Here is a 52,905-nt window from a genome sequence, read left to right as displayed (position 1 = left end):
AAGGTCAGCTTCGCCGCAAGCTCCCCGATTCGATCATGGACCAGTTACCCCACCAAGGTTGCGTGATGCACCACTAGATCCCCGACGATTGCCACCACGCGCGCAATAGCTATAGAAATGTTTTCGCGCTCGGATTGCTTGATTACTGAGGTCGCGAGTCGTTCAGCCTGTACCAGCAATTGTTGCGCTTCTTTTGACTGTCCAATTAAAGCCATTGCGTACGCTACAGAAACAAGTGCCGAAGCTTGCCGCTCGGGCTTCCCTATTTCCCGAGCAGTGACCGCAGCCCTCTCTACTATATCTACGGAAGCTCGATCATCACCATGCTGCTTTGCTGTGCGAGCTACGTCGGCAAGCGCTTGGGCGCGGACGGTACGATTCGAGATTGCGCTAGCAACTTCAAGTCCTAGACGTGTTCTACCGGTATTGGCAATCTCTATCGCGACTGCTGCAAGCGCTTGAGCGCGCTCTGACCAAGTGCTGATGGAGTTAGCGATATCTCTGGCTCGGCTCGCTTCGCCCAACACCGCGACTGCGCGCGCAACGACAGCAAGTACGGCCGCTTGTTGCGGTGGATCGGCTAACAAGTTGGCCGATTCCTCTGCTAGGACTATGAGATCGTTGGCTCGCGGATCTTTGGCCTCAGCAAAAGCGCGCGCGACTACTGCATACCCGTTGGCCCGCTGAAACGGATCTGTCACACTGGTTATGGCCTGTTCAGCTTGACTGCCAATAATCTTTGCTCTCTCAATTTTATTGGCGACCACTAATTCATGAACAACGGCCGCAAGTGCTCGAACACGCCGGGATGGGTTAGTTATAGAACGAGCTAGCGCTTCTGCTCTGCTGGGACTTCCAAGTTGAACCCACACTCCGGGGAGATTGACCGGCAGATTTTCATTTCTTTCGACAAGTTTGGCGCGATGCAGGGCAAGCCGAGTCATCTGCACCAAGTTCGGTACGGGTTGACTAGCGAGGGCTTCTTGAGCCAATGTAATCTCGGTAAGTGCGGCGATATCGCCGCCAATTACATCAAGCATCCGATCATGGCGCTTCGCATCAGTGGCGTACGCAACCATTCGCCGGACATCGCTTATGCTGATTAACAACCTGAAGTAGCCGCGTAGAAGATATTCAGGAGTGTCAATGGGCCAGTCTTGATCCCTATATTTATCCGCCCACGAGTGCAACATCTCCCTGTACAATTCCAGCCGATTCGCGCCTATGAAACTTTCCGCCTGCTGCTGGAGTTCCTCGTGAGCAAGCAGGTAGACAGTAGTATTAGGACGCCAACGTCCAACTCGAGGAGAAAAAGTACGACCTGACACTGCTGTTAAGTGGTCCTCAATTTCCCAGGCCGACAGGCCGGTCAGCTCGGCCAAATCGTCTCCGGATAGTCCACCTCCAGCAGTGGCGAGTATGCCAAGTAGGTCCTGTTCCGCCGCAGTGCCGCGAAGAAGGCGCTTTAGTTCGCGCTCCGCATCTTGACGTACTACCTCGGCATGCGGGGAGGTTGGCAATGTGCGTATAATGGTCGGTCGACGCAACGGATGATCGTCGGCTACATCAGAAGGAATAGGAGGATTCGGCCGACCGGAAACTATCACGCGCATACCGCCCGGCGGGTCAGCTGGCAGCATCGCGGCAATGCTGTGTGCGTCAGGGCCTGTGGTCACGCCGAGATCCTCATCAAGTCCATCAACGACAAGAACGAGGCGTTCACCCTTATCTTGGCAGGATTGAGCAGCACGGGTTAGCGAGGCCAACAGGTGGGCCTCTCGAGTGGCATCCGATAGCAGCACAGGCATCGGCTCACCAGTTATCTCTAATGCCTGCTCGAGGACAACATCGGCAAAGGCGTTGCGGTCACCCTGACCGGCGAGTCGCGCTGTAATGAAGAATGACACCACTTGTATGCCGGGCGGAGGGTTCAACGTGAAAGATGAAAGTAGGGCCGATTTCCCGGCCCACGCCGGGGCGCGCAGCCATAAGTAGGAATCGGATTCCAGTGCAGTGCAGAACTCTGCAAGATGAGAAACTTCATGCTCCCGCGATAGCAGGTCTCGTGGGGCAATGCGCCGCACCTGAGATAGGTACTCTGACCGTACTTCAGGAGCAGATTCCGTCCTGGCTTGACGGTAAGTTGCTGCAGCATCTTGTGAGTCCTGCACTGAAGCGTCATAACGATTACTGCCATGAGCGGGAGGTTGCCTCAACTCGCCGTTCAGGTCGCGGCGTAGTGTGGTGTTATTTTTTGTTGCTGCTGCAGGAGCGTACCGTCCTACAAGCTCAGCAAGACGGCTGAACAGCTTACTAGCTGCATCAGCGCTACCCGCTTTTGTGTGTCCTCGAAGACGTGCGACTGCACTCGAACGATCGGTTTCATCGATTCCTTCCAAGCGAAGCTCACGCAGGCGTAAAGCCGCGAGAAGTAGCCATGTCAGTCTGCTTGTAGAAGACAGTTTCGTGTCGAAGTCCGTCTTATGGGCAGCCGCCGCTACGAGTCTATCGAGATGCCTCAGCCTGTCCCTTACATAATGCGTGGTCCTACCTGGCCGAGCCACTTCCGCTCGAAATTGCTCCTCATCAATCACATCTCGGGCAATGTTGGCCAGCTCGCGCATCTGCTGCACATGAGTGTTAGGACTTGCGACTGTCAATGCTAGTCGCCATTCACCGGACGCTATTTCGAGCGGTCTATCATGAAGCACGCACAGGTAGGAACGAATCAAGTCAACTGATGGCCCGTCGCTCGGGACGAAAGATGGAGAACGCCGGACTCCTATTGAAACCTGGCGTTTCGTGCCATCTTCCAAGAGTCCTTTTACAACAACGTCGTCAACTGCGCTAAATGAACTAGCTTGAAAGGTGATCTCGACTGGGGTTGCGTCATCACCTAGCTCGGTGAGAGGATCGCCGGTCAAAAGGTGAGTTAGAAGCAATGCTCCATAGCGATGCTCCAGCACCGTCCCGCCACCGCCAGTCGCATATGGACTCGCCTCTCCCATGCCACCTCCGTAAGGAAGAGACTCGACTTCAGGGCGAGACTACGCCTAGGCGTAGATCTCTAGAAGACTACATGCGCCAAGTTTAGGGCGGTTCCCAGTTGGGGTCTCGACGCGGACCTACTGGACCCGCTTGGAAGTACGACGCGCTCTTCAACGATGTCCTGATCACCTGGTTCTGCTGCTCGTTGTATGCACTGGATGCGGGTCCGCTTCAGTTGGGACTCAGCGATGATCAAGCAAGGAAGCATGATGATCGACGCCGTTGGGGGCGTGTGGGTCTGCGTGGACATGGGCTGCTGACAAGCGAGGAATCGCATGGAACAAAGCATGCTCGACGTCTACAGCTACCTGGTGTGCTTGAAGGACCGTAGATTCGGCGCTCACGACCACAGAGCACTCTGCTCTCAGCCGATGACCGATCCACCGCAGGCGCGTCTCTCCTATGTCAAGCACACCAGGAGTCACGCGCAGCGCCGCTTCCGCGCGTTCCACCAAGGCCGGATCCACCGCGTCCATCAGGCGGCGACCGACCTCCAGCGCCGCCTGGCGCAGCACCGCGAGAATCATGACCGCGATCAGCAGGCCGACGACCGGGTCCGCCCATCCCCATCCGGCCATGGCACCACCGGCCGCGAGCAGGACGGCGAGCGAGGTGAGCGCGTCGGTACGGGCATGGAGCCCGTCCGCCACCAGTGCGGCCGAACCGATCTTCCGCCCGACCCGGATCCGGTACTGCGCGACCCACTGGTTGCCGATGAACCCGACGACAGCGGCACCGGCCACGGCCAGCAGGTTCGACACCGGGCGCGGGTGCATCAGGCGATCGATCGACTCATAGACGGCTAGGCCGGCGGAGGCGGCGATGACGAGGACGATGACGACGCCGACCAGGTCTTCGGCGCGCCCGTAGCCGTAGGTGTAGCGCCGGGTAGGTGCTCTGCGGCCGAGGATGAAGGCGATTCCGAGAGGGATGGCCGTCAGGGCGTCCGCCGCGTTGTGCATGGTGTCGCCGAGCAGCGCCACCGAGCCGGACACGGCCACGACCACAGCCTGAACGACGGTCGTGACTCCTAGGACGGCGAGCGAGATCCACAGGGCGCGCAGACCCTCGGCGCTGGTCTCCATCGCCGCATCGACCTTGTCCGCCGCTTCGTGGCTGTGCGGCCGAAGTGCGTGCCGTAGCCGCGACCAGCGGCGAGCCACATGGCCGTGTCCATGGCCGTGTCCATGGCCGTGACCATGATCGTGTCCATGATCGTGTCCATGATCGTGTCCATGGCCGTGGCCACTCGAAGCGGGGGGATGCGAGTGCGTCATACCAACGAGGATGACCCGAAATCCGCATTGCAGCACGTCAACACCAACGGACCGTGAGCTACTGCAAGACGTTCGCGGTCCGACAAGGTTAACGATCATGTCGAGAACTTGGCCGCGTATTGGCCGTGACTGGCCGTAGAGCACCGACGATGACCATGGACGGCCGGACACAACGAGATCGGCCCCTGACCGCATTTCCGCTGGTCAGGGGCCGATGTGGCTGGTGTGGCAGGTGCAAGGTTCGAACTTGCGTAGGCTGAGCCGACGGTTTTACAGACCGCTCCCTTTGGCCACTCGGGCAACCTGCCTGGTCGGCCGCTCTCGCGGCGACAGGTAGAAGAATAGCGGACTTCGGGGGCGGACGTGACACCGGTTTGTCCGGGGTGAGGTCCGTACTCTGATCGTCTGAGGTCGCTAAGGTCGGTAGGGACGGAGAGAGGACACCCACATCGATGGCCGATTCAAGTTTCGACATCGTCAGCAAGATCGACCGACAGGAGGTCGACAACGCGCTGAACCAGACGGTCAAGGAAATCGGGCACCGGTTCGACTTCAAGGGGACCGGGGCGAGCATCAGTTGGTCGGGCCAGAAAGATATCGAGGTCAAGGCCAACAGTGAGGAGCGGGCGGGCGCCGTACTTGACGTGTTCAAGGACAAGATGGTCAAGCGGGGCCTGTCGCTGAAGGTGCTGGACGCCGGGGAGCCCAAGCTGTCGGGCAAGGAGTACCGCCTGGTGATCGCGCTCAAGGAGGGCATCGACCAGGACAACGCCAAGAAGATCTCGAAGATCATCAGGGATGAGGGGCCGCGCGGCGTGAAGGCCCAGATCCAGGGTGAGGAACTGCGGGTCAGCTCCAAGAAGAAGGACGAGCTGCAGGACGTGATCAGCCTGCTCAAGGGCAAGGATCTCGACATCGCGCTGCAGTTCCTGAACTACCGCTGACGAGCGGTGCTGTGTGGCTTTGTCCTGCGGGTTCCCTTAGGTCCCCTGAGGGCAGAGCGCAGGCACCCTTCGAGCATTCGGGCTCACGGCCGCCTCGGGCGGCCGTTCCCTTGCCGCGTACACCCCCCGCTCGTGACCGTGCCGCCCGATCTCATGCGCGGGCGTGCGACTCCGGGTCGTGGGCGAGGGCGGTACGTCCGCCGTCGACGGGGATGGTGGCGCCGGTGATGAAGGACGCGTCGGCGGAGAGCAGGTAGGCGACGGCGGCGGCGATCTCGCCGGGGCGGGCGGCGCGGCCGAGAGGGTGGAGGAGGCGCAGGTGCGCCTCGATGCGCCCTGCGTCTTCCGGTGTCGCGGCGGCGACGTGGCCGGCCTGGCGTTCGGTCGCGACGGAGCCGGGGGCGAGGGCGTTCACGCGGATGCCGCGCTCGCCGTACTCGACGGCCAGGGCTCTGGTCAGGCCCTCGATGGCGGCCTTGGCGGTGACGTACGGCGTGCAGCCCGGCACCGCCTGCCGCGCCTGGTGCGAGGTGATGTTGACGATCGCCCCCGGTGTCCCGGATGCCAGGAAGCTCCGGATCGCCGTCGCGCACCCGGCCACCGAGGCGTTGAGGTTGGCGGCGATGAGGCCGAGGACGTCGGCGACCGTCGTCTCGTGCACTGACGCGTCGCGGAAGACCGCCGCGTTGTTGACCCAGCCGTGCAGGACCATCCGCTGTGCGGACGCAGTGGCCGCCGCCCGTTCGGTGACCGCCGGGTCGGACGCGTCTCCTGTGACGGCGAAGGCGCGGGTGCGCGCAGGGTGGTCGGACAGCCAGGTGAGGGCGGACGGGTCGCGGTCGAGGGCGACCACCGCGTGCCCGTCGGCGAGGAGGCGTTCGGCGACGGCCCGGCCGATGCCGCGCGCCGCGCCCGTCACCACGTAGGAGCGCGTCATCATGTCGGCCTCCAGGCGAACTAGTTCGATCGAACTGTTTCGATAGCCTACCATCGGGTGGATGCGACGTCAGCCGACCATCCGCGAGGTCGCCGCCGAGGCGGGCGTGAGCGTCTCCACGGTCTCGCTGGCCCTCAACGTGCCCACCCGGGTGAGCCAGGCCACCAGGGAGAGGGTGCTGGCCGCGGTCGACACGCTCGGATTCGTACCGAAAGCCGATGCCGTCGCACGCGCCCGGCGCGGGGTCGGCCGGGTGGGCGTCATCGCGCCCTTCACGTCGTATCCGACCGTCGCCCGGCGGCTGAACGGCGTGCTGCGGGCCGTCGGCGCGCGTCCGGTCGAAATCGTGCTCTTCGACCAGGAGTCGGCCGCGCGCAGCGTGTCCCCGCTGCTGGGCAGCCTGCCGGTGACGGGACGGCTCGACGGCCTGATCGTCATCAGCCTGCCGCTGGAGGCCGAGGTGGCCGACCGCCTTGTTACGCAGCGGCTACCCACCGTTCTGGTCGATGTACGCCATCCCGGCTTCGACTCGGTCTATACCGACGACCACCTGGGCGGCCGGCTCGCCGCCGAGCACCTGCTGGCCCGGGGGCACCGCCGGTTCGGGTTCGTCGGCGAGGCGCAACGGTCCGGCCGGTACGTCTCGCCGTCGGAGCGGCGGCTGGCGGGTTTCCGCGCCGCCCTGGCCGACGCGGGTCACCCCCTCGGGCCCGGCGATGTACGGCTCGCCGCCCCCGGCTCCGGCGCGGCCCCCGCCGTACCACCGGCCACAGACCTGCTGACCAGGGCGGACGGCAGGCCCACCGCCGTGTTCGCCGCCGATGACACCCTCGCTGCCGGGGTGCTGCGGGCCGCGCGCGAGCTGGGCCTGTCCGTGCCGGGCGAGTTGGCGGTGATCGGGTTCGACGACGGCGAGGCGGCCGAGACCCTGGCCCTGACCACCGTGCGGCAGCCGCTTGCGGAGTCGGGCAACGCGGCGATGGAACGCCTGCTGCACCGCCTCGACCGGCGGAAGAACGGGCTCGACCTGGCCGGCTCCGCCGCGGTGCGCGAGGTCGAGCTCGGGCTGGACCTGATCGTTCGCGCTACGGCCTAGCCCATCCGGCATAGGCTGTCCCGCCCCCGGAGATACTTCACAAATTTCGCAAGCATCTGCAAGTCCTGCCGAGATGCTCTATTAGCTGTAATACCGGGGCTTATCTGGTGCGAGTGCGTCGCAATCGGATGTAGCTTGTCCGATTGGTGATCCGACGGGGAGGTATGGATCGGCGTGGCGCGGGCGACGTGGCGGGAACGCCTCAAATACTGGTTCGACAACACCATGGCCAGAGGCACGGTGGCGTTGATCGGCTGGCTCACGGCGGTCACCACCGGAGTGATCGTGCTGGTGAGCGCGCTCACCAGCTGGCTCACCCCGGCCGAGGCCGGCGAGAACAACGGTTTCGGCGGCATGCTCTGGATGACGCTGATGCACATGCTCAGCCCGGGCAAGGTCGCCAGTGACGAGGGCGGCGCGCTCTACCTGGCGCTCATGCTCACCGCCTCGCTTGGCGGCCTCCTCATCTTCAGCACCCTGGTCGGCGTGCTCGCCAACGGCCTGAAGAGCAGGATCGAGGACCTCCGCAAGGGCCGGTCGCGGGTCGTCGAGCGCGGGCACACCGTGATCCTCGGCTGGTCGGACCAGGTTTTCACGATCGCCGTCGAGCTGAGCAAGGCGCACGCCAGCCAGCGTGGCACGGTGATCGCGATCATGGCCGACGTGGACAAGGTCGCGATGGAGACGGAGCTCAAGGAGAAGGTCGGCGACCTCGGGCGCACCCGGGTGGTCTGCCGTACCGGGCGTCCGACCGAGCCCGCCGACCTGGAACTGATGAACCTGAACGTCGCCCGTTCGGTCGTGGTCCTGTCCCCGCAGGGGGACGATCCGGACGCGCACGTCATCAAGACCCTGCTGGCGCTGGCCAAACGCGCGGGCGATCACCCGCCCGTGGTGGCGTCCATCACCTCGTCCGGCAACATCGCGGCGGCCCGGCTGGCCGGCGGTCCCGACGTGCACCTCGTCGACTCCGACGACACCGCCTCGCGTCTCATCGTGCAGTCGTCCAGGCAGTCGGGGGTGTCCGTGGTCTGCATGGACCTGCTCAACTTCGACAACGGTGAGATCTATCTACGCCACGAGCCGAAGCTGACCGGCATGCCGTACGGCGAGTCGCTGCAGGCATACCAGACGGCGACCGTGATCGGGCTGCGCAGGCCGTCCGGTGTCATGCTCAACCCGCCGATGGACACGGTCATCACCGATGACGACCAGGTCATCATGATCGCGCAGGACGACTCACTGATCCGGCTCGGCAAGCCCGGGCACCGGGCGGACGAGGCGGCGATCGTGCTGGCCGAATCGTTGCCGGCGCGCCCGGAGCGCACCCTGCTGCTGAACTGGAACACGCGGGCCCGGCAGATCGTCCGGCAGATGGACGGATACGTCGCGCCGGGCTCGGTCCTCGACATCGCCGCCGCCCACCCGGACGCGGGCACCGGCCTGGACGGCCTGCGCAACCTGACGGTGAACGTCAAGGAGTGCGACACCATCGACCGCTACGCGCTGGAGTCCCTGGGAGCGGGCGTCTACGAGCACGTGATCGTCCTGTCCGACGACCGGTACGGCGGGCAGCACGCCGACACCCGCACGCTGATGACGTTGCTCCAGCTCAGAGACATGCAGGCGGTGCTGGCCGAGCGCTACTCGATCGTCAGCGAGATGCACGACGAGAACAACCGGACGCTCGCCGAGGTGACCAAGGCCGACGACATCGTGATCAGCGACACGGTGATCGGCCTGCTGCTGGCCCAGCTCGCCGAGAGCCGCCACCTGGCCGAGGTCTTCGGTTACCTCTTCGACTCCCGCGGCTCGGAGATCTACCCCCGCCCGGCCCAGGACTACGTCCGGCCGGACACCTCCGTGACGTTCACCACCGTGATCGAGTCGGCCCGCCGCCGCGGCGAGACGGCCATCGGCTACCGCCTGGGAGCCAAGGTCAACGAGGCCCCCGCTTACGGGGTCACCCTCAATCCCGATAAATCCCAAGAGATCACACTGACCGAGGACGACTACGTCATCGTCCTCGCGGAAAGCTGAGGGACTACCGGGCCACCCGGGGCCGCCAAAGTCAGGTAGGAGCATGGGCGGTGGCCACTCGGACGCTGCCGAGATCGGGTGACAGCGTGGTGTGCGCTGCGGGTTCGTGGCTTCCTGCACTCCCGCGGACGTCTGGCCGGGAGCGGTCATCCGCCCGGATACGTGAACGCGACGCTCCAGGAAGCCCGCGGGGCTTCCGCCATCTGGACGGAACGTCGGGCGGGACGATGGTCCAGGTACTTTCTCTTTATGGGGAAAGTTTACGAAGGCCTGACCGACCGCCTGCGTTCATTCATCTCCGAGCAGCCCATCTACTTCGTGGCGACGGCCCCTCAAGAGGGCGGTCACGTCAATGTCTCTCCCAAGGGACATGCCGACACGTTCACCATCATTGACGACACCACTGTGGCCTACCTCGATCTAGAAGGCAGCGGTGTCGAGACCATCGCGCATCTGCGGGACAACGGGCGGATCACCGTCATGTTCTGTGCCTTCTCCGGGCCGCCGAAGATCCTCCGGCTGTACGGCACCGGCCGGGTCGTCACGCCGCACGATCCGGAGTTCACCGATCTGATCAAGCGGTTCGGGCCGCACCCCGGGGTGCGCACGATCATCGTGGTGGACTGCGAGCGGGTCGCCGATTCCTGCGGCTTCGCCGTTCCCGTCATGAACCATGACAAGGACCGCACGCTGCTCGACGACCTGAGTGGGCGGACGGACACCGTGACCCGCCGGGTTCAGCGGGCCACGAACGACCGGGAGAGCATCGACGGGCTGCTCGCGCTACGCGCGAACGAGACCGACCCGATTCATCAGCATTCCTGACAGCACACCCCCACTCGGGCGCTCAGGCGCACACGCACTCAGCGGCGGTAGCCCGCCATCCGCTCCAGGCGGGCGACCCGGTCGGACGTGGGCGGGTGGGTGGAGAAGAGACGGCCGAGGCCCGCGCCGCGGAACGGGTTGGCGATCATCAGGTGCGAGGCGGAGGCGAGGCGGCCGTTCTCGGGGAGCGGCAGTTCGCGGCTGCCCAGCTCGATCTTCCGCAGCGCGCTCGCCAGGGCGAGCGGGTCGCCGGTGAGCCGCGCGCCCGATTCATCGGCCTGGTACTCGCGGGAGCGGGAGATCGCCATCTGGATCATGCCCGCCGCCATCGGCCCGAGGATCATCATGAGCAGCGCGCCCAGGAAGCCGGGGCCCTCGTCGTCGTCGGAGCCGCCGAAGAAGACGCCGATGTAACCCAGGTACGTGATCATGGTGGCCAGCGCGGCGGCGACCGACGAGATGAGGATGTCGCGGTTGTAGACGTGGGACAGCTCGTGGCCGATGACCCCGCGCAGTTCACGCTCGTTGAGAAGCTGGGTGATGCCGTACGTCACGCACACGGCCGCGTTGCGCGGGTTGCGGCCGGTCGCGAAGGCGTTCGGCTGCATGGTGGGCGAGACGTAGAGGCGCGGCATGGGCTGCTTGGCCTCGGTCGAGAGTTCCCTGACGATCCGGTACAGGGCCGGCTGCTCGACCTCGCCCACGGGACGGGCCCGCATGGCCGACAGGGCGATCCGGTCGGAGAAGAAGTAGGCGATCAGGTTCGCCGCCACCGCGACGACGAGCGCGATCTGAACCCCGGTTCCTCCCCCCAGCCAGGCGCCGACCAGGAGGATCAACGCTGAAAGCGCTCCAAGGAGGACCGCGGTCCGCAGACCGTTGTGGTGCATGGTGGCTCCCCCCTTCGCATGGGTCCGTTCTCCGTGGGCTCGACTGGTTCAACGCCCAGCGGTATGCCGATCGTTCCCAGACGTGGTCAGTCGGGAGCGGACAGCGACCCTGGAAGGAGATCGAGGACGGCCTGCGGCGCGACGGAGAAGGCGATGGCGACGGCCAATGCGACCACGATGGCGATCGCGATCGGGGTCGTGCGGGCAGGCGGGGCGGTGACCTCCCGGGTAGGGGTGTCGGGGGTGAACAGACGGGCGGTCCAGGCAATGTAGTAGTAAAGGCCGATCACGGTGTTGACCGCCATGACGACGGCGAGCACGGCCCCGCCGCCCTGAACGAGTTCGCGGAACACCACGATCTTGGCGAACAGACCCGCCAGCCCCGGGGGCAGCCCGGCCAGGCAGACCAGGCAGAAGCCCAGCGCCACTGCGGTCATCGGACTGCGGAAGGCGAGCCCCCGGTAGTCGTCGAGCTCGTTTCGCTCACTCCGCCGTGACACCAGCATCGCCACGGCGAAGGCCCCGAGGTTCATCGCGGCGTAGAACACCAGGTAGGCGAGCGACGCGGCGGCGGCCGAACCCGTGCCGCTCGCCGAGCCCACCGCGGCCACGCCGAGCGGCGCGAGGATGTATCCGGACTGCGCCACCGACGACCAGGCGAGCAGCCGTACGGCGTGCCGCTGGCGCAACGCCAGCAGGTTGCCGACGGTCATGGTCAGCCCGGCGAGGATGGCGACCATCGGGCCCCAGAGGTCCGCCTGGCCGCCCAGCGCGACGACGAGAAGCAGGATGAGCCCGGCGAATCCGGCCGCCTTGGAGATCACCGACAGGAGGGCCGCGACCGGTACGGGCGCCCCCTGGTAGACGTCACCGGCCCAGGAGTGGAACGGTACCGCCGCGACCTTGAAGGCGAACCCGGCGACCACCAGCACGACGGCGACCACCGCCACGGGGCGCGGCTCGGGCCCGACGTCGAGATGGTCTAGATAGACCGAACCGGTCAGGCCGTAGAGGAGGGAGACGCCGAACAGCATCACGGCGGTGGAGACCACCGAGACGAGGAACAGCTTGAGCGCCGCCTCAGACGCCCGGCCGTCGTAACGGCGGAGCGCGGTGAGCGCGAAGATCGGCAGGGACACGATCTCCAGGGCGACGACGAGCGTGATCAGGTCGCGTGAGGCGGGGAGCAGGACGGCGCCGGTGATCGTGCACAGCAGCAGGAAATACCACTCGCCGACGGGGATCCGGCCGTCGGCCAGCTCGGACATCGACAGCAGGGTGACGACCACGGCGGACACCAGCACCAGCCCGGCGACCACCAGGGTGAAGGCGTCGATGACGAACGAGCACGGGGCGGGCCCACCGCCGGTCACGAGCGCCTGCGGGACGCAGAACGTGCGACGGGTGCCGCCGTCGATCGCCTGGACCACGACGACGGCGAGCGCCCCGAGCACTCCGGCCATGGTGACCAGCCCGAGGAGGCTCCGGCCTCGGGAGGCGTGCGGCCGGCCGTCGCCGTTCGCGCTGCCCGCGGTGGAGGTGGCGGAGCTGGCGGAGGCGCCGTTCGGACGGGCGGGCGGGCTCCCCGCCCCGGCGCGCGCGAGAACCCGGGGAACCGCTTCGGCGGCGTGCGGGGACGGGCGGGGCAGGAAGGCGTCGAGCAGCAGGACGAGCGCGGCCGTCAGCGCGAGGATCAGGGGAGCGGCGAGGGCGGCGTAGTCGATCGACTGGATCATGACACCCCCAGGATGGCCTGGACCACCGGCGTGGTGAGCGTGAGAAGCGCCTTGGGCCACAGCCCGAACAGCACGATCAGAACGACCAGCGGCACCCATGCGGCCAACTCGAACCCACGCACATCAGGCATCGCCTCACCACCATCAGCAGGCGGTGCCACCACCGCCACCGCCGTTGATGGCGCGACGAGGGTGGGGGACGCCGGCGATGTGACGGGTTCGCGGGCGGGTGCTGTGGCGGGATTGTCAGTGGGGAACGCGGAGGGGGCGGGGGTGTCGGGGTGGCCGTGGGTTAGGCGGGAGAGCATGACCAGGAAGTAGGCGGCGGTGAGGACCGCGCCTATGCCGGCGATGGACATGAAGGTCAGGTAGAGGGGGCGGGACAGGCCGGGGGCCGGGGTGAAGGCGCCCAGGAGGGCGAGCATTTCGCCCCAGAAGCCGGCTAGGCCGGGGATGCCCAGGGAGGCGATGCAGGCGAAGGTCAGCAGGGCGCCGAGGCGGGGGATCCGGGCGAGCATGCCGCCGCCCATGGTCGGCATGTCGGCCGTGCCGTAGCGCTCCTTGATCGCTCCGGCCAGGAAGAAGAGCAGGCCGGTGATCAGGCCGTGGGCGATGTTGCCGAAGAGGGCCGCGTTGATGCCGACGGGGGTGAGGGTCGCGAATCCGAGCAGGACGAAGCCCATGTGGCCCACCGAGGAGTAGGCGATCATGCGTTTCAGGTCGTGCTGGGCGAGGCAGGCCAGCGCTCCGTAGATGATGCCGACCACGGCGAACGCGCCCAGCCATGGTGCGGCGGCCGACGCGCCCTCGGGGAGGATCGGGATCGCGATGCGCGCGAAGCCATACGTGCCCATTTTCAGCAGTACGCCCGCGAGCAGGACCGAACCGACGGTGGGCGCCTCGGTGTGGGCGTCGGGGAGCCAGGTGTGCAGCGGCCACATCGGGGTCTTCACGGCGAGGCCGACGCCGATGGCGGCGAACGCGAGGATCTGGATCGCCCGGGGCATGCCGGCGCCGTGCGCACGGGCCAGGGCGACCATGTCGAGCGTGCCGGTCTGCGCCCAGATCAGCAGCAGGCCGAGCAGCAGGACCACCGAGCCGAGCAGCGTGTACAGGATGAACTTGACCGCCGCCGCGCGGCGGGCCTGGCCGCCCCAGATGGCGATCACGAAGTACATCGGGATCAGCACGACCTCGAAGAACACGAAGAACAGCAGCAGGTCGAGCGCCAGGAAGGTGCCGAGCATGCCGACTTCGAGGATCAGGAGCGCGAAGAGCAGTGCGCGTGGACGCCTGCTGCCCGTGCCGGACAGGTAGATGAAACAGAGGAAGGTCAGCAGCGCGGTCAGCACGATGAGCGGCAGCGAGATGCCGTCCACTCCCAGGTGGAAGCGGAGGGCCAGGCCGGGCGCCCACGGCCGGTCGATGGCGAACTGCACACGCGCCGGGTTTCCGTGATCGAAGAGGACGGCGAGCAGGACGGCCAGCGCCAGCGTCACGCCGGAGACCGTCAGGCCGTACCACCGCAGGGCCCGCTCGGAGGCGGGCACTCCCCCGCGCGGGACGAGGGCCAGCGCCCCCAGCAGCGGAACCCCGAGAATCGCGATGGGCAGCCAGCTCATCGTTGTCTCCGGGGGAGGAATCGGGAGCGTGGAGAGGCCGTCAGGGTTGAAGCGGTGAGGTGACCTGGCGCTTTTCGACTCACGGCGACCTCCTCCGTGCTGGCGTTCCGGTGGTCGGCACCGCCGGGCAGGCGGGATGTGAGGCTCGTGTGGGCTTCGGCGGGGAGGATGTCATCCCAGCATCACCGCCCCGACCGCGATGAGGAGGACGCCCGCGAGCACGCCGCTCAGGTAGAGCTGCGCATTGCCGTTCTGGGCGAATCTCAGCAGACCGGACGCGGTGCGCGTGATCCTGCCGGAGCCGCGGACCGCGCCGTCCACGACCTGGGCGTCGGTCGTCACGACCGCGCGGGAGAGCCGCAGCACCGGCCAGACGAACAGCGCGCGGTAGAGGTGATCGACGAAGAACGCCCGTTCGCAGGCCACCCGGAACGGCCCGAGCAGCCGCGCCGGGTCGGCCGCCGGGTCGGCTCGCCACGCGACGTAGGTGACGGTGGCCCCCAGCAGCGCGAGCCCCACCGTGATCGCCGCGGGGCCCCAGTGCACGTCGGTCAGCCCGGCGAAACCGAGCAGCAGCGCGGGCACCGCGAGAACGATGATCGGCGCCCGCATGGACAGCGGGGCCTCCTGGCCGGTGAAGACGTGGGCCGTGCCCGGCGCGGGCTCGGGGAGGGCGGCGGCCCGCGCCTCGCCGAAGAACGTGCGCAGCCAGGCCCGGGTGGCGTAGGCGCCCGTCACGGCGACCGTCGCCAGCGTGCACGCGTAGAGCAGCCAGCCGGCGGCGTCGGTCAGCAGCCCCTCGGCACCCGCCCGCTCGACCGCCACGACGACGGCGTCCTTGCTGAAGAAGCCGCTGGCCGGCGGCAGGCCCATGAGCGCGGCGAAGCCGATCGTCATGGTCACGAAGGTGACCGGCATCGTGCGGCGGAGGCCGCCCATGTCGCGCATCAGGTTGGACCCGACCGCGTGGATCACCGCGCCCGCGCACAGGAACAGCAGCGCCTTGAACGCGCCGTGGGTCAGCAGGTGGAAGACCGCGACGTTCTCCGCGCGGGCGGCCAGCGCCGCCGCCATGTAGGCGAGCTGGCTGACCGTGGAGTAGGCGAGCACCCGTTTCAGGTCGTCTTGCGCGAGGGCGGCCAGCGCCGCGCCCAGCATGCCGAGCGCGGCCAGGACGGCCAGCACGTCGAGGGTCGGGCCCGCCGCCTCGAAGACCGGGAAGAGCCTGGCCACCATGAAGATCCCCGCGGCGACCATGGTGGCCGCGTGGATCAGCGCGCTGATCGGGGTGGGGCCCGCCATGGCGTCGGGCAGCCAGGTGTGCAACGGCACCTGCGCGCTCTTGCCCGCGACACCGGCCAGCAGCAGCATCGTCGCGATGACGAGGGTCGTGGTGGACATCTGCGGGACCCTGTCGATCACGTCGGAGATCCGCAGGCTGCCCGCGCCCACCCCCAGGGTGAACAGGCCGAACAGGAACCCGACGTCGCCCAGCCTGGTGACCAGGAACGCCTTGACCGCCGCGCGGGAGTTGGCCCGGTCTTCCCACCAGTGACCGATCAGGAGGTAGGAGCACAGGCCCATGACCTCCCACCCGACGTAGAGGACGAGCAGGTCTTCCGCGTAGATCACCAGCAGCATCGCGCTGGTGAACAGGCTGATGAACGCGCTGTAGGACGGATAGCGCGAGTCGCCTTCGAGGTAGCCCACGGAGTAGATCTGGACGGCCAGCGCCACCGTGGTCACCAGCAGCCCGACCAGGACCGACAGGTCGGTGACCGCGAGCCCCATCGAGATCGGCAGGGCCCCGGTGTCGATGACGGTGAGCGTGCCCGCCTCGGTGACGCCTTCGTACGGGCCGGTCCACCAGGTGTAGGCCAGCCAGACGGCCAGCGCGACCGAGACGGCGGTGGGGATCACGGCGATCCAGGCGGCGCGGCGGTTGGCGCGTGGATCGGCCGTGCCCGGCGCCCCGCGCGGCCAGCGCGAGCCGAGCAGCCCGGTGACCGCGGCCAGGAACGGCAACAGCATCACCGCGACGGCGGTGACCACGATCATGGCGCTGCCTCCCTGCTCACCTGGACCTGATTCGCGTCCGTGGCCGTCGCCGTCGCCGTGGCCGGGGACGCCGGGGCGGAGGTCGCGGTGCTTCCGCTGGGCGAGGCCGTCGATTCCATGCCTGGGTCGGCGAGTTCGCGCAGGGTGTCGAGCTCGACCGTTCGGCGGTTGCGGTAGAGGGCCAGGACGATGGCCAGGCCCACACCCAGCTCGGCGGCGGCGATCACGATGACGAAGAGGGTGAGGACCTGACCACCGTGCAGCCGGTCTCTCAGCCACACGTCGAAGGCGACCAGGTTGAGGTTGACGGCGTTGAGCATCAGCTCGACCGACATCAGCACCAGGACGGTGTTGCGCCGGGCGAGCACGCCGTACACGCCGATGGAGAACAGGAGGGCGGACACGACGGCGGGATAGACGATGTGCATCAACGCCCCCTGATGTCCGTGCGGGACAGCACGATCGCGCCGATCAAGGCGGCTAGGAGGAGGACGGAGAGCGCCTCGAAGGGCAGCACCCAGTTGCGGAACAGGCTGCTGCCGACCTCGGAGGCGGCCCCCCGGCCCGGGGGCAGATCGGCGTAGGCGGTGCGGAAGCCGTCGATGACGACGGTCACGAGGACGGCGGCCGTGGCGACCGCGACGATCGCGGCGACCAGGCGGTTGCCGCTGTTGAGATCGGCCGAGCGCCCGATCGGGGCGCGGGTGAGCATGAGACCGAACAGCAGGAGGGCCACGACGGCGCCGACGTAGATCAGTACCTGGACCCAGGCGACGAACTCGGCCGTGAGGACGAGGTAGCAGCCCGCGAGCGCGCCGAAGCAGACGACGAGCCAGAGGGCGGCGTGGACGAGCTGTCTGGTTGTCACGACGAGCAGTGCCGATCCGAGTGTCACCGCGCCTAGGAGCAAGAAGACGATCTCTTGCCCGGTCGGCGACAGATATGACGGCACTGCCCCAGTCATCACTCCTCCTCGGAGTCTCGACCGCCGGGATCACCGGCTTGGTCCGGTGGATCGTCCGGCCTTCGCGAAGTAGTTTGACCTCCGCTCGGCTCGCCCGCTGTACTCGAATCGGATTCTGTGGATGACGGCTGGGCGGCCGGACCCCGGCCTGTGGATATCTCGCCGCCGCCCCCGCCGTCATCGTCGCCGCCGTCGTTGGGGGGCCTGGGCCTCGCCGGTTTCGCGGGAAGCGCCCCGGGCGGGCGGATGGCGCGCACGGCCGCATGCCCGGTGGAAGAGGTGCGGCGGGAACGGGGGCCGCCCTCCGGCGCAGCCGGGCCGCCAGAGGGTGGCGCCGCCCCGTCGGCCGGAGCGGGCGCCCCGGCGGTGGGATCGCTGGCAGGACCGGCGATGGGACCAGTGGCGGGAGGTGCCGGGGTGCCCGGCGACGGCGGCGTGGCACCGTCGGCTGTGCGGCGAGCGGGCGGGTCCCCCTGAGCAGAAGCGCCATCCGGGGCAGAAGCACCGCCCTGAGCGGAAGCGCCACCCTGAGCGGAGGTTTCGTCGGCGGTGGGGGCGGAGCCTGTGCCGTCGGGGCGCGCTGAGGGGCCGCCGGCGGTGGGCGGGGGGGTGGAGGGAGGTGATACGGGACCGCTGGAGGCCGTGCCCACCGGCGCTCTAACGGCCCGGGTGGGGCGAGGGGGGCGGGAGGCGGCGGCGAGTTCCTTTGGGGGCTCGGCCGTGGGGTCGTGCGGGGGCGGTGGGGGGACGGTGTCCATCCACGTTCGCAGGCGGTCCTTCTCGTGGAGGAGGTTGCGGATGTCGTGTTCCGCGTACTCGAACTCAGGGGACCAGAACAGCGCGTCGAACGGGCAGACCTCGATGCAGATCCCGCAGTACATGCACAGCGAGAAGTCGATCGCGAAGCGGTCAAGGACGTTGCGGGCCCTGGGACGGCCGCCCTCGGGGGCCGGCAGGGTCTCCTTGTGCGAGTCGATGTAGATGCACCAGTCGGGGCACTCACGGGCGCAGAGCATGCAGACCGTGCAGTTCTCCTCGACGAGCGCGATCACGCCACGGCTGCGCGGCGGCAGGTCGGGTCTAACCTCGGGGTACTGCTGGGTGACCGACCTCTTCAGCATGTGCCGCAGCGTGACGGACAGCCCCTTGGCCAGTCCCACTCCCGGTATGTGCGCCACGATTCAACATCATGACGCACCTTGCCCCGAAGGTGAATGTGCACATCACTTGTCCCCAGGTTTTCCACAGCATCCTTGACCAACAGATGGGGTTTTCCACACCCATGGGGACAACCAACACAGTTATCCACAGACATATCCACAGGCAAGACGGTTATCCACAGACCTTCAGACGAGAAGGACCTTTACCAGACCGGTGAGGGCGAGCTGGCCGAGGGCGAGCGGGACGAGCCCCATCCACGCCAGCTTCTGCAACTGGTCCTCGCGCAGCCGGGGATAGCTGACCCGCAGCCAGATCACCACGAACGACAGCAGTGCCACCTTGATCAGCATCCACAGGGGGCCGGGCAGCAGCGGGCCGTGCCAGCCGCCCAGGAAGAGCACGGCCGTCAGCGCGGAGAGCACCACGATGCCGACGTACTCGGCCAGCATGAACAGCGCGAAGCGCATGCCGGTGTACTCGGTCATCGGACCCATGATCAGCTCGGACTCGGCGATCGGCATGTCGAACGGCGGACGGCGCAGCTCCGCCAGCCCGGCCACGAAGAAGACGAACGCCCCTGCCGCCTGCCAGGGCAGCCACCACCACTGCCACGCCTCGACGATGCCCGACAGCGACAGCGTCCCGGCGGCCATCGCGACCGAGGACGCGGCGAGCACCAGCGGCAGCTCGTAGGACATGAGCTGGGCCGCCGCGCGCATGCCGCCCAGCACGGAGTACTTGTTGCCCGACGACCAACCGGCCATGATCGCGCCGAGCACGCCGACGCCCATCACCGCGAGCACGAAGAACAGCCCGGCGTCGAGTTCGGCGCCGACGAGCCCGGGGCCGATCGGGATGGCGATCATGATCACCAGGTACGGCACCAGCGCGACGCCGGGGGCCAGCGCGAACACCCACCGGTCGGCCGCCCTCGGGATGACGTCCTCTTTCTGCATGAACTTCACGCCATCGGCGATGAGCTGGGCCCAGCCGTGGAAGCGCCCGGCGTACATGGGGCCGAGACGGGCCTGCATGTGCGCCATGACCTTGTGCTCGGCCTGGCCCACGATCAACGGCAGCAGCAGGAAGGCGACGACGATCGAGACGAGCCGGATCAGGACGTCGAGCACCTCAGCCATCGCGGCCCCAATCAACGGGAACACCGGGGGGTAGGGTCTTGCGCCTGCTCGGCGCGCCGTGGTCGGACTCGCCGGGCTCCTTGGCGCCCGGCCATGGCTTGGCCACGCGGGCGGCCAGGATGAAGTCCTTGCGCAGCGGATGGCCCTCGAAGCCGTCGGGGAGCAGCAGCGGCACCAGGTTCGGGTGGCCGTCGAAGACGACGCCGAACATCTCGAAGGTCTCCCGCTCGTGCCAGTCGGCCCCCCGGTAGACGTCGGTCACGCTGGGCAGCCGGGGGTCGTCGCGCGGGATGGAGGTGCGCGCCAGCAGGTGGGCGCGGGCCTGCGGGTCGTAGAGGTGGGCGACCACTGAGAACGCCTCGGGCGGGTCGTCCACGCCGGTCAGCCAGTCGAAGAACACGCAGCCCAGCTCGTCGCGGGCGAACGTCAGCAGGTCGTGCCACAGCTCGGCGGGGACGTCGGCGGTGATCTCGCCGAAGGTCTCCGTCACCTGGACGAGCTCCCCGAACCGCCCGGCCAGGGGCTCGGCGAAGTCGCGGCTCATCGCCGGACCTCGCTCATCCGCTGAACCCCGATCATCCGCTGGACCCCGAGTCACTGCTGGACCTCTCCCCCGTTGTGGGACCGCGCCCAGACGTAACGGTCGCTCAGCGACTCGCCCGCGATGCGCTCCTGGAGCTTGATGATGCCGTGCAGCAGGGACTCGGGCCTGGGCGGGCAGCCGGGCACGTAGACGTCGACCGGGATGATCTGGTCGACGCCGTTGGTGACGGCGTAGGAGTCCCAGTACGGCCCGCCGGAGTTGGAGCACGCGCCGAACGAGATCACGTACTTCGGGTCGGGCATCTGCTCGTACAGGCGCTTGACGGCGGGCGCCATCTTGTCCGTCACCGTGCCCGAGACGATCATCAGATCAGCCTGCCGGGGCCCGTTGGCGAACGGGATCACCCCGAACCTGATGAAGTCGTGCCTGCTCATCGAGGTGGCGATGAACTCGATCGCGCAGCAGGCCAGGCCGAAGTTGAACACCCACAGCGAGTAGCGCCGCCCCCAGTTGAGGATGAACCGCATGGGCTTGGGGGCGAGGCGCGACACCGGCCCCACGGTGGGCATCGGCAGATCCGCCATGGGCTTCGATCTCCTTCCGTCAGGCCGCCGCGGTGGTGCCGGCGGGGGTCAAGTCCAGGCGAGCACGCGTTTGCGCCAGGCGTACAGGATGCCGAGGGCGATGAAGCCCAGGAAGAGGAACATCTCCACCAGCGTGGTCATCCCGAAGCCCGGTGCGGCGTAGACGGTCGCCCAGGGAAAGAGGAAGACGGCGTCAACCGCGAACACCACATAAAGGTACGTGAACACGTAGTAGCGGACCTGCGACTGCGCCCAGCCCTCGCCCACGGGGTCGATGCCGCACTCGTAGGTGGTCAGCTTCTCGGCGGTGGGGCGGGTGGGCCTGAGCAGCCGGTTGACCGTCAGCGCGCCCGCCACGACGACGGCGCCGATCGCGAACAGGACGACGACCAGCGCGTAGGAGCCGAAGTATCCGCCCATGGGGCGATCGTAACCCCGGGGCCCCCGCTTTCCCAGATTCCCTGGGCCCCTCTCCCTTCCCCGGGGCGCCGTTCCCGGCCACTGCCAACATCCGGACACGCCGGGTAAAAGGACCTCCCCGCATCCGCTCAAGTCATGACAAGTCGCCATAAATCGGTACACGCCATCTCTAATCTGACCTCCATGCGCACGCGATTCGCCGGAGGAATCGCCCTGCTCACCGTGATCGCGGCCGGTTGCGGTGGACTCGCCGCCTCCCCCACCGACCCCGCCGACGGCCCCTTGCCATCGGACCCCACGATGATGGACTTCGCCGACCCCTCCCGGGTGGACGGCCTGACCACACGCACCCTCGCGAGCCACCTCACGAGCACCAACGGACGCCGCGTCCACATCACCTACCCGAGCATCCCCAGCACCCCGGCGCTGACCGACCGGCTCCGCGACGAGGTGACCCGTCAGCTCCGCGAGTTCACCGACTCCACGAGCACCGAGTCCACCGGCGGCCACGCGCCCGAGTTCAACGTGGAGTGGCGGCTCGCCGCGGTGTCCCCCGACGTGATCGGGGTACGCCTGCGCTCCGGCACCCTCGCGGGCCGTCCGTGGACCAACGCCACCCGCACCCTCTGGTACCACCAGCCGTCCAGGCGTGCCCTGGACTCCACCGGCCTGCTCAAGGACTCCGCCGCGCTGGCCGTCCTCGCCGGGAAGGTGCGGCAGCGCCTGGCCCCCCGCGCCCCCGCCGTGAACATGACATCGATCACGCCGGTCCCGTCCATGTTCGACTCCATCGCCTTCAACCGCGACGGGGACCTCGTGGTCGAGTTCGACGACGGTCAGGTGGCGCATCCCTCGCTGGGACGCGTCGCGGTCGCCGTGCCCCGCGAGGAGGCCGATCCGCTGCTCTCGGCGGTCGGCAGGCGCGCCCGGCAGGCGGCCGTGGAGGCGCCCCGGCAGATGATCACCCCGCCGCCGGTCCAGGCGTTCGACGACCGCCCGCCGAAGGCGCGGAGCGTCACCGCGGGCTCGGTGGACTGCGCCGAGGCCAAGTGCGTGGCGCTGACCTTCGACGACGGCCCCGGCCCGCACACCGACCGGCTGCTGTCGATCCTGGCCGAACACGGCGCGCGGGCCACGTTCTTCACCCTGGGCTCCAACGCGGCGGCCCAGCCGGGCACGCTCCGGCGGATGCGCGACGGCGGGCACCTCGTGGCCAACCACTCCTGGTCGCACCGGGACCTCGGCGCGCTGTCCGGCTCGCTGCTGTCCGACCAGCTCGCACGCACCCAGAGCGCGGTGGACGCGGCCCTGGGGCAGGTGCCGACGCTGATGCGCCCGCCGTACGGCTCGGCGGGGACGGAGGTCGCCAAGGTGGCCGAGCAGATGGGCCTGAGCGTCGTGGAGTGGAGCGTGGACACGCGCGACCTGGCCGACCGTGACCCGGAGGCCATCGCGCGACGCGCCGTCGCGGGGGCCGAACCGGGGGCCGTCATCCGTCTGCACGACGTCTACCGCGAGACGGTGGACGCGCTGCCCGCCGTCCTGACCGGGCTGCGCGAGCGCGGGTTCGTCCTGGTGACCGTTCCGGAGTTGGACGGATTGCACGCGATGGAGCCCGGACGGACCTACTATGCGGGAAGGGCCGCGACATCGACGGCGCCGAGCCCGCACGCGAGTGGTCGCCCGCAGGGCGCGAGCAGCCCCTGACAAGACACGGGCGTCCGCCCATGCACCGGCGACGCGCCCGACACGACGCATACCCCTGATCGGCGACGCGCCGGGCCCGGCGCGCGCTCCATCGGCCACGCGCCGAGCCCGGCGTGTGCGACCTGGGCGGCTTCGGGCGCGCGGCGAGGCACCGGTCCCGTAGCCGTCCATCCTTCGGGGGGTCATATAGTTAGGCCTCGTGACCCGAACCGTCCTTTTCGCTCGCCTGCACGTGGACCTGTGCCGGCTGGCGTCGGGGCTGTGTCGCGGCTATCTCCTGCGGTCGTGACAGCGCCGACGTCGGCGTATCGGCACGGAACCGCACGAAAGACGGCCTTGTTGCGTCCTGCGACGGCCCCGAAGCGGTCCGAGCACGACACCCCGGCCTCGCACAGCACCACGCACCCCGAGCACCCCAGTTCCACCCGCTATCAGTGAGCCGACGGCCCCGGAGGGCCTGCGACGTACGTCACACTCCTCCGCAGAGTGGAACGCGAACGAGATACGCGCCATCCCAAGGGATCTAGCATGGAACCGAAGAACATGCCGCGAGCAACGGCGCCCAAGCGCGTCGAGGAGGACTGAGCTGTGACCAAGCAGGTTCAGCAACTCGACCGCGTGATCATCCGGTTCGCCGGTGACTCCGGCGACGGCATGCAACTCACCGGCGACCGCTTCACCGCGGAGACCGCCGAGTTCGGCAACGACCTGTCCACGCTGCCCAACTTCCCGGCGGAGATCCGCGCCCCGGCAGGCACGCTGCCGGGCGTCTCCAGCTTCCAGCTGCACTTCGCCGACCACGACATCCTCACTCCGGGTGACGCGCCCAACGTGCTGGTCGCGATGAACCCGGCGGCGCTCAAGGCCAACCTCGGCGACCTGCCGCGCGGCGCCGACATCATCGTCAACACCGACGAGTTCACCAAGCGCAACCTGGCCAAGGTGGGCTACGCGGCCAGCCCCGTCGACGACGACTCGCTGGCGGAGTGGCGGGTCCACGCCGTACCGCTGACCTCGCTGACGGTCGGGGCGCTCGACGGCTTCGAGATCTCCAAGAAGGACGCCGAGCGGGCCAAGAACATGTTCGCCCTCGGCCTGCTCTCGTGGCTCTACCACCGGCCCACCGAGGCGACGATCAAGTTCCTGGAGACCAAGTTCGCCAAGATGCCGGTGATCGCCAAGGCCAACGTCGCGGCGTTCCAGGCCGGGTGGAACTACGGCGAGACCACCGAGTCGTTCTCGGTCTCCTACGAGATCAAGCCGGCTCGCCTGGAGCCGGGCGTCTACCGCAACATCTCCGGCAACCAGGCCCTGGCCTACGGGCTGATCGCGGGCTCGGTGCAGTCGGGGCTACCGCTGTTCCTGGGCTCCTACCCGATCACCCCGGCGTCCGACATCCTGCACGAGCTGTCCAGGCACAAGCGCTTCGGCATCCGCACCTTCCAGGCGGAGGACGAGATCGCCGGTGTGGGGGCCGCCCTCGGCGCGTCCTTCGGCGGCTCGCTGGGCGTCACCACCACCAGCGGCCCCGGCGTCGCGCTGAAGGCCGAGACCGTCGGCCTCGCGGTGACCACCGAGCTGCCGCTGATCGTGGTCGACGTGCAGCGCGCGGGGCCGAGCACCGGAATGCCGACCAAGACCGAGCAGGCCGACCTGCTGATGGCCATGTTCGGCAGGAACGGCGAGTCGCCGGTGCCGATCGTGGCGCCCGCCACCCCGAGCGACTGCTTCCACGCTGCCATCGAGGCCACCCGGATCGCGGTGACCTACCGCACGCCGGTGATCCTGCTCTCCGACGGCTACCTGGCCAACGGCTCCGAGCCGTGGCGGATCCCCGACGTCTCCACGCTGCCGGTGATCGAGCCCGGGTTCGCCGCCGGGCCGAACGGGGCCGACGGCGAGACCTTCGAGCCGTTCCGGCGCGACCCGGAGACGCTGGCTCGGCCGTGGGCCGTCCCCGGCACGCCCGGTCTGGAGCACCGGATCGGCGGCATCGAGAAGGCCGATATCACCGGCAACATCTCCTACGACCCGGACAACCACGACACGATGGTCCGGCTCCGGCAGTCCAAGATCGACGGCATCGACGTGCCCGACCTGGAGGTCGACGACCCCGACGGCGACGCCCGCGTGCTGGTGCTCGGCTGGGGCTCGACCTACGGGCCGATCGCCGCGGCGGCGCGGCGCGTGCGCCGGGCGGGCGGCAAGGTCGCCCAGGCCCACCTGCGTCACCTCAACCCGCTGCCCGCCAACACCGGCGAGGTGCTCAAGTCCTACGACAAGGTGCTCCTTCCGGAGATCAACCTCGGCCAGCTCGCGCTGCTGCTGCGCGCCCGCTTCCTGGTCGACGTCATCAGCTACAACCGAGTGCGCGGCCTCCCGTTCAAGGCGGAGGAGCTGGCCGGAGTGATCCAGGACGTGATCGACAGTGAGTGAGACCACCCTCAACGGGCGCGGGCTGTCGCTGGTGCCCAAGTCCGACGCCAAGCAGACCATGAAGGACTACAAGTCCGACCAGGAGGTCCGCTGGTGCCCGGGCTGCGGTGACTACGCGATCCTCGCGGCCGTGCAGAGCTTCGTCCCCGAGCTGGGGCTGAAGCGGGAGAACATGGTGTTCGTCTCCGGCATCGGCTGCTCCTCCCGGTTCCCGTACTACATGAACACCTACGGGTTCCACTCGATCCACGGCCGCGCGCCCGCGATCGCGACCGGTCTGGCGGCCTCCCGTCCCGACCTGAGCGTGTGGGTGATCACCGGTGACGGCGACGCGCTGTCGATCGGCGGCAACCACCTGATCCACGCGCTGCGCCGCAACGTCAACGTCAACATCCTGCTGTTCAACAACAGGATCTACGGTCTGACCAAGGGCCAGTACTCCCCCACCTCCGAGGTCGGGAAGATCACCAAGTCCACGCCGATGGGGTCGCTGGACAAGCCGTTCAACCCGATCTCGCTGGCCGTCGGCGCGGAGGCCACCTTCGTGGCGCGCACCCTCGATTCCGACCGCAAGCACCTGCAGTCGGTGCTGCGTCAGGCGGCCGAGCACCAGGGCACCTCGCTGGTGGAGATCTACCAGAACTGCAACATCTTCAACGACAACGCCTTCGAGCAGCTCAAGGACCCCGAGGTCCGCGACGACATCACGCTGCGCCTCGAGCACGGGCAGCCGATCGTCAGCGCCTCAAAGGCGGTGCGGCGCGCTTCGAACGGCGCCCTTGAGGTCGTGGACCGGGCCTCCATCCCGGCGGAGGAGATCCTCGTCCACGACGCGCACGCGGCCGACCCGTCGGTGGCGTTCGCGCTGTCCAGGCTCGACGAGCCCGCGTTCGAGCACGTGCCGGTGGGGGTCTTCCGCAGTGTGGACCGTCCCTCCTACGACGAGCTGATGGCCGACCAGCTCGACCGCGCCGTGCACGGCAAGGGCCCCGGCGAGCTGCGCGACCTGCTGCTCGGCGGAGACACCTGGCGCATCGGCTGACGGAAGAGTTCCCATGACCGCCATCCCGAAGGCGCTGTCCATCGCCGGTACCGACCCGAGCGGCGGGGCGGGCGTCCAGGCCGACCTGAAGGCGTTCTCCGCCCTCGGCGCGTACGGCATGACGGTGATCACGGCGCTGGTCGCACAGACGACCACCGGGGTGCGGTCCATTCACGAGGTTCCGGCGGAATTCGTCACCGAGCAGCTCGACACGCTGCTCACCGACGTGCCCGCCGACACCGTGAAGATCGGGATGCTGAGCGACTCGCGGGTGATCCGCGCGGTCGCGTCGGCGCTGCGCACGTACGGCCCGCCGTACGTCGTGCTCGATCCGGTCATGGTGGCCAAGAGCGGTGACCGGCTCCTCGCCGAAGAGGCCGTGGCCTCGCTGCGCGAGGAGCTGCTCCCGCTGGCCGACCTGATCACGCCGAACCTGCCGGAGGCCGCCGACCTGCTCGGCGAGCCCGAGGCCAAGACCCTGACGGAGATGCACGAGCAGGCGCGACGGCTGCGCGAGCTGGGCGCGCGACGGGTCCTGCTCAAGGGCGGCCACCTCGACGGCGACATCTGCGTCGACGTGCTGCTGACCGAGGACGGCGAGACCGAGCTGTCGGCGCCGCGCGTCACGACCCGCAACACGCACGGCACCGGCTGCACGCTGTCGTCCGCCATCGCGGCGCTGCGCCCGCGCCACGACGACTGGCCCGGCGCGGTGCGCGCGGCCAAGGAGTATCTGACGGGCGCCCTCCGCGCCGCCGACACGCTGAACGTCGGCCACGGCCGGGGACCGGTCCACCACTTCCACGCCCTCTGGCCGTGATCCTCCGCTGAGGGCCCTGCTGGGGGCCTGGCTCGGTCCAGCGTGAGCGATTGGCAGGAAAGCGCGGTATTTGGCATTGCCCCGCCTTGTCGTGCCGTCGGCCACCCGTGACGCTGGCTCGTGCCGTCCGATCCCCAGCAGATAGAGGAAGCTCTTGCGCATCCATTCCGGCGTGCTCACCGTCGCCTTGGCCGTGACCGCCCTCCTGGCGGCCCCCCAGGGAGCGTACGCCGACAAGATATGGCGCCCCGGCCCCGACACCACCTGGCAGTGGCAGATCGTGGGGAAGATCCCCAAGACCTTAGAAAAGGTTGATATGTACGACATCGACCTAGAGGCCGCGGTCCCCTCCGCCCGCACCGTGAACGTCCCCGGATTCGGCGGCGTGAAGTGGAAGGCCGGCGAGAACGCCGGGGTCATCGACCGGATCCACGCCGCCGGGAAGGTGGCGATCTGCTACCTCGACACCGGGGCGTACGAGTCGTACCGGCCGGACGCCAAGCTGTTCCCCAAGCAGGTCATCGGCGCGAACACCGGCTGGGACGACGAGAACTGGCTCGACATCCGGCCCGAGTCGGCGAGCAAGTTCGCGCCGATCATCTGGGCGCGCCTCGACCTGGCCAAGCAGATCGGCTGCGACGGCGTCGAGCCCGACCAGAACAACCCGCTCGGCAACTCGCCGGGCTTCCCCATCACGGCCGCGCACCAGAAGGCGTGGTACCTCCAGGTCGCCCGCCAGGCGCACGCCCGGGGCCTCAGCGTCGGCATGAAGAACGGTGTCGAGGTCATCGACCGGGACACGGTCGCGGCGTTCGACTGGGCCCTGAACGAGGAGTGCTTCTACTACTCCGAGTGCGACGAGGTCAAACCGTTCATCGACGCGGGCAAGGCGGTCTTCCAGACCGAGTTCGTGGACGTCTGGAAGGACAAGAAGGTGAACACCGTGGCGAAGGTGCGCCAGCGCGTGTGCTCCTCCTCCCGCACCCACCGCTTCGCCACCCTCATCAAGTCCGAGGTGCCCGACCGCACGTTCCAGACCTGCTAGCGACCCCTTCCATTCCCCGCTCCGGCCCGTAGGATCTGCGTCGTGGGCGACCACGGACTCCTGCGGGCCGGGCTCCTGCCGGCCCTGGCGCTGACCGGATGCACCCCGGCGGGCGCGCCCGAGAGCACCCCCGGCGATGTCCGGCCAACCGTTCAGGAAACCGCCACCCGCGATTACGGTGGATTTCCCAATGCGCACACCACCGGAGTCCGCCCGGGGAAAAGGCTTTCCGCCGTTATCGGCGACCGGGAGTTCGCGACCGACGGCCAGGTGATCGAAGGCCGCGAATTCCTCGGATTCGTCACGGTCACCGGAAAGAACATCACGTTCGTCGACTGCGTTTTCCGCGGCGGCCCGACCGTGAGACCGCGTCCGCTTCTGGACACCGAGGCCGGCGACGGCACCGTGGTGCGCGACTCGGAGTTCACCCCGGCGGCGCCGTCGGCGCTGATCGACAATCGGTTCGGCCGCCAGTCGTTTTACGACCGCCCGATTCTGCTGAGCACCCGGTCGCGGCTGGCCGAGAATTCGGGAAATGTGTGGCACGACGATGAGACACCTATTCCACCCCCGGAACAGCACGACTAATCTGAGTCCTCCGGCATGAAACCGCGTCGAGGAGGATCTGAATGGCCCCTGCCGAGGGACCATACGACTGGTACGGCAAGCGGGTGCTCGTCACCGGCGCCACCGGGTTCGTCGGCGGCCGACTGGCCGCCCGGCTGGGCTCGCTGGACGCCGAGGTGCACGCCGTCAGCCGCCGGCCGCAGCCCCAGGCGTCGGGCGAGGTGTGGCACACCGCCGACCTCACCGACCCGGAGGCCGCCGGGAACCTGATCAGGTCGGCGCGGCCCGACGTGCTGTTCCACCTGGCCAGCGAGGTCTCGGGAACCCGCGACGCCAACGCGGTGCTGCCGACGCTGCACGCCAACCTGGGCGCGGCGGTGAACCTGCTCACCGCGGTCGCCACCACCCGGCCGGGCACCAGGGTGGTGCTGGCGGGGTCGGTGGAGGAGTCCCGGGAGGGCGACGCCACGCCCTGCTCGCCGTACGCGGCGGCGAAGACGGCGGCGACCTCCTACGCGCGGATGTTCCACGGACTGTGGGGGGTGCCGGTCTCGGTCCTCCGGGTGGCCATGGTCTACGGGCCGGGCAACGACGAGCCGCGGCGGCTGGTGCCGTACGTGACGCGGGCGCTGCTGCGCGGCGAGGACCCCGCGCTGTCCAGCGGCACCCGGCTGATCGACTGGGTCTACGTCGAGGACGTGGTGGACGCGTTCCTCGCCGCCGCGGCGGCCGAGAAGGCGGCGGGAGGCGTCTTCGACGTCGGCGCGGGCGAACGGGTGTCGATCAGGGAGACCGTCGAACGGCTGGCCCGGATCGTCGGCGGCTCGGGACGCCCGAACTTCGGCGCGCTGCCGGACCGCCCGCTGGACAACCCGCAGATCGCCGACATCGCGAGCGCCGAGGAGGTGCTGGGCTGGAGCCCGGCGACGCCGCTCGGCGACGGGCTGCGGGCCACGGTCGCCTGGTACGCGGACCGTTCCCGTGACGCGGCGGCGAGTGTGTAACACGGGACGCCGCGCGTCCCGATATGACGGTGGAGTCGGGGATATGAGGGTGGGGTCGATGACGAGTTCGATCGTCAATGTCACTGTGCATGGAATCGGCCCTGCCGTACGCGAACTGGACCCCGACGAGGATCTGACCTGGGTCGACGTCGAGCGGTTCGAGCGGGTGCTCGACTCGGTGATGGGCCGGAGCGACGTCCGGATCACCTTCGACGACGGCAACGCCTCCGACCTGGAGATCGCGCTGCCGCGCCTGCTCGAACGCGGGCTGACCGCGGAGTTCTTCGTGCTGGCGGGCCTGCTCGGCGAGCCGGGACGGCTCGACGCCGACGGCGTGCGCGAGCTGCTAGGCGCGGGCATGCGGATCGGCTCGCACGGCTGGGCGCACCGCGACTGGCGGCGGCTCGCCCCCAAGGAGATCGAACCGGAGCTCGTCGACGCCTGCCGGGTGCTCGCCGAGCTGACCGGGCGGCCCGTGTCGAGGGTGGCCATCCCGTTCGGCTCCTACGACCGGCACGTCCTGCGGCGGCTGCGCGACGTGAAGGTCACCCGGGCCTACACCAGCGACGGCGGACGGACGAGCCCGGGCACGTGGCTGCAGGCCCGCACCAGCCTGCGGCACGATCTCGACCAGCCCTGGATCGACAGGGTCCTGGACGGCAGGCCATCGGTCACCGGCCGCGCCCGCGCATCGGCGGCGCGCGCCTTCAAGCGGTTACGCGGCTGAGGGAGCAGCGTTGTCCGAACCAACAGCGGATCACGGCGTGTCACGGGTCGCCGTGGTCATCGTGACCTACAACAGCGCCGACGTCATCGAGGGATGCCTGGCGTCCCTCCCCGACGGGGCCAAGGGCGCGCGCCTTTCCGGCGTCGTGGTGGCGGACAACGCCTCCAAGGACGAGTCGGCGGCCATCTCCGACCGGATGGCGGGCCCCGGCCTGCCGGTCCGGACGGTCCAGGTCGGCAGGAACGCGGGCTACGCGGCGGCCATCAACGCCGGGGTCGCCGCCCTCGATCTCGACGCCCTCGACGCCATCCTGGTGCTCAACCCGGACTGCCGGGTGCGGCCGGGCTCGCTGGCCGTCCTGGCGGAGGCGCTGCGCCCGGAGGGGCGCGGGATCACCGCGCCCAGGCTGCTCAACCCGGACGGCTCGCTGCAGCCCTCGCTGCGCCGCACGCCGACGATCCTGCGGGCGCTGATCGAGTCGGTGATCGGCGGCAACCTTGCGGGCCGGATCGGCTCGCTGGGCGAGCTGGTCACCGATCCCCGCCACTACGAGGGCCCGGACGGCGCCGAGTGGGCGTGGGCGACCGGCGCGGCCATGATGATCTCCGCGAAGGCGTGGCGCGAGGTCGGCCCCTGGGACGAGTCGTTCTTCCTCTACAGCGAGGAGACCGAGTTCACCCTGCGGGCGGCCGACCTGGGCTGGACGCTCTGGTACGAGCCGAGCGCGGTGATCGAGCACATCGGCGGCGACTCGGGGGTCAACCCGGCGCTCGCCGCGCTGCTCGTGGTCAACAAGGTCAGGTTGTTCCGGCGCCGCCATGGATCGATCCCGGGCGCGATCTACTACCTGGCGGTGATCCTGGGCGAGGCGGTGCGCGCGCTGACGGGCCGCCGCACCTCACGCGAGTCGGTCGCGACGCTGCTGCGGCCCTCACGCCGCCTTCAGGCACAGGCGGGTTGATGACCATCACGAGCATCCGCACGCTCCCCTACGACGCGCTCGGCGCCGAGGAGCTGGACTCCTGGCACACGCTCAGGAGCGCCAACCCCGCGCTGGACAGCCCGTACTTCCACCCGGGGTTCGCCGCCGCCGTGCACGCGAGCGGGGCCGAGGTGCTCGTCGCGGTCGCCCGCGACGAGGGGGGCAAGGTCCGGGCGCTGCTGCCGCACCATCGCGAGCGCGCCCTGATCAGGCCCGTGGGCTGGCCTGGCGCCGACTTCCAGGCGCCGATCATGGAGCCGGGGTGCGCCTTCCCGGTCGCGAAGCTGCTGGCCAAGGGAGTGCGCCAGTTCGCGTTCGACCACCTGCTCGACGGTCTCGGCGACTTCGAGCCGTGGGTGGAGTCCCGGCGGCCGTCGCCGCACGTGGACACCACCGGGGGCCTGGACGGTTACCTGGGCCGGGCCTCGCGCAGCGGCAAGGACAACATGGGCCAGGCGCGGCGGCGCACCGCCAAGGCCGAGCGCGAGCTGGGCCCGATCCGCTTCGCCGCCGACATCGTGGACGAGTCCGCGCTCGACCAGGTGATCGAGCTGAAGCGGGCGCAGTACGCCGCGACCGGCGCGCGCGACTACTTCGCCACGCCCGGCAGGCGCGAGCTGCTGTCGGCCCTGCTGCACACCCGGGGCACGTCGTTCGCCGGCGTCCTGTCCACCCTGCACGCGGGCCCGCACCTGCTGGCGGCGCACTTCGGGATGCGCTCGGACGGCGTGCTGCACTGGTGGTTCCCGGTCTACGACCCGGCCCGTTCCAACCTGGCGCCGGGCTGGATCCTGCTGCGCGAGCTGGTCGCCGCCGCGCCCGAGCTGGGCGTGACGCGCATCGACCTCGGCCGCGGCGACGACGAGTACAAGCGGCGCGCCAAGACCGGCGAGACCATGGTCTGCCAGGGCATGGTCACCCGGGGAACGGCGGGCCGGTTGGTGCGGCGGGCGGGCGTGGCCGTCACCTCGGCGGTGAAGCGCTCGCCCATCGCCCCGGCGCTGCGGCGGGCCGTGCACGGGCTGAGGTCGCTCAGCCGGTGACCCTGGCCCCGCTCAGCCTGCGTTCCAGCGGGCGTTCGACGATCCGGTACAGCGCCCACGCGGCGGCGACCGCCAGCGCCAGCATGGCCGCGATCCCGGCCAGCGCCAGCGGCGCCTGCGGCTGGTCGCCGGCCAGCCACGCCACCAGCCGGACCACGCTCTGGTGAACCAGGTAGAACGCGAAGGACACCTCACCGAGCCAGACGAGCACCGGCGCGCGCAGCAGCGACCTGCTGCCCCGCACGTCGGCCACGGCCGCGGCGGCGATCAGCACCGCGTACGGCCCGGCCATCCAGGCGACCCACCCCCAGGCGTCCGGCACGTAGGGGACGGTCAGGTAGGCGGCCAGCACCAGCAGTCCGGACGGCAGCAGCCCGGGACCGTGCCAGCGCCCCTCCCTGACCATCACCGCGATCGTCATGCCGAGCGCGAACTCCAGGGCGCGGGTGATCGGGAAGATCCAGACGAACCAGTAGCCGAGGTCCACCGGCAGCGCCAGCGTGGCCAGCGGCACCAGCCAGATCCCGCCGAACATGGCCACCGCGACCGCCCACAGCCGCTTGCCGGGGATGCGCCGGACCAGCGGCAGCAGCAGCGGGAACGCGGCGTAGAAGGCCAGTTCGCAGGACAGCGACCAGGCAGGGGTGTTGCCGCCGAAGTAGTAGGCCTCGTCGGGGAACCACGCCTGGACCAGGAACAGGCCGCTGATCGCGGGACCGGTCCGGAAGACCTCGCCCAGCACGAAGAGGAGCGCGAGGACGCCGATCCAGGTGGCCACGTGGTTGGGCAGCACGCGGGCCGCGCGCCGCCGCCAGAAAGTGGAGGGCCGGGTGCCGGGGCGTGCCGACCAAGTGAGTACCATTCCTGACAGAACAAAGAAGAACGGCACACCTGACGCACCAGCCTCGAATAGCACACCCAAGATCCCCGAAATCACCGGGTCGTCGGTGAGGCCGCTGTGGTGAACGTGGAAGCCGAACACAACGAACGCGGCGAACCATCGTAAACCTGTCAATGATGGGAGCCGAGGCGGTGCTGGTAACGGTACGTCCGCCGATGTCCGGGGCGATCCGGTGTGACTGTCAGCCATTTGATCCCCGAACGGTGAGTGGCAAACTCGTTAATATAACGAACTGTCCGCCGGAACACGTGGTGGACACACTAAATGCTACTATCACCGTACACAATAGCGTGTCCGCTCCATGACACTTACGCATGTTGCATCATCAACCCTATACATCAAAGATGTTCGAATTTGGGTGTAACAAGCGGTTGCCTTGGAACGATATTTGTGTTGGAGTCGGGGGAAGGTAGGAAATTTCACATCCCGCTCCGCGGCCGGCGGCGTGCCGGGGCGACAGAGGGGCGGGACACCGTTGCGGATCAGCGTTTTCGGACTGGGGTACGTCGGCTCGGTTTCGGCCGCCTGCCTGGCTGCACGCGGGCACCAGGTCATCGGGATCGACGTGAACCCGGACAAGGTCGCGCTCATCGCGAGCGGCAAGGCGCCCGTCGTCGAGGAGCGCATCGGCGAGCTGACCGCCGAGATGGTGGAGTCCGGGGCGCTGCGCGCCACCACCGACGTCGCGGCGGCGATCGCCGAGTCGGAGGTGTCGCTGGTGTGCGTGGGCACGCCGTCCGCGCCCAACGGGAGCCTGTCCACCGATCACCTGGAGCGGGTCGCCGAACAGATCGGCGTGGCGCTGGGCGCCCGCGGCCCGCAGGAGCCCCGCCACACCGTGGTCTTCCGCAGCACCATGCTCCCCGGCACCTGCGAGGACCTGCTGATCCCGATCCTCGCCAAGGCCTCCCAGCGCACCCCGGGCGTCGACTTCGGCGTGGCGGTCAACCCGGAGTTCTTACGCGAGGGCACCAGCGTCCGCGACTTCTACGAGCCGCCCAAGACCGTGATCGGCCAGTTCGACGAGCTCAGCGGCGACACGGTCGCCGCGCTCTACGAGGACTTACCCGGCGAGGTGTTCCGGGTGCCGCTCTCCGTCGCTGAAATGACGAAATACGCCGATAACTCGTTCCACGCACTGAAGATCGGCTTCGCCAATGAGCTGGGAGCGGTCTGCCGGGCCCTCGGCCTCGACTCCCACCAGGTCATGGAGATCTTCCTGGCCGACCGGAAGCTGAACGTCAGCCCCGCCTACCTCCGCCCCGGCTTCGCCTTCGGCGGCTCGTGCCTGCCCAAGGACCTGCGCGGCCTCGTCTACGCCGCGCGCCGCGCCGACGTCGCCGTCCCGATCCTCTCCCACGTGCTGTCCTCCAACGAGGAGCACCTGCGCCGCGCCTTCGACCTGATCACCTTGCCAGGGAAGCGGCGGATCGGCCTGTTCGGCCTCTCCTTCAAGCCCGGCACCGACGACCTGCGCGAGAGCCCGCTGGTCGAGCTGGCCGAACGCCTCCTCGGCAAGGGCTACGACCTGCGCATCTACGACGCGAACGTGACGCTGTCGCGGCTCATGGGCGCGAACCGCGCCTACATCGAGGGACGGCTGCCCCACCTCGGCGAACTGCTCACCAACTCCGCCGACGACGTCCTGGCGCACGCAGAGGTCTGCGTCGTCGGCTGCAAGGACCCCGACGTGCTGCGCGTCCTCGGTGACGCGGGCCCCGACCGCACCATCGTCGACCTGATCCGCCTTCCCGACGCGGCCCTGCGCCGGGACCGACCTGGATACGTGGGACTTGGCTGGTAACGCACGCACCACAGGCAAGGCGCTGATCCTTGTCGAGAACCTGTCCGTCCCCTTCGATCGGCGCGTCTGGCAGGAGAGCCTGGCGCTGCGCGACGAGGGCTGGGAGGTGCATGTCATCTGCCCGCAGGGGACCAAGCGCGACACGGAGCCGGAGGCCGAGATCGACGGGGTGCGGATCCACCGCTACCCGCTGCGGGCCGCCACCGGCGGCCCGCTCGGCTATCTGAGCGAGTACGGCCACGCCCTGTGGCACACCTGGCGGCTGGCCCGCCGGGTCGGACGCGTGGACGTCGTCCACGCCTGCAACCCGCCGGACCTGTTCTTCCTGCTCGCGCGGGGGATGAAGCGGCGCGGCGCGCGTTTCGTCTTCGACCAGCACGACCTGGTGCCCGAGCTGTACCTGTCCCGGTTCAACCGTGGCGAGGACTTCCTCTACCGGGCGGTCTGCAACCTGGAGCGCCGGACGTACCGGGCCGCCGACATCGTGATCGCCACCAACGAGAGCTACCGGCAGGTCGCCATGACCAGGGGCGGCAAGCGCCCGGAGGACGTCTTCGTCGTCCGCAGCGCGCCCGCCGTCGAACGGTTCAGGCAGGTGCCCAAGGAGGACGAGCTGCGGCGGGGCAAGCCGCACATGCTCTGCTACCTGGGCGTGATGGGGCCGCAGGACGGCGTGGACTACGCGCTGCGGGCGCTGGCCCGGCTGCGCGACGAGCACGACCGCACCGACTGGCACGCGGTCTTCATCGGCGCGGGCGACACCTTCGACGACATGGTGGCGCTGTCCCGCGAGCTGGGACTGGCCGAGCAGGTGGAGTTCACCGGCCGGATCCCCGACGAGGACCTGCTGCGCTACCTGTCCACCGCCGACGTCTGCCTGTCGCCCGACCCGCTCAACCCGCTCAACGACGTCTCCACGATGAACAAGGTCATGGAGTACATGGCGATGGCCCGGCCGATCGTCTCCTTCGAGTTGCGCGAGGCCCGGGTGTCGGCGGGTGAGGCGGCGCTCTACGCGCCCGGCAACGACGAGTCCGCGTTCGCGAAGCTGATCGTCGAGCTCTTGGACGATCCCGCCGAACGCGCGAGGATGGGCGAGATCGGCCGGCGGCGCGTCGCCGGGCCACTCTCATGGGAGCGTTCTCGGGAGGCGTTGATCTCTGCCTACCGGGCCGCCATGGGCGGAGCCGGACAGGGCCGGCCCGCGTAGCAACCCCTCCGGTACCGCGAGCCAGGAGGGAGGAAGAGAAGGGGAGGGGCATGACGGTTCTCCTGGAGTCCGTCGCCGTGGTCGACATCGCCGCCGAGTGGGCGCGCGCCGAGGCCATGGGCGGGTTACTTGGCGGCACGGCCCGCCGGCCGTACACCTGGCTGCGCAGGAACGCCGGCAAGCTGCTGTTCGAGTGGCGTTACGGCGTGCACACCGCCGAGTTCGTCCAGTTGGAGGAGCTGGGCCTGGCGCACCGGGATCGCGTCTACTACTCGCCGGCGAACTGGATGACCCTTCGGCGCACGCTTCCCAGGCGGGAGGTGGGCCCCGACGACGTGTTCATCGACCTCGGTTCGGGCATGGGCCGCATGGTGCTGGAGGCGGCGGCCAGGTACCCGTTCAAGAAGGTGATCGGCGTCGAGCTGTCCCGGCACCTGAACCAGATCGCGCGGGCCAACGTGGCGCGCACCCGGCTGCGGCTGCGCTGCGACGACGTCCGCCTGATCACCTGCGACGTGCTCGACTACGTCATCCCCGACGACGTGAACGTGGTGTTCCTGAACAATCCGTTCCAGGGCGACGTCTTCGCCTCGACGATCAGGAACCTGATCGACTCGGTGGAGCGCGTCCCCCGCCAGGTTCGGGTGATCTACTTCAACCCGGTGGAGGAGCACGTCCTGCTGCGCACCGGGCGCTTCCGGCTGCTGCGCACCGTGGTGACGGGGCGGCGCAAGAACCAGCAGGACACCGGTCCGTACGGCACGACCCGGGTGTACCTCCTGGAACCCCGTACATGATCCGAGCCCTCCCGCTAGCGCGAGGTGGCGTCGGTCCCCCAGGCGACCGGCCCCCGACGCAACGCCCGCACCCTGGTCAGCGCCTTGTCCAGGACGAGCACTCCGAGATAGCACGCGGCGTCGAGCAGGGTCGCGCGCCGCGCGGCGACCAGCGCCCGCAGGTCACCGAGCGCCAGCCGGCGCGCGGTGACCGGGCGTCCCAGCTCGGCGAGCTGGCGGTTGCCCATGCGCACCCGCACCCGCCGGTTGAGGTTCGCCGCCACGGTCTGCGAGGGGCGCACCAGCGAGCGGGCCTCGGTCACCACCACTCGTTCGTGCGGCGCGAAGCTGGCGTGCACCCACCCATCGTCGGAGATCACGTCGGGCATCGGGAACACCCGGGCGTGGCCCTCCTCGGTGAGCACGTAGACGCCCACCCCGGCCAGGCCCCTGGTGGGCGCGACGAGGCCCTCGTGGACCTTGGTCAGCCGCCGCGACACCCAGCCCACCCCGCGCATGTCCATCTCGGGCACGGGCGCGCAGGCGAGCACTCCGGGCCGCCGGGCGGCCTGGACCAGCGCGCGCGCCGAGTCCGCCGACAACCGCACGTCGGCGTCCAGGTACACGCGGGGGAAGCCGTGGCAGGCGGCGTCGCCGAGCCGCAGCGCGTTGGCCTTGCCGGGCTGGTCGGTCTCCAGGACGCGTGCGCCGGCCGTCCGCGCCACTTCGGCCGTGCGGTCGGAGCAGGCGTTGGCGACCACCAGGACATCGAACTCGCCCGGCGCGGCGCCGTCGAGCAGTCGTGCGATGTTCCCCGCCACAACGGTTTCCTCGTTGTGTGCGGGAATGACCACTTCCACCATTTCCCCTCCCTTTTGTAAAGGATCCCATATGCGTGTGGAGAAAGCACCGCTTGACGGCGTCCTGTTATTCTTTCCGACCCCGCACCATGACGATCGCGGGCTGTTCACCCGGGTGTTCGACGTGGCCGTGGCGAAAGAGCACGGACTCGACCCGGACGCGTTCATCCAGGACAGCCAGTCACGGTCGCGCAAGGGCACGATTCGCGGTATGCACGGCCGTTCCGGGCGGGGCGAGGCCAAGCTCGTGCGATGCGCCCGGGGCGCGATCCTCGACATTCTGGTGGACGCCCGCCCCGATTCCCCGACGTTCGGCGAGGTGACCTCGGTGCGTCTCGACGATGACGACTTCGCCACGCTGTACGTGCCCCCGGGATTGCTGCACGGTTTCCAGGCGCTCACCGATCAGGCCGACGTATGCTACAGAATCGACAGGGAACACGACCCGTCGGAAGATCTAGCGGTGCGCTTCGACGATCCGGAATTGAAAATCGAGTGGCCGCTCGCGCTCTCCGCCATCAGTGCGCGTGACCGTGACGCCGGCTCGTGGGAACAATTGCGCGCGCGTCTGTGACACCAGGCCCCGGCCATCGGGGCCCGACCCCAAGTGATGGAGCCGTGAGTATGCGCCGGGTCTTAACGATCACCGCAGCCGCCGCGCTGGTCGCGTCCTGCAGTTCCGGGCCCGGCGCGGAACCATCGCCGCGCCGCGCCGCGCCGACGTCCCCGGCGCCGCTGCCCTCCCCCGCCTCCGGCTGTCCCGAGTACCCCACGCCCGAGTGCACCGGCGTGCCCAAGGGCACCAAGCTGACCAAGGTGGAGCTCAACACCGAGGGCGTCGCCTACCGGGTCACCAAGCCCGGCACCGTCCTGGACGGCGTGCACATCCCCGGCGAGCTGCTGATCACCGCCGACGACGTCACCGTCAAGAACAGCCGCATCGACGGCGCCGTGTGGGCCGAGTACTCGCTGAAGTTCTACTCCTTCACGATCACCGACTCCACGGTCGGCCCGCCGAGCGGCTGCCACCAGGCCCCCGGGATCGGCCCCTCGAAGTATCGGGCCACGCGCGTGCTGATCCGCAACCACAGCGACGGCTTCCGCGCCTCCGGCGACGACATCGACATCCAGGACTCCTACGTCAACCTGTGCTCGACCCCCGGCGACCATTCCGACGGCATCCAGTCCTACAAGACCGGCAAGAACCTGCGCTTCCACCACAACACCATCGACCAGCGCAACGCCAAGGACATCACCGCGCCGGTGTTCCTCGTGGACGAGGGCCAGTCCAACGTCACGGTCACCGACAACCTGGTCATGGGCGGCACCTACAGCATCCAGGTGCGCAACGTCGCCGGGCGCCAGGTGGTGCGGGGCAACCGGTTGGTGAACAAGTCCTGGGTCTACGGCCCGGTCGACTCCGACTGTGGCAAGGGCGAGTGGGCCGACAACACGCTGGTCACGATCGACGAGGGCTACCGGGTCACCGGCACCGTCGGGCCGCTGGCCTGCGCGGGGCCCTGAAGACCGGCTTCGGTGGTGCGCAACAGCGCGCCGTTCGCGCCGATCAGCAGGTAGGCCAGGCCGGTCACGGTGGCGAACGACAGCAGGTCGAAGGTGGCCGAGCCGACCAGCGGGGCGACCAGGCACGCGCTCAGGGTCAGCCCGAGGTCGCGCGTGCCGGGGTCTGGGCTGAGGTAGCGCACCCGCAGCCCGGCGTAGATGGCGATCAGGAACATCATCGCGAACGCCACGATGCCGATGTAGCCGGTCTCGACCGTCGACAGGATGTACTGGTTGTCGAACACCTGGTGCTTGGGGGCGTACCACGTGCCGACCCCGCGTCCGAGCCATGGGTGCCTGGAGATCTCGGCCACCGCCACGTCGTAGTCGTGCGTGCGGTAACGGATGCTGTCGTCGTTGCCGAAGTTGGCGAACAGCGAGTAGAAGGTGCCGAGCAGGCCCGGCACCGCCACCCGGATGACCACCAGGAAGCCCAGGGTGACCAGCAGCGCCTGCAGCCGCCGGCGGCTCGGCCAGCCGATCAGCAGCACCAGCGACACGGCGGCCAGGCCCAGTACCGCCGAACGCGACACCGAGAACATCAGCCCGAGGCCGATCAGCCCGGCGCAGCCCCACCAGCGCAGCGCCGGTTCGCCGCGCAGCCTGGCCTTGTAGCCGTAGTGGACGGCGATCGGCAGCAACATCGAGCACACCACGCCGAACTCGATCGGGTGGCCGGTGGTCGAGCCGACGCGGCGTCCGCCGCCGCGCTCGATGATGGTGGCGTCCTCCGACGTGTAGCGCAGGCCGGGCAGTTCGAGGAAGTTCGTCAGGTCGATGTTGAACAGGTACTGGAAGGCCCCGATCACCGAGATGAACGCCCCGGCCAGCACCACGCATTTGAGCAGGAAGTCCAGGCGTTCGGGGCTGCGGATGCCGTCGCAGACCAGCAGCGCCAGGCCCACGTTGGCGATGATCAGGATGAACGCGTGGTCGGCCAGGCCCAGCTCGTCGGCGGGCAGGAAGCCGTAGGTGGCGAAGCCGAACGTGGCGATCATCGAGGTGGCGTAGGCGAAGATGCCGGTGCGCACCGGCGTGCGGCCCTTGGCCATGTTCAGCGTCACCGTGAAGTGCGCGAACAGCCAGACGGCGGCGGAGATCAGGGCGACCAGGTTGGCCGGGCTGATCGACAGCGGCAGCCCGACGAACACCAGCCGGGCCGGGATCACCAGCAGCACCACGGCGAACACCATGGCCAGCGTCGCGCCGTCGGCGCGCACGAAGCCGCGCCCGGAGGGTGCGGGAGGCGCGGGAGGGGACTCCACCTCGGTCACCGTCTTGGCCACGATCAGCGCTCCGGAGGCGCGCCGACGCGCACCAGGCCGTCGTCGGTCTGCGCCCGCGCGCCGGGGTCGGGCGGCGCGGCCGTGGCCAGGGCCTGGCGGCGCCTGCGCCGGGAGGTCAGCACGCTGTCACCGGCGAACGTGACGGTCAGCGCGGAGATCAGCCCCAGGCCGAGGGCCGCCGCCGCGGACCGCATCCGGCGCCCGCCCTGGCCCTGCGGGGCCGTCGGCGGGATGCTCTCGGTCAGCCGGATGAAGGTCGCCTCCGGCGCGGCGAGGCGATGCTGCCGGGCCTGGAGCTCCACTCCGGCCCGTTTGATCACCCTGCGCACGATCGCCTGCGCGGCGGCGGGATCGGCGCTCTCCCCCTCGATGAACACGAAGGGACCGGTGGCCAGCGACTCCAGGTTGCTGCTGCCGTTGTAGGCCCGGTAGGTGGTGCCGCCCTCCCCGGGGGTCGAGCCCAGCTCCTGGGCGATCTCCGGCGTGCCGAGCGCGGCGATCAGAATGGACGCCGAGACGCTCAGCCCGTGGTCGAAGTTGAGGAGCGGGTTCATCTTCCCATTCGGCACCTTGGGGTTGTTGGGCAGGCTGGCGCCGCTGTTCGGAACGGTCAGCACGAGCATGGCCGACGACACGTAGGTGGTCGGAATGGTCTTGTAGACGCCGAACGCGGCGGCGACGGCCAGCAGGAACGCGGGAAAGGAGAGGTACCAGCGACGGAACAGGACAAGGACCGTCCCCCAGAAGTCCATCCGCTCTCCCATGCTGGATGTCGGGAGTCGCATCCGACAGCCTCCCCAAAGGAGTGATCGGATGCCGACCCGTGCGATGTTACGCCGGAAAGCGGCCGAGCTTTCTGTCGTAGACGTGACCTAAAAGCAACCTTCCGGGAACGCCGGTAACAAGTGACTAGCACAACCATGATGAATGAAGCAGCGGGCCATGACCCGAATCAGCCATAGGACTGGAGACCAGACCATCCATGCCCAAACTGGCCGTCGTCACCCCGAGCTACTCGCCCGACATCCGATTGTTCGCCGATCTGCACGCGTCCGTTCTTGAGCACACCACGGACGACACCGTTCACCATGTCTTCGTGCCGCCCGCAGACCTGGCGGCGTTCGCCAGGTTCGAGGGCCCGAGGTGCCGGGTGATCGCGCGTTCCGACGCCCTGCCGGGCCGCTACCTGCGGATGCCCCGCTCGGAGATCTACGTCAACGCACGACGGCCGTGGCCCCCGGTGCGCGGGTGGATCACCCAGCAGGCCATCAAGATACACGCCGCCGCGACGATCGACGCCGATGTGGCGCTGATCGCCGACTCCGACGTGGTGCTGGTGCGCCCGACCCGGGCCGAGCGTTTCATCCGCGACGGCAGGCCGCTGCTCTACCGCGAGGAGAACGCGGTCAACGAGTCGATGACCCGCCACGTGATCTGGCACCACGTGGCGAGGCGGCTGCTCGGGCTCCCCCCGCCCCCGCCGCTGCCGCTGCCCGACTACGTGGGCCCGCTGATCCCCTGGCGTCCCTCGGTCGTCGAGGCGATGCGGCAGCGCGTCAGCGAGGTCACCGGACGGCACTGGCTCGACGCCTTCACCGCCGAGGTGCACATCTCGGAGTTCATCCTGTACGGCGTGTTCGTGGACGAGGTGCTCGGCGAGGAGCGGCCGGAGTCCGACACGACGTTCTGCCACACCAGCTACGACCACACCGCGTGGGACGAGCGGGCGGCGGTGGCCTTCGCCGACCGCCTCGGGCCGGACGCCGTGGGGATGGCGATCTCCGCCAAGTCCAACACCCCCCACCACGTGCGGCAGGCCGCCGTACGGCGATGCGCGGAGGTCGCCGCCGAGTCGTGAGGACCTCCCGGCGGCGGTGACCCCGCGCGGCCGCGTCTGTGCGAGCTCAGTCCTTGCCGTGCTCGTACCTGGTGTGGTTCTCGTTGTTGACGGCGGGGATGGGGCCTGTCTCGTCCAGCGGCAGGCGCGCGAAGGCGACGGTGTCGTCGTCCTGCCCGCCGGTCGCGGGGAACATCACCACGACCGACTTGCCGAGCCCCTCCTTGGGCCAGCCGCCCGCGTCCTTGGGCGACTGCTCGTCCTCCGGCCGGTCCTTGGGCTCCTCCGCCTTGGCGTCCTTCTTCGCCGGGGCCTTCGGAGGCTGCGCCGGAGCCTTCGCGGGGGGCTTCGCGGGCGATTTGGCCGGCGGTCCGGCCACGGCCTTCGGCTCGGCGGCCGGCTTGGCGGGCTTCTTCGGCACGGCCCCGGCGCCGGGCGCGATGGCACGGGAGCCGGGCGGGGCTCCCACGTGCGCGGCGGCGAACGCCGCCGTGGCGGGGGGCGCGGCGGCCTGGTCACTCAGGATCTTGCGGCGGCGCAGCGCGTAGGCGATGCCGAAGCCCAGGCTGACGCAGGCCACGAGCGCCCCGCCGGCGAACTGGATCTTGTCCGACAGTGACGCCTTGGGCAGGGTGGGCGGCACCACGTCGACGATGGAGATGTAGGTGGAGCGGGGCGCTCCGAGGGCGCGCTGACGGTCGTCGAGCTCCTGGCGGATGCGGCGCTGTGCACGGGCGGTGACGTCCTTGGCGGCCTGGGCGGAGCCGCTGGTGGTCTCGATGTAGATGAACGGCCCGCTCATGCTGATGCCGAGCAGTTCGGGGTTGGTCCGGCCGTCGTTGATGATGATCTCGGTGCCGCTGTTCTCGGTGATGCCGAGCGCGGCCATCATCTCCGGGGTGTTCATGGACAGGATGAGCACGCCGGTGGTGGTGCGCAGGCCGTCGCTGAACTGCAGCAGCGGGTTGGTCAGGCCGCCCTGGCGCTCGGGGTCCGAGGTCAGCGTGCCACCGGCCGGGGGTGTGGTCAGCACCATCGACGTGGAGGAGACGTAGGTCGCGGGCACCAGGATGTAGACGATCGCGGCCATGACGATGGATAAGAGGATCACCGGCGGGCCGACGAACTTCCTCCGAGCAAGATCGTAAATCGTCTTCCAGAACTCCATGTTTCCCCGCCCTTATGTGCGCCAGGGCGCCGTGAACCCTGATACACCGTAGATGGCCATCGTCAGCGGCAGTCCGCCTGTTACTAGGTGTAGCGCCCCACCCACATATGAAACCGTCCGCCTTCTTATTGTCAAGGCATGAAAGACTAGGACACGGCGCCATAAACCGCCATAAAGTGCTGGATTTGGAACGATCCCAAGACCTGTCGATTTTGCCTGTTCCATGTTACGCACCGCCTCCTTCGTGCGATTAACCACTGAGGGCCGAACCCCCGCGCGACACTCCATTCGTCGCCTGTTCGCTTCGCCCGGCAGTGGCCCCCGACGGTGGCCCCCAGCAGAGACAGATCGGCGACAGGAGTGGATTCGATGGAACCTGCCATGTCCGAGCGCGTGCCCGCACGCACCGGCGGCGGCGGCGCGGGACGTGCCCGGCTCGCCGGACTGGACGGAATCAGGGGCCTGGCCGCCCTCTTCGTGGTCCTGCACCACTGCTACCTGCTGTCCTATCCGGGCTTCCCGGTCGACAACGGCCCGCCCTGGCTCGGCTGGATGATGTACGGCCACTTCGCGGTCGGGGTCTTCATCGTGCTGTCCGGCTTCTCCCTCGCCGTCGCCCCGGCCAGGAACGGCTGGCGGCTCGGCGGAGTCAAGCGGTTCGCCCACCGCAGGCTCTGGCGCATCCTGCCGCCCTACTGGCCCGCCCTGGCGATGAGCCTGATCATCGCCTGGACGCTCGTCCCGCAACCGGGCGAGTCCGCGCCCACCGCCAAGTCCGTGCTGGTCTACGGGCTGCTGCTGCAGGACGTCATCGGCTCCCCCAGCCCGAACGGCGCGCTGTGGTCGATCGCGGTGGAGGCCCAGCTCTACCTCGTCTTCCCGCTCCTGCTGCTGGTCGTGCGCCGGGCCGGGGCCGTCGTCATGCTGGCCGCCGTCACGGTCGTCGTGGCCGCCGTCGGCGCGCTCTCCGCGAGCGTCGCCGCGATCGACGCGCTGATGCGGCTCACCCCTCAGTTCGCCGCGCTGTTCGCGGTCGGCGTGGTCGCCGCGGGCATCGTCTCCGCCGGGGACCGGGTGCGGAACCTGCCCTGGCACTGGCTGGCGCTCCTGGCCTTCCTGCCCGTCCTGGCGCTGATCCTGGTCAACGGATCGGTGTGGACGGTCGGCAACTTCTTCTGGGTGGACCTGGCCATCGGCCCCTCGGTCGGCATGCTGCTCGCCGCCGTGGCCACCGGCCGTCCGCGCCGGCTCGTGCGGCTGCTGGACTCGCGGCCGGTCCGCGGGCTCGGGTCCTTCTCCTACAGCCTCTACCTGACGCACGCCCCGCTGGTCGTCGCGGTGAGCGCGCTGGTCGTCGTACCCATCACCGAGCCGGGCGGCGGCAGGCTGGCGGCCACGCTCGGCCTGGCGCTGCCGCTCACCCTGGTGGTGGCACGGCTGTTCGCGGCGGTGTTCGAGCTGCCGTTCCAGCGGCACAGGACATGGCCGGCGCTGCGGGACGCCATGGTGGCGGCCGTCAGAGCCCGGGGGCGTAAGCGGTCGATTCAAGAGACAGACCTGGACGAGGAAGGCGAACGATCAGCTGTGGGCCGTTCCGCGTGACACCACCAGGGAGGCGGCCATGCGGGCCAGCTTGCGGCTGCGGTGGGTCAGCACGCGGCGCTGACGCGTGCCGTACATGCGCAGGACCTCGGCCCGGGCGCGGCGGCGCTGTGCGGGGGTGAGCGGAGCCGTCCCCAGCCAGCGGAGCATCTCCCTGCACTGCAGGGTCGTGGCGAACCGGGCCTGCCAGACCGGGACGTCGAGCCGGCGGGCCACCGTGGGCAGGCGCTCGTGCTTCCAGTTGCGGTGGGCCAGCACCTCGGGAACGTGCGCCCACGGGCCGGCCAGCGCCAGCTTGGCGGCGAAGACCTCGTCCTCACGCAGCATGTTCCGGCGCGGGATGGCGGCCACCGGTTCGCGTCTGACCATGCCGTACAGCGGGTCGATCAGCAGGTGGCTCTGATTGAGCATGCGCAGCATCTCGGCGAACCGCTCGACCGGGTCGCCGGATCCCAGCGCGGTCCCCTCGTAGGGGGCCGTCGAGGTGACGCCGTCCGGGCCGGTGTAGGCGACCTGGGTGGTGACCAGGACGAGCCGCTCGTCGCGCAGGAACGGCTCCAGCGAGCGGGAGACGCACTGCGGTTCGAGCCGGTCGTCGTCTCCGACCCAGCGGAAGTACTCGCCCTTGGCCAGGCGGATCGCGGAGATGAAGTTGTTCAGCAGGCCCACGTTGCGTGGGTGGCGGTGGTAGACGATCCGGCCGTCCACCCCGGCCAGTGCGCGGCACACCTGCTCGGTGTCGTCCGTCGAGCCGTTGTCACAGATCACCAGTTCCAGGTTGGCGTGGTCCTGGGCGAGGATCGAACGGATCACCTCGGGCACGCGGGACGCCCCGTTGTACGTGGGCAGCCCGATCGAGACCAGGGGTGTTGCGTCAGGCATCGGAATCCTTCCGGAGGGCGGCACGCAGTCCGATCTTGGACGCGGCCGAGACCATCACGGCACGGGGAACGACGACGAGCCCGTAGACCAGGAAACCACCGCCGCCGGCCACGCACAGCCGGACGAAGTCGGAGTCGCCGAGCACGCCGGAGAGCAGGATCATGGTGGCCGCCGCGGCGCCCCCGCCGGCCAGCGGGCGGATCAGGCCGACGGCCACCGGGCCGAGGCGCACCCCCGTCCGGTGCAGCACCACGCACAGCACCGGCAGCGCGAACACCAGGCCGACGCAGGCGTGCGCGATGGCCGCGCCCTGGATGCCCGCCTGGCGCGCCCCGATCGTCAGCGCGGGCACCAGCAGGGCGACCCAGGCCAGGTTCAGCCACATGGTCGCGCGGGTCCTGCCGACGGCCGCCAGGATGTCGGTGGTCAGCGCGCTGAACATGCGGATCGTCATGACCACGGCCAGGAAGCTCAGCGCCTCGGCGGCGGGAGCCCACGGCTTGCCGTACAGGAAGGTCACCAGCGGGGTGGCGAGCACCCCCATGAGCACCGCGACCGGCAGCACGACGGACATCAGCAGCGGGATCGCGCGCCTCGCGCCCTCGGACACCGAATCGGCCGTCCGGTCCTCGGCGAGCCTGGAGAAGCTGGGCAGGGCTACGTACCGGACGGCCGTGCCGATCAGCCCCGGCACCCAGCTCGCGATGTTGAAGGCCATCAGGTAGAAGCCGAGCGTGTGCTTGTCCACGACCCCACCGACGACCAGCAGGTCCATGTTCAGCAGCAGGCCCTCGATGCCCAGCGTCACGCACAGCGGCAGGCCGAAGACCAGCAGGCGCTTGGCCTTGTCCCACTCGACGCGGACGCGGATGCGCATCCGCGCGGCCAGCACCACCAGGATCCCGGTGATGACGGCCTGCAGGAGCTGCCCCCAGGAGAAGCTGTACGCCCCCGCCCCGCCCGCCGCCAGGCTGATCGACAGGGCCGCGTTGCCGAGGAAGCCCACCAGGTTGGCCCAGGCCAGCTTGCCGTGTTCGAAGCGGCGCATCAGCGCCGCGCTGCGCACCGCCGTCAGCCCGTAGACGACGTTGGTGAGCATCAGCACGCGCATGACCCCGATGGCGTCCTGGTCGCCCGCGAAGTGCGCGTACACCGGGGCGATGGTCCAGAACACCCCGTACAGGGTGAGGCTGGACGCGATCGCGACCACCGTGGCGGTGGGCGCGATCTCCTCCAGCTTCCCGCGCCACTGCACGACGGCCGCGATCACCCCGGCGTCGTTGATGTGCAACATGAGCTGACTGGCGGCCAGCGCGATGGCGAAGACCCCGAAGTCGTCCTCACCGAGCAGCCGGGCGAGCACCAGGCTCATGGCGAACGAGCCCGCCTTCATCACCACGTTGCCGAGCAGGCTCCAGCTCAGCCCGCGGCCGGCCTTGCGGCCGATGGCCGAAAGGTCGTCCGTCTCCTGCTCGGTGGTGGTGCCGGTCCCCGTGTCCGGCCGCTGATCGGTCATCCGTTCGCCGGTTCCTCGACTCGCTCGGCCGCCTCGGTGACCCGCTCCAGCCAGATCTCCCGCCAGAATGGGACGAACTCCCTGGGGCAGTTGGCGTTGTAGACGCCCGCGCAGACGATGTCCTCAAGGATGATGCACGGGTTCTTCATCTTCAGCATCCGGCCGGACTTCTCGTCGATGCACCGCTCGACGCGCGTCCGCACCCGCGCGGTCTGACCGCAGTAGCGGGCCATCTCCTCCTCGAACCCCATGCCCCGGTTGAGCAGGTCGCCGTTGAGGGTGGCCATGATCTCGGCCTTGGACTTGATCCGCACCAGCTCGCCGGGTTGCAGGTCGAGCGTGACCGTGGGGGTCTTGCCGCTGGTGACGCCGCCCTTGACGAAGCCCCAGCGCAGGCCGCCCCTGATCCACAGCCACCGGGGCAGGAACCGCTTGCTGCGGTCCTGGAACCGGTTGAACAGCCCGACCAGGAAGCCCCGCGCGCTGCCGAGCGCGCTCACGTTGCCGGAACGCACGTCGTCGGCGTACTGCCCGAGGTCGCTGAACGGCAGGCAGGTCGGCGCGGCCCGCAGCAGCTCGGTGGCCTGGCAGCGGTAGAGAACCTCGCCGCCCTCATCGGTGTCCCTGCGGGTCTTGATCTCCAGCAGGGGCAGGCTGCGCGGCGGCGGCTCGGCGGCCTGCCCGGACGGGGGCGCTCCGGAGACCGGCTTCAGCCACGCCTCCTTCCAGTACAGCGAGCAGGCGGTCTGGCAGCCGCCGTGGGCCTGCCCGTCGCACCGCGCGCCGGTCAGGTGCACGGCGTTCGTCATGCGCCGGATCCCGCTGCGGCTGATCGTGTCGCACAACTTGTGCGCCACCTTGTGCACCGTCATCCGCTGCCCGCAAAAGCGCAGCATCTCCGGCATGAACGGCAGGTTCTCCAGTTCGCCGTTCTCGTCCAGGGTCGCCAGGATCTCCTCCGCGCTGCGGACCTCGACCAGATCCCCGACCCGAAGGTTCGCACTCATCGGATCTCCTTCAGCAGTCCGGCCTCCGCCAGCGCCCACGCGGCCTCCGCGACGGCGTCGAAGGACAGGCCGGACCGTTCCGCGATATCGAGCAGGGTGGTGTCCTTCGACACTCCGTCGGACAGGTTGAGCACCCACAGCATGGCCATCTGCAGGGCCTGGGTGTCACTGCGCCCGCCGAGCGAGCCGTACAGGCCGCGTCTTCCGAGCTGCGGCTCGCCGTACGGGCTGAGGTTGACGTAACGCCGGTTGCCCTCCAGCACCCGCACCACGCTCTGGCAGGTCGTGAGGGTGTCGGCGAGGGCGTCCGGCGAGACGAAGTCGGGGTCGTCGCCGGAGGTGTGGTACTCGGGGTAGCCCGCGTAGGTACTGCGGGTCAGGCAGCCCACCGGCAGGTCGAAGCCCGGTGAGCAGTACTGCCGTTCGTCGTAGCCGTAGGGCGTGAACGGCAGGACCGTGTGCTCACGCCCGTTCAGCACATGCGTGACGGCGCGGTCGATCTCGGCGTCGCCGCGCCTGCTGCGCTTGTAGGTCGGGGTGCCCCGGTCGCCCGCGCAGGCCAGCACGAACCCGTGCCGGACCTTCGACGCGGCCCGCTCGCGGTTGCGGGCGAGCCAGGTGATCGAGCCGATGGTCCCCGGCGCGAACACGAACCGGTAGGTGTAGCGACGGTCCTCCAGCTCGCCGAGCCACCTGGCCAGCCGTACCGCCACCGCGATCCCGGCCAGGTTGTCGTTGGCCAGCGACGGGTGGCAGACGTGGCAGGAGATCAGGACCTCCTCGTCGGTACGGCCCGGCACCACGTGCTCGGCGTACGTCAGGTGCCCGTCCTCCAGGGTGGAGTCGATCATCACCTCGTAGTCGCCGTCGGGCAGCCCGGCCAGCGTCTCCTGGCGCAGGCAGAACCCCCACGTCTCCTTGTAGTAGCTGGTCCGGTACGGGATCAGATCCGGCTGGTCGGGCAGCGTGTGCAGCCGCCCGCGCAGCTCGCCGAGGCTCATCGTGGTCGGCGGCACCGGCACGCTGTAGCCGACCACGTGCAGGTTCGACTCGGTGAAGTCGATCACGCGGCGGCCGTCGGCGTCCTTGACGTAGGCATCGCGGATGTTCCATTCCTTGGGAATGGTCCAGTCGAGCACCTCGGTGCCGGTCGGGACCTCGCTCACGTCGAGTGGGATCGACTCCCCGACGATCGCGAGCGTGCGCCGTACCCCGTCCCCGGTGATGCTGCGGCACAGCGGATAGAGCCGCCGCACCAGCTCGTGCATGGCGAGCCCGCCATGCACGAGCTGGTGCGGCTCCCGGCTCGCGGCTTGCGTGGTCACAGCGGAACGGCCTCCGGTTCGGCCCGGGGGCCCTTCTGCGGCCGCAGCTCGGCGTCGATGCTGCCGTCCTCACGGCGCCTGGCCAGGCGCGTCAGCCGGGTGAAGCGCGGTTGGAAGTCGTCCTCGGTCATGCCGTAGCGCTGGTAGGCGTCCAGCAGCTCGGCCGCGCCCGCGCCGACCGTCCAGGTGGCCTGGTAGCCGGGGACGGCCGAGCGCAGCGCCGAGAAGTCCACCCGGTAGGAGCGCGGGTCGGGCCCGGCCTCCCCCGTGATCAGCAGCTTGGCCCCCGGCACGGTCGCCACGACCCGCTCGGCGATCTCGGCCACCGTGACGTTGTTCTCCTCGGTGCCGATGTTGAACGCCTTGGCGTGGACGGCCTCCCGCGGCGCGGCCAGCACCTCGGCGAACGCCTTGGCGATGTCCTCCGCGTGGACCAGCGGACGCCACGGCGTGCCGTCGGAGAGCACCCGCACGTCGCCGGTCAGGTAGGCGTGCGCGACCAGGTTGTTCAGCACGATGTCGGCGCGCAGCCGGGGCGAGTAGCCGAAGGCGGTGGCGTTGCGCATGAACACCGGGGTGAAGTCGTCGTCGGCCAGCTCCATCAGATCCTCCTCCACGCGGACCTTGGACTCCGCGTAGGGGGTGACGGGCCGCAGCGGGGCCGCCTCGTCCACGAGGTCGTCGGCGCCGGACGCGCCGTACACCGAGCACGTGGACGCGTAGAGGAAGCGCTTGACGCCGGCGTCGCGGGCCATCCGGGCCAGCCGGACCGACGCGTGGTGGTTGATGTCGTAGGTCAGCTCGGGCGCCAGCGAGCCGAGCGGGTCGTTGGACAGCGCGGCCAGGTGCACCACGGCGTCCATGCCGGACAGCGGCTCCGCGCTGACGTCGCGCAGGTCGACGGCGTGGCCGCGCGGATCGACCGGCACGGGGCCGAGCACGCAGTCGGCGAACAGCCCCGAGTCGAGCCCCACGACCTCGTGGCCGGCGGCGGTGAGCACCGGGGCCATCACGCTCCCGAGGTAGCCCTGGTGCCCGGTCAGCAGTACGCGCATCCGAATCTCAGCCTCCAGCCAGATTCAAGGTCAGTTTGTTCACGTAGAACGCCTCGGCGTAGCGCGCGTGGCATTCGATACCCCTGACGCGTGCGATCCCGAGGAACGCCTCGCGGTCGTACCAGGATCGGCTCCACTGGGAGGGGTAGTGGCTCAGCAGCAGGTCGGCCTTGGCCTCGGCGACCGCCGGTTCGAGCGGCTGGTAGACCGTGGGCCGTCCGAGGTCGCCGTCCCACTTGACGATCTCGTAGCCGAGCACCAGGTGGTCGCGGTAGGCCGTGGGCACCAGTTCGGCCAGCCCGCGGTGATCCTGGTGGGCGTCGCGCGGGTTGGGGGCGATCACCAGGTGCGGGTCGGTCTCGGCCCGCAGCTCCTCGATGGCCTCCTTGGCCTCCTCCCACTGCGCGGGAAGCCGTCCGTCACGCAGTTTGAGCACCCGGACGCGCAGGTGCGCGCCCGGGCAGAAGGCGGCGAGCGCGGCCCGTTCCTCGTCCTCGCGGGGGGTGCCGCCGCCGGAGAGGACCAGCACGTCCACCTGCACGCCCGGACGGGCCGCGCAGAGGGTGAGCAGCGTGCCGCCCGCGCCGATCGGGATGTCGTCGCAGTGGGCGGCCAGCGCCACGATCCGGTCGGCCCCGCCGGGCACGAGTCCGATCATGCCGTCCGCTCCACCGAAGGCTCGCGCTCCCAGACCGCCCATGGACGGTCGCCACGAGAGTACGCCTCGTCCAGCGCCAGCCGCTCCTTGACGGTGTCGGTCGGCCGCCAGTAGCCGCGGTGCGGGTAGGCCAGCAGCCGCCCGCTCTTGGCCAGCTCGAAGCAGCCGTCGGCGACCAGGTCGCCGCCCGGCGGGATGTGGTCGAAGATCTCCTGCCGGAGCACGAAGTAGCCGCCGTTCACCCACAGCGGCATCTCGCTCACCGGCGTGACGCCGCTGACCCTGCCCTCCTCGCCCACCTCGATGCAGTGGAACGTGGCAGGCGGCGGGACGACCATCATCGACGCGCCCGCGCCGGACGCATCGAACCGGCCGATGATCTCCGGCAGCGGGGCGTCGGTGAGCACGTCGGCGTAGTTGGCCAGGAACATCTCCTCGCCGTCCAGGTGATCGCGCACCCGGCGCAGCCGCTCCCCGATCGGGGACTCGATGCCGGTCTGCACGAACGTGATCGACCAGTCGGAGATGTCGGTGGACAGCAGCTCCACCCGGCCGCCGCGCAGCACGAAGTCGTTGGACGTGGTCTCCTGGTAGTTCAGGAAGAAGTCCTTGATGTGGCGCGCGCCGTACCCGAGGCATAAGACGAAGTCGGTGTGCCCGTAGTGCGCGTAGTAGCGCATGACATGCCAGATCAGCGGCCGGGGGCCGACGAGCTGCATCGGCTTGGGCGCGTCGCTGTCGGCGCTGCGCATGCGCGTGCCGTAACCGCCGCAGAACAGGACGACCTTCACTGCACA

At 69.2% G+C, this 52,905-nt stretch carries 47 protein-coding genes, 1 tRNA gene and 1 pseudogene (1 of these 49 only partly in view); 21 read left to right on the top strand and 28 right to left on the bottom strand.

What is annotated here, in order from left to right:
- Positions 1-44 precede the first annotated feature (44 nt).
- The 3 genes from P3X83_RS20835 to P3X83_RS20825 all read right to left on the bottom strand — a co-directional run bounded on the left by P3X83_RS20835 (position 45) and on the right by P3X83_RS20825 (position 4,633).
- Positions 45-3,008, bottom strand: coding sequence for a hypothetical protein (locus P3X83_RS20835; protein WP_277306805.1), 2,964 nt, complete (start codon positions 3,006-3,008; stop codon positions 45-47).
- Between the two features lie 222 nt (positions 3,009-3,230).
- Positions 3,231-4,211 carry a cation diffusion facilitator family transporter gene (locus P3X83_RS20830; protein ID WP_277306804.1) on the bottom strand — a complete coding sequence of 327 codons (981 nt, stop codon included), beginning with the start codon at positions 4,209-4,211 and terminating at the stop codon, positions 3,231-3,233.
- Between the two features lie 340 nt (positions 4,212-4,551).
- A tRNA-Tyr gene (locus P3X83_RS20825) sits at positions 4,552-4,633 on the bottom strand.
- Between the two features lie 144 nt (positions 4,634-4,777).
- Between P3X83_RS20825 and P3X83_RS20820 the strand changes: the two genes are divergently transcribed.
- Complete coding sequence (locus P3X83_RS20820; protein ID WP_277306803.1) at positions 4,778-5,269, top strand: YajQ family cyclic di-GMP-binding protein; 492 nt, start codon at positions 4,778-4,780, stop codon at positions 5,267-5,269.
- Positions 5,270-5,420: 151 nt separating this feature from the next.
- On the opposite strand, the gene P3X83_RS20815 is transcribed toward P3X83_RS20820, so the two are convergent.
- Entirely contained in the window at positions 5,421-6,260 is an 840-nt protein-coding gene (locus P3X83_RS20815; RefSeq protein ID WP_277306802.1) for an SDR family oxidoreductase, read from the bottom strand.
- Positions 6,261-6,267: 7 nt separating this feature from the next.
- Between P3X83_RS20815 and P3X83_RS20810 the strand changes: the two genes are divergently transcribed.
- The 3 genes from P3X83_RS20810 to P3X83_RS20800 all read left to right on the top strand — a co-directional run bounded on the left by P3X83_RS20810 (position 6,268) and on the right by P3X83_RS20800 (position 10,167).
- On the top strand, positions 6,268-7,302 hold the full coding sequence (locus P3X83_RS20810) for a LacI family DNA-binding transcriptional regulator (RefSeq protein ID WP_277306801.1): 1,035 nt from the start codon (positions 6,268-6,270) through the stop codon (positions 7,300-7,302).
- Between the two features lie 174 nt (positions 7,303-7,476).
- Entirely contained in the window at positions 7,477-9,342 is a 1,866-nt protein-coding gene (locus P3X83_RS20805; protein ID WP_277306800.1) for a potassium transporter TrkA, read from the top strand.
- A 162-nt stretch (positions 9,343-9,504) separates the two neighbouring features.
- Positions 9,505-10,167 (top strand): pyridoxamine 5'-phosphate oxidase family protein, encoded by a 663-nt coding sequence (locus P3X83_RS20800; RefSeq protein WP_277306799.1) that lies wholly within the window; start codon positions 9,505-9,507, stop codon positions 10,165-10,167.
- 38 nt (positions 10,168-10,205) lie between these two features.
- On the opposite strand, the gene htpX is transcribed toward P3X83_RS20800, so the two are convergent.
- From htpX to ndhC, 11 genes and pseudogenes are all read right to left on the bottom strand, one after another.
- Positions 10,206-11,057, bottom strand: a complete 852-nt coding sequence (gene htpX, locus P3X83_RS20795; protein WP_277306798.1) for a zinc metalloprotease HtpX — start codon at positions 11,055-11,057, stop codon at positions 10,206-10,208.
- 86 nt (positions 11,058-11,143) lie between these two features.
- Complete coding sequence (locus tag P3X83_RS20790; protein WP_277306797.1) at positions 11,144-12,793, bottom strand: NADH-quinone oxidoreductase subunit N; 1,650 nt, start codon at positions 12,791-12,793, stop codon at positions 11,144-11,146.
- Positions 12,790-14,415, bottom strand: coding sequence for an NADH-quinone oxidoreductase subunit M (locus P3X83_RS20785; protein WP_277306796.1), 1,626 nt, complete (start codon positions 14,413-14,415; stop codon positions 12,790-12,792). The genes P3X83_RS20790 and P3X83_RS20785 overlap by 4 nt, the downstream gene beginning before the upstream one ends.
- A gap of 171 nt (positions 14,416-14,586) precedes the next feature.
- Positions 14,587-16,473, bottom strand: coding sequence for an NADH-quinone oxidoreductase subunit L (locus tag P3X83_RS20780; RefSeq protein ID WP_277306795.1), 1,887 nt, complete (start codon positions 16,471-16,473; stop codon positions 14,587-14,589).
- Between the two features lie 140 nt (positions 16,474-16,613).
- Positions 16,614-16,901 (bottom strand): annotated as a pseudogene (gene nuoK / locus P3X83_RS20775) (NADH-quinone oxidoreductase subunit NuoK); the annotation flags it as partial.
- Positions 16,901-17,437 (bottom strand): NADH-quinone oxidoreductase subunit J, encoded by a 537-nt coding sequence (locus P3X83_RS20770; protein WP_277306793.1) that lies wholly within the window; start codon positions 17,435-17,437, stop codon positions 16,901-16,903. The pseudogene nuoK and the gene P3X83_RS20770, both read right to left, overlap by 1 nt.
- Positions 17,437-18,615: a 4Fe-4S binding protein gene (locus tag P3X83_RS20765; protein WP_277306792.1), complete on the bottom strand. Its 1,179-nt coding sequence runs from the start codon at positions 18,613-18,615 to the stop codon at positions 17,437-17,439. Before P3X83_RS20765 ends, P3X83_RS20770 begins: the two co-directional genes overlap by 1 nt.
- A 168-nt stretch (positions 18,616-18,783) precedes the next feature.
- Entirely contained in the window at positions 18,784-19,737 is a 954-nt protein-coding gene (locus P3X83_RS20760; RefSeq protein ID WP_277306791.1) for a complex I subunit 1 family protein, read from the bottom strand.
- A complete protein-coding gene (locus P3X83_RS20755; RefSeq protein WP_277306790.1) occupies positions 19,730-20,281 on the bottom strand; it encodes an NADH-quinone oxidoreductase subunit C in 552 nt (183 codons plus the stop codon). The genes P3X83_RS20760 and P3X83_RS20755 overlap by 8 nt, the downstream gene beginning before the upstream one ends.
- A gap of 50 nt (positions 20,282-20,331) precedes the next feature.
- On the bottom strand, positions 20,332-20,808 hold the full coding sequence (locus tag P3X83_RS20750; protein ID WP_277306820.1) for an NADH-quinone oxidoreductase subunit B: 477 nt from the start codon (positions 20,806-20,808) through the stop codon (positions 20,332-20,334).
- Between the two features lie 105 nt (positions 20,809-20,913).
- Positions 20,914-21,285, bottom strand: a complete 372-nt coding sequence (ndhC, locus tag P3X83_RS20745) for an NADH-quinone oxidoreductase subunit A (protein WP_277306789.1) — start codon at positions 21,283-21,285, stop codon at positions 20,914-20,916.
- A 183-nt stretch (positions 21,286-21,468) separates the two neighbouring features.
- On the opposite strand from ndhC, the gene P3X83_RS20740 reads away from it, so the two are divergent.
- The 10 genes from P3X83_RS20740 to P3X83_RS20695 all read left to right on the top strand — a co-directional run bounded on the left by P3X83_RS20740 (position 21,469) and on the right by P3X83_RS20695 (position 32,658).
- Positions 21,469-22,992 (top strand): polysaccharide deacetylase family protein, encoded by a 1,524-nt coding sequence (locus tag P3X83_RS20740; RefSeq protein WP_277306788.1) that lies wholly within the window; start codon positions 21,469-21,471, stop codon positions 22,990-22,992.
- 588 nt (positions 22,993-23,580) lie between these two features.
- Positions 23,581-25,428 carry a 2-oxoacid:acceptor oxidoreductase subunit alpha gene (locus tag P3X83_RS20735; RefSeq protein ID WP_277306787.1) on the top strand — a complete coding sequence of 616 codons (1,848 nt, stop codon included), beginning with the start codon at positions 23,581-23,583 and terminating at the stop codon, positions 25,426-25,428.
- A complete protein-coding gene (locus P3X83_RS20730; RefSeq protein ID WP_277306786.1) occupies positions 25,421-26,470 on the top strand; it encodes a 2-oxoacid:ferredoxin oxidoreductase subunit beta in 1,050 nt (349 codons plus the stop codon). The genes P3X83_RS20735 and P3X83_RS20730 overlap by 8 nt, the downstream gene beginning before the upstream one ends.
- A gap of 13 nt (positions 26,471-26,483) precedes the next feature.
- Positions 26,484-27,290, top strand: coding sequence for a bifunctional hydroxymethylpyrimidine kinase/phosphomethylpyrimidine kinase (gene thiD, locus P3X83_RS20725; RefSeq protein ID WP_277306785.1), 807 nt, complete (start codon positions 26,484-26,486; stop codon positions 27,288-27,290).
- Positions 27,291-27,444: 154 nt separating this feature from the next.
- Positions 27,445-28,335 carry an endo alpha-1,4 polygalactosaminidase gene (locus P3X83_RS20720; RefSeq protein WP_277306784.1) on the top strand — a complete coding sequence of 297 codons (891 nt, stop codon included), beginning with the start codon at positions 27,445-27,447 and terminating at the stop codon, positions 28,333-28,335.
- Between the two features lie 42 nt (positions 28,336-28,377).
- On the top strand, positions 28,378-28,923 hold the full coding sequence (locus P3X83_RS20715) for a hypothetical protein (RefSeq protein ID WP_277306783.1): 546 nt from the start codon (positions 28,378-28,380) through the stop codon (positions 28,921-28,923).
- A 41-nt stretch (positions 28,924-28,964) separates the two neighbouring features.
- A complete protein-coding gene (locus P3X83_RS20710) occupies positions 28,965-29,906 on the top strand; it encodes an NAD-dependent epimerase/dehydratase family protein (RefSeq protein ID WP_277306782.1) in 942 nt (313 codons plus the stop codon).
- Between the two features lie 58 nt (positions 29,907-29,964).
- Entirely contained in the window at positions 29,965-30,633 is a 669-nt protein-coding gene (locus P3X83_RS20705; RefSeq protein WP_277306781.1) for a polysaccharide deacetylase family protein, read from the top strand.
- A 37-nt stretch (positions 30,634-30,670) separates the two neighbouring features.
- A complete protein-coding gene (locus tag P3X83_RS20700; protein ID WP_277306780.1) occupies positions 30,671-31,594 on the top strand; it encodes a glycosyltransferase family 2 protein in 924 nt (307 codons plus the stop codon).
- Entirely contained in the window at positions 31,594-32,658 is a 1,065-nt protein-coding gene (locus P3X83_RS20695) for a GNAT family N-acetyltransferase (RefSeq protein WP_277306779.1), read from the top strand. Before P3X83_RS20700 ends, P3X83_RS20695 begins: the two co-directional genes overlap by 1 nt.
- Here P3X83_RS20695 and P3X83_RS20690 read toward each other — a convergent pair.
- Positions 32,648-33,748 (bottom strand): acyltransferase, encoded by a 1,101-nt coding sequence (locus P3X83_RS20690; protein ID WP_277306778.1) that lies wholly within the window; start codon positions 33,746-33,748, stop codon positions 32,648-32,650. The genes P3X83_RS20695 and P3X83_RS20690 overlap by 11 nt on opposite strands.
- A gap of 286 nt (positions 33,749-34,034) precedes the next feature.
- Between P3X83_RS20690 and P3X83_RS20685 the strand changes: the two genes are divergently transcribed.
- From P3X83_RS20685 to P3X83_RS20675, 3 genes are read left to right on the top strand one after another with little or no spacing between them, the layout of a single operon-like run.
- A complete protein-coding gene (locus P3X83_RS20685; RefSeq protein WP_277306777.1) occupies positions 34,035-35,363 on the top strand; it encodes a nucleotide sugar dehydrogenase in 1,329 nt (442 codons plus the stop codon).
- The gene (locus P3X83_RS20680; RefSeq protein ID WP_277306776.1) at positions 35,353-36,573 is read left to right on the top strand and encodes a glycosyltransferase family 4 protein; all 1,221 of its coding nucleotides are present in this window, start codon (positions 35,353-35,355) and stop codon (positions 36,571-36,573) included. Before P3X83_RS20685 ends, P3X83_RS20680 begins: the two co-directional genes overlap by 11 nt.
- Before the next feature lie 50 nt (positions 36,574-36,623).
- The gene (locus P3X83_RS20675) at positions 36,624-37,370 is read left to right on the top strand and encodes a class I SAM-dependent methyltransferase (RefSeq protein ID WP_277306775.1); all 747 of its coding nucleotides are present in this window, start codon (positions 36,624-36,626) and stop codon (positions 37,368-37,370) included.
- A 14-nt stretch (positions 37,371-37,384) separates the two neighbouring features.
- Here the strand turns inward: P3X83_RS20675 and P3X83_RS20670 are convergent, their stop codons facing one another.
- Entirely contained in the window at positions 37,385-38,212 is an 828-nt protein-coding gene (locus tag P3X83_RS20670) for a glycosyltransferase (protein ID WP_277306774.1), read from the bottom strand.
- Between the two features lie 28 nt (positions 38,213-38,240).
- Here P3X83_RS20670 and P3X83_RS20665 point away from each other — a divergent pair, with 28 nt between their 5' ends.
- Positions 38,241-38,783: a dTDP-4-dehydrorhamnose 3,5-epimerase family protein gene (locus tag P3X83_RS20665; RefSeq protein ID WP_277306773.1), complete on the top strand. Its 543-nt coding sequence runs from the start codon at positions 38,241-38,243 to the stop codon at positions 38,781-38,783.
- A 50-nt stretch (positions 38,784-38,833) separates the two neighbouring features.
- Positions 38,834-39,733 carry a hypothetical protein gene (locus P3X83_RS20660; RefSeq protein WP_277306772.1) on the top strand — a complete coding sequence of 300 codons (900 nt, stop codon included), beginning with the start codon at positions 38,834-38,836 and terminating at the stop codon, positions 39,731-39,733.
- Here P3X83_RS20660 and P3X83_RS20655 read toward each other — a convergent pair.
- On the bottom strand, positions 39,685-41,058 hold the full coding sequence (locus P3X83_RS20655) for an O-antigen ligase family protein (protein ID WP_277306771.1): 1,374 nt from the start codon (positions 41,056-41,058) through the stop codon (positions 39,685-39,687). The genes P3X83_RS20660 and P3X83_RS20655 overlap by 49 nt on opposite strands.
- A 2-nt stretch (positions 41,059-41,060) precedes the next feature.
- Positions 41,061-41,843 (bottom strand): hypothetical protein, encoded by a 783-nt coding sequence (locus P3X83_RS20650; RefSeq protein WP_277306770.1) that lies wholly within the window; start codon positions 41,841-41,843, stop codon positions 41,061-41,063.
- Positions 41,844-42,040: 197 nt separating this feature from the next.
- Between P3X83_RS20650 and P3X83_RS20645 the strand changes: the two genes are divergently transcribed.
- Complete coding sequence (locus P3X83_RS20645; RefSeq protein ID WP_277306769.1) at positions 42,041-42,916, top strand: DUF6492 family protein; 876 nt, start codon at positions 42,041-42,043, stop codon at positions 42,914-42,916.
- Between the two features lie 46 nt (positions 42,917-42,962).
- Here the strand turns inward: P3X83_RS20645 and P3X83_RS20640 are convergent, their stop codons facing one another.
- Positions 42,963-44,063 carry a hypothetical protein gene (locus P3X83_RS20640; protein WP_277306768.1) on the bottom strand — a complete coding sequence of 367 codons (1,101 nt, stop codon included), beginning with the start codon at positions 44,061-44,063 and terminating at the stop codon, positions 42,963-42,965.
- Between the two features lie 369 nt (positions 44,064-44,432).
- Between P3X83_RS20640 and P3X83_RS20635 the strand changes: the two genes are divergently transcribed.
- A complete protein-coding gene (locus tag P3X83_RS20635) occupies positions 44,433-45,665 on the top strand; it encodes an acyltransferase (protein WP_277306767.1) in 1,233 nt (410 codons plus the stop codon).
- Here the strand turns inward: P3X83_RS20635 and P3X83_RS20630 are convergent.
- The 8 genes in view from P3X83_RS20630 to P3X83_RS20595 are tightly spaced (at most 7 nt apart) and all read right to left on the bottom strand, a layout consistent with a single transcriptional unit that may run on beyond the window.
- Entirely contained in the window at positions 45,642-46,547 is a 906-nt protein-coding gene (locus tag P3X83_RS20630; protein ID WP_277306766.1) for a glycosyltransferase family 2 protein, read from the bottom strand. The two genes, P3X83_RS20635 and P3X83_RS20630, sit on opposite strands and share 24 nt — an antisense overlap.
- A complete protein-coding gene (locus P3X83_RS20625; RefSeq protein ID WP_277306765.1) occupies positions 46,540-48,063 on the bottom strand; it encodes an oligosaccharide flippase family protein in 1,524 nt (507 codons plus the stop codon). Before P3X83_RS20625 ends, P3X83_RS20630 begins: the two co-directional genes overlap by 8 nt.
- Positions 48,060-49,070: a hypothetical protein gene (locus P3X83_RS20620; protein WP_277306764.1), complete on the bottom strand. Its 1,011-nt coding sequence runs from the start codon at positions 49,068-49,070 to the stop codon at positions 48,060-48,062. Before P3X83_RS20620 ends, P3X83_RS20625 begins: the two co-directional genes overlap by 4 nt.
- The gene (locus P3X83_RS20615) at positions 49,067-50,395 is read right to left on the bottom strand and encodes a DUF4910 domain-containing protein (protein ID WP_277306763.1); all 1,329 of its coding nucleotides are present in this window, start codon (positions 50,393-50,395) and stop codon (positions 49,067-49,069) included. The genes P3X83_RS20620 and P3X83_RS20615 overlap by 4 nt, the downstream gene beginning before the upstream one ends.
- On the bottom strand, positions 50,392-51,450 hold the full coding sequence (locus tag P3X83_RS20610) for an SDR family oxidoreductase (RefSeq protein WP_277306762.1): 1,059 nt from the start codon (positions 51,448-51,450) through the stop codon (positions 50,392-50,394). The genes P3X83_RS20615 and P3X83_RS20610 overlap by 4 nt, the downstream gene beginning before the upstream one ends.
- A 7-nt stretch (positions 51,451-51,457) precedes the next feature.
- Positions 51,458-52,108, bottom strand: a complete 651-nt coding sequence (locus P3X83_RS20605) for a PIG-L deacetylase family protein (RefSeq protein WP_277306761.1) — start codon at positions 52,106-52,108, stop codon at positions 51,458-51,460.
- On the bottom strand, positions 52,105-52,899 hold the full coding sequence (locus P3X83_RS20600) for a sugar phosphate nucleotidyltransferase (protein WP_277306760.1): 795 nt from the start codon (positions 52,897-52,899) through the stop codon (positions 52,105-52,107). Before P3X83_RS20600 ends, P3X83_RS20605 begins: the two co-directional genes overlap by 4 nt.
- Positions 52,896-52,905, bottom strand: the 3' portion of a protein-coding gene (locus P3X83_RS20595; protein ID WP_277306759.1) for a class I SAM-dependent methyltransferase. Its footprint extends 1,205 nt past the window's final position; the window shows 10 of its 1,215 coding nt (coding positions 1,206-1,215); its start codon lies beyond the right edge, outside the window; its stop codon occupies positions 52,896-52,898. Before P3X83_RS20595 ends, P3X83_RS20600 begins: the two co-directional genes overlap by 4 nt.

The sequence above is a fragment of the Spongiactinospora sp. TRM90649 genome, from assembly GCF_029382225.1.
GTDB lineage: Bacteria > Actinomycetota > Actinomycetes > Streptosporangiales > Streptosporangiaceae > Spongiactinospora.
Note: the sequence above shows the minus strand (reverse complement) of the source record. Positions and strands in the feature narration are given on the sequence as shown.

Coding starts and splice junctions, on each gene's coding strand:
- thiD (WP_277306785.1), top strand. CDS start 26,484: ATGACCGCCATCCCGAAGGCGCTGTCCATCGCCGGTACCGACCCGAGC.
- P3X83_RS20620 (WP_277306764.1), bottom strand. CDS start 49,070: ATGAGTGCGAACCTTCGGGTCGGGGATCTGGTCGAGGTCCGCAGCGCG.
- P3X83_RS20820 (WP_277306803.1), top strand. CDS start 4,778: ATGGCCGATTCAAGTTTCGACATCGTCAGCAAGATCGACCGACAGGAG.
- htpX (WP_277306798.1), bottom strand. CDS start 11,057: ATGCACCACAACGGTCTGCGGACCGCGGTCCTCCTTGGAGCGCTTTCA.
- P3X83_RS20640 (WP_277306768.1), bottom strand. CDS start 44,063: ATGGAGTTCTGGAAGACGATTTACGATCTTGCTCGGAGGAAGTTCGTC.
- P3X83_RS20630 (WP_277306766.1), bottom strand. CDS start 46,547: ATGCCTGACGCAACACCCCTGGTCTCGATCGGGCTGCCCACGTACAAC.
- P3X83_RS20690 (WP_277306778.1), bottom strand. CDS start 33,748: ATGGCTGACAGTCACACCGGATCGCCCCGGACATCGGCGGACGTACCG.
- P3X83_RS20605 (WP_277306761.1), bottom strand. CDS start 52,108: ATGATCGGACTCGTGCCCGGCGGGGCCGACCGGATCGTGGCGCTGGCC.
- ndhC (WP_277306789.1), bottom strand. CDS start 21,285: ATGGGCGGATACTTCGGCTCCTACGCGCTGGTCGTCGTCCTGTTCGCG.
- P3X83_RS20785 (WP_277306796.1), bottom strand. CDS start 14,415: ATGAGCTGGCTGCCCATCGCGATTCTCGGGGTTCCGCTGCTGGGGGCG.
- P3X83_RS20660 (WP_277306772.1), top strand. CDS start 38,834: ATGCGCCGGGTCTTAACGATCACCGCAGCCGCCGCGCTGGTCGCGTCC.
- P3X83_RS20740 (WP_277306788.1), top strand. CDS start 21,469: ATGCGCACGCGATTCGCCGGAGGAATCGCCCTGCTCACCGTGATCGCG.
- P3X83_RS20610 (WP_277306762.1), bottom strand. CDS start 51,450: ATGCGCGTACTGCTGACCGGGCACCAGGGCTACCTCGGGAGCGTGATG.
- P3X83_RS20675 (WP_277306775.1), top strand. CDS start 36,624: ATGACGGTTCTCCTGGAGTCCGTCGCCGTGGTCGACATCGCCGCCGAG.
- P3X83_RS20790 (WP_277306797.1), bottom strand. CDS start 12,793: ATGATCCAGTCGATCGACTACGCCGCCCTCGCCGCTCCCCTGATCCTC.
- P3X83_RS20665 (WP_277306773.1), top strand. CDS start 38,241: ATGCGTGTGGAGAAAGCACCGCTTGACGGCGTCCTGTTATTCTTTCCG.
- P3X83_RS20810 (WP_277306801.1), top strand. CDS start 6,268: ATGCGACGTCAGCCGACCATCCGCGAGGTCGCCGCCGAGGCGGGCGTG.
- P3X83_RS20780 (WP_277306795.1), bottom strand. CDS start 16,473: ATGATCGTGGTCACCGCCGTCGCGGTGATGCTGTTGCCGTTCCTGGCC.
- P3X83_RS20705 (WP_277306781.1), top strand. CDS start 29,965: ATGACGAGTTCGATCGTCAATGTCACTGTGCATGGAATCGGCCCTGCC.
- P3X83_RS20710 (WP_277306782.1), top strand. CDS start 28,965: ATGGCCCCTGCCGAGGGACCATACGACTGGTACGGCAAGCGGGTGCTC.
- P3X83_RS20650 (WP_277306770.1), bottom strand. CDS start 41,843: ATGCGACTCCCGACATCCAGCATGGGAGAGCGGATGGACTTCTGGGGG.
- P3X83_RS20635 (WP_277306767.1), top strand. CDS start 44,433: ATGGAACCTGCCATGTCCGAGCGCGTGCCCGCACGCACCGGCGGCGGC.
- P3X83_RS20835 (WP_277306805.1), bottom strand. CDS start 3,008: ATGGGAGAGGCGAGTCCATATGCGACTGGCGGTGGCGGGACGGTGCTG.
- P3X83_RS20770 (WP_277306793.1), bottom strand. CDS start 17,437: ATGACTGGGGCAGTGCCGTCATATCTGTCGCCGACCGGGCAAGAGATC.
- P3X83_RS20750 (WP_277306820.1), bottom strand. CDS start 20,808: ATGCGGTTCATCCTCAACTGGGGGCGGCGCTACTCGCTGTGGGTGTTC.
- P3X83_RS20815 (WP_277306802.1), bottom strand. CDS start 6,260: ATGGTAGGCTATCGAAACAGTTCGATCGAACTAGTTCGCCTGGAGGCC.
- P3X83_RS20670 (WP_277306774.1), bottom strand. CDS start 38,212: ATGGTGGAAGTGGTCATTCCCGCACACAACGAGGAAACCGTTGTGGCG.
- P3X83_RS20755 (WP_277306790.1), bottom strand. CDS start 20,281: ATGAGCCGCGACTTCGCCGAGCCCCTGGCCGGGCGGTTCGGGGAGCTC.
- P3X83_RS20760 (WP_277306791.1), bottom strand. CDS start 19,737: ATGGCTGAGGTGCTCGACGTCCTGATCCGGCTCGTCTCGATCGTCGTC.
- P3X83_RS20625 (WP_277306765.1), bottom strand. CDS start 48,063: ATGACCGATCAGCGGCCGGACACGGGGACCGGCACCACCACCGAGCAG.
- P3X83_RS20645 (WP_277306769.1), top strand. CDS start 42,041: ATGCCCAAACTGGCCGTCGTCACCCCGAGCTACTCGCCCGACATCCGA.
- P3X83_RS20695 (WP_277306779.1), top strand. CDS start 31,594: ATGACCATCACGAGCATCCGCACGCTCCCCTACGACGCGCTCGGCGCC.